The organism is Kitasatospora sp. NPDC093806 (assembly GCF_040683335.1).
Classification (GTDB): Bacteria; Actinomycetota; Actinomycetes; order Streptomycetales; family Streptomycetaceae; genus Kitasatospora.
This window is the reverse complement of sequence record NZ_JBFBDO010000050.1, coordinates 1-53,488: the sequence shown is the minus strand read 5'-3', so window position 1 is coordinate 53,488 and position 53,488 is coordinate 1. Positions and strand designations below refer to the sequence as shown.

General features: G+C 73.7%; 61 protein-coding genes (1 of these 61 cut by a window edge). 30 read left to right on the top strand and 31 right to left on the bottom strand.

Annotation, left to right across the window (positions count from 1 at the left end):
• The 3 genes in view from AB0N76_RS23050 to AB0N76_RS23040 are tightly spaced (each overlapping or abutting the next) and all read right to left on the bottom strand, a layout consistent with a single transcriptional unit that may run on beyond the window.
• Window positions 1-854, bottom strand: partial view of a pyridoxal-phosphate dependent enzyme gene (locus tag AB0N76_RS23050; RefSeq protein WP_363559752.1) — the 5' portion only. It extends 250 nt beyond the left edge of the window; the window shows 854 of its 1,104 coding nt (coding positions 1-854); its start codon is at window positions 852-854; its stop codon lies beyond the left edge, outside the window.
• Complete coding sequence (locus tag AB0N76_RS23045) at window positions 851-1,717, bottom strand: DUF364 domain-containing protein (RefSeq protein WP_363559750.1); 867 nt, start codon at window positions 1,715-1,717, stop codon at window positions 851-853. The genes AB0N76_RS23050 and AB0N76_RS23045 overlap by 4 nt, the downstream gene beginning before the upstream one ends.
• Window positions 1,714-3,009, bottom strand: coding sequence for an ATP-grasp domain-containing protein (locus AB0N76_RS23040; RefSeq protein WP_363559748.1), 1,296 nt, complete (start codon window positions 3,007-3,009; stop codon window positions 1,714-1,716). The genes AB0N76_RS23045 and AB0N76_RS23040 overlap by 4 nt, the downstream gene beginning before the upstream one ends.
• 235 nt (window positions 3,010-3,244) lie before the next feature.
• Between AB0N76_RS23040 and AB0N76_RS23035 the strand changes: the two genes are divergently transcribed.
• The 4 genes from AB0N76_RS23035 to AB0N76_RS23020 all read left to right on the top strand — a co-directional run bounded on the left by AB0N76_RS23035 (window position 3,245) and on the right by AB0N76_RS23020 (window position 7,117).
• The gene (locus tag AB0N76_RS23035; RefSeq protein ID WP_363559746.1) at window positions 3,245-3,802 is read left to right on the top strand and encodes a GNAT family N-acetyltransferase; all 558 of its coding nucleotides are present in this window, start codon (window positions 3,245-3,247) and stop codon (window positions 3,800-3,802) included.
• Between the two features lie 133 nt (window positions 3,803-3,935).
• On the top strand, window positions 3,936-4,601 hold the full coding sequence (locus AB0N76_RS23030; protein ID WP_363559744.1) for a TetR/AcrR family transcriptional regulator: 666 nt from the start codon (window positions 3,936-3,938) through the stop codon (window positions 4,599-4,601).
• Between the two features lie 173 nt (window positions 4,602-4,774).
• Window positions 4,775-6,310, top strand: a complete 1,536-nt coding sequence (locus tag AB0N76_RS23025) for an MFS transporter (RefSeq protein WP_363559742.1) — start codon at window positions 4,775-4,777, stop codon at window positions 6,308-6,310.
• 366 nt (window positions 6,311-6,676) lie between these two features.
• Entirely contained in the window at window positions 6,677-7,117 is a 441-nt protein-coding gene (locus tag AB0N76_RS23020; RefSeq protein ID WP_363559740.1) for a PPOX class F420-dependent oxidoreductase, read from the top strand.
• A 107-nt stretch (window positions 7,118-7,224) separates the two neighbouring features.
• On the opposite strand, the gene AB0N76_RS23015 is transcribed toward AB0N76_RS23020, so the two are convergent.
• Both AB0N76_RS23015 and AB0N76_RS23010 read right to left on the bottom strand, forming a co-directional pair.
• A complete protein-coding gene (locus AB0N76_RS23015) occupies window positions 7,225-7,422 on the bottom strand; it encodes a hypothetical protein (protein ID WP_363559738.1) in 198 nt (65 codons plus the stop codon).
• Window positions 7,419-7,688, bottom strand: coding sequence for a DUF1876 domain-containing protein (locus AB0N76_RS23010; protein ID WP_363559736.1), 270 nt, complete (start codon window positions 7,686-7,688; stop codon window positions 7,419-7,421). Before AB0N76_RS23010 ends, AB0N76_RS23015 begins: the two co-directional genes overlap by 4 nt.
• Before the next feature lie 240 nt (window positions 7,689-7,928).
• Here AB0N76_RS23010 and AB0N76_RS23005 point away from each other — a divergent pair, with 240 nt between their 5' ends.
• The gene (locus AB0N76_RS23005) at window positions 7,929-8,786 is read left to right on the top strand and encodes a YndJ family protein (RefSeq protein ID WP_363559734.1); all 858 of its coding nucleotides are present in this window, start codon (window positions 7,929-7,931) and stop codon (window positions 8,784-8,786) included.
• Complete coding sequence (locus AB0N76_RS23000; protein ID WP_363559732.1) at window positions 8,783-9,385, top strand: DUF1990 domain-containing protein; 603 nt, start codon at window positions 8,783-8,785, stop codon at window positions 9,383-9,385. The genes AB0N76_RS23005 and AB0N76_RS23000 overlap by 4 nt, the downstream gene beginning before the upstream one ends.
• 800 nt (window positions 9,386-10,185) lie before the next feature.
• Here AB0N76_RS23000 and AB0N76_RS22995 read toward each other — a convergent pair.
• Complete coding sequence (locus tag AB0N76_RS22995; protein WP_363559730.1) at window positions 10,186-10,524, bottom strand: hypothetical protein; 339 nt, start codon at window positions 10,522-10,524, stop codon at window positions 10,186-10,188.
• A gap of 229 nt (window positions 10,525-10,753) precedes the next feature.
• Here AB0N76_RS22995 and AB0N76_RS22990 point away from each other — a divergent pair, with 229 nt between their 5' ends.
• The gene (locus tag AB0N76_RS22990; protein WP_363559728.1) at window positions 10,754-10,894 is read left to right on the top strand and encodes a hypothetical protein; all 141 of its coding nucleotides are present in this window, start codon (window positions 10,754-10,756) and stop codon (window positions 10,892-10,894) included.
• Between the two features lie 136 nt (window positions 10,895-11,030).
• On the opposite strand, the gene AB0N76_RS22985 is transcribed toward AB0N76_RS22990, so the two are convergent.
• The 3 genes from AB0N76_RS22985 to AB0N76_RS22975 are packed head-to-tail and all read right to left on the bottom strand — an operon-like array spanning window position 11,031 to window position 12,970.
• The gene (locus AB0N76_RS22985; RefSeq protein ID WP_363559726.1) at window positions 11,031-11,741 is read right to left on the bottom strand and encodes a zf-HC2 domain-containing protein; all 711 of its coding nucleotides are present in this window, start codon (window positions 11,739-11,741) and stop codon (window positions 11,031-11,033) included.
• Window positions 11,738-12,295 carry a sigma-70 family RNA polymerase sigma factor gene (locus AB0N76_RS22980; protein WP_363559724.1) on the bottom strand — a complete coding sequence of 186 codons (558 nt, stop codon included), beginning with the start codon at window positions 12,293-12,295 and terminating at the stop codon, window positions 11,738-11,740. The genes AB0N76_RS22985 and AB0N76_RS22980 overlap by 4 nt, the downstream gene beginning before the upstream one ends.
• 54 nt (window positions 12,296-12,349) lie before the next feature.
• On the bottom strand, window positions 12,350-12,970 hold the full coding sequence (locus AB0N76_RS22975; protein WP_363559722.1) for a hypothetical protein: 621 nt from the start codon (window positions 12,968-12,970) through the stop codon (window positions 12,350-12,352).
• Window positions 12,971-13,064: 94 nt separating this feature from the next.
• On the opposite strand from AB0N76_RS22975, the gene AB0N76_RS22970 reads away from it, so the two are divergent.
• Window positions 13,065-13,595 carry a thioredoxin domain-containing protein gene (locus AB0N76_RS22970; protein ID WP_363559720.1) on the top strand — a complete coding sequence of 177 codons (531 nt, stop codon included), beginning with the start codon at window positions 13,065-13,067 and terminating at the stop codon, window positions 13,593-13,595.
• 107 nt (window positions 13,596-13,702) lie between these two features.
• On the opposite strand, the gene AB0N76_RS22965 is transcribed toward AB0N76_RS22970, so the two are convergent.
• The gene (locus AB0N76_RS22965) at window positions 13,703-14,677 is read right to left on the bottom strand and encodes a YafY family protein (protein WP_363559718.1); all 975 of its coding nucleotides are present in this window, start codon (window positions 14,675-14,677) and stop codon (window positions 13,703-13,705) included.
• A 193-nt stretch (window positions 14,678-14,870) separates the two neighbouring features.
• Here AB0N76_RS22965 and AB0N76_RS22960 point away from each other — a divergent pair, with 193 nt between their 5' ends.
• The 4 genes from AB0N76_RS22960 to AB0N76_RS22945 all read left to right on the top strand — a co-directional run bounded on the left by AB0N76_RS22960 (window position 14,871) and on the right by AB0N76_RS22945 (window position 19,150).
• Window positions 14,871-15,614 carry an alpha/beta hydrolase gene (locus AB0N76_RS22960; protein ID WP_363559716.1) on the top strand — a complete coding sequence of 248 codons (744 nt, stop codon included), beginning with the start codon at window positions 14,871-14,873 and terminating at the stop codon, window positions 15,612-15,614.
• Window positions 15,615-15,800: 186 nt separating this feature from the next.
• Window positions 15,801-16,220, top strand: a complete 420-nt coding sequence (locus AB0N76_RS22955) for a hypothetical protein (RefSeq protein WP_363559714.1) — start codon at window positions 15,801-15,803, stop codon at window positions 16,218-16,220.
• 226 nt (window positions 16,221-16,446) lie between these two features.
• On the top strand, window positions 16,447-17,919 hold the full coding sequence (locus AB0N76_RS22950; protein WP_363559712.1) for an NAD(P)/FAD-dependent oxidoreductase: 1,473 nt from the start codon (window positions 16,447-16,449) through the stop codon (window positions 17,917-17,919).
• Window positions 17,920-18,034: 115 nt separating this feature from the next.
• Window positions 18,035-19,150 carry an exo-alpha-sialidase gene (locus AB0N76_RS22945; RefSeq protein ID WP_363559710.1) on the top strand — a complete coding sequence of 372 codons (1,116 nt, stop codon included), beginning with the start codon at window positions 18,035-18,037 and terminating at the stop codon, window positions 19,148-19,150.
• 68 nt (window positions 19,151-19,218) lie between these two features.
• Here AB0N76_RS22945 and AB0N76_RS22940 read toward each other — a convergent pair whose 3' ends face one another.
• Window positions 19,219-19,665, bottom strand: coding sequence for a hypothetical protein (locus AB0N76_RS22940; RefSeq protein ID WP_363559708.1), 447 nt, complete (start codon window positions 19,663-19,665; stop codon window positions 19,219-19,221).
• A gap of 66 nt (window positions 19,666-19,731) precedes the next feature.
• Window positions 19,732-20,886 carry an epoxide hydrolase family protein gene (locus AB0N76_RS22935; protein WP_363559706.1) on the bottom strand — a complete coding sequence of 385 codons (1,155 nt, stop codon included), beginning with the start codon at window positions 20,884-20,886 and terminating at the stop codon, window positions 19,732-19,734.
• A gap of 150 nt (window positions 20,887-21,036) precedes the next feature.
• On the opposite strand from AB0N76_RS22935, the gene AB0N76_RS22930 reads away from it, so the two are divergent.
• Window positions 21,037-21,813 carry a GNAT family N-acetyltransferase gene (locus AB0N76_RS22930; protein WP_363559704.1) on the top strand — a complete coding sequence of 259 codons (777 nt, stop codon included), beginning with the start codon at window positions 21,037-21,039 and terminating at the stop codon, window positions 21,811-21,813.
• A gap of 76 nt (window positions 21,814-21,889) precedes the next feature.
• On the opposite strand, the gene AB0N76_RS22925 is transcribed toward AB0N76_RS22930, so the two are convergent.
• On the bottom strand, window positions 21,890-22,738 hold the full coding sequence (locus tag AB0N76_RS22925; RefSeq protein WP_363559702.1) for a DMT family transporter: 849 nt from the start codon (window positions 22,736-22,738) through the stop codon (window positions 21,890-21,892).
• A 68-nt stretch (window positions 22,739-22,806) separates the two neighbouring features.
• On the opposite strand from AB0N76_RS22925, the gene AB0N76_RS22920 reads away from it, so the two are divergent.
• From AB0N76_RS22920 to AB0N76_RS22910, 3 genes are all read left to right on the top strand, one after another.
• The gene (locus tag AB0N76_RS22920) at window positions 22,807-23,670 is read left to right on the top strand and encodes a MurR/RpiR family transcriptional regulator (protein WP_363559700.1); all 864 of its coding nucleotides are present in this window, start codon (window positions 22,807-22,809) and stop codon (window positions 23,668-23,670) included.
• A 306-nt stretch (window positions 23,671-23,976) separates the two neighbouring features.
• Complete coding sequence (locus AB0N76_RS22915; protein WP_363559698.1) at window positions 23,977-24,636, top strand: NAD(P)H-binding protein; 660 nt, start codon at window positions 23,977-23,979, stop codon at window positions 24,634-24,636.
• Window positions 24,637-24,763: 127 nt separating this feature from the next.
• Window positions 24,764-25,792 carry a LacI family DNA-binding transcriptional regulator gene (locus AB0N76_RS22910; protein WP_363559696.1) on the top strand — a complete coding sequence of 343 codons (1,029 nt, stop codon included), beginning with the start codon at window positions 24,764-24,766 and terminating at the stop codon, window positions 25,790-25,792.
• A 62-nt stretch (window positions 25,793-25,854) separates the two neighbouring features.
• Here the strand turns inward: AB0N76_RS22910 and AB0N76_RS22905 are convergent, their stop codons facing one another.
• The 7 genes from AB0N76_RS22905 to AB0N76_RS22875 all read right to left on the bottom strand — a co-directional run bounded on the left by AB0N76_RS22905 (window position 25,855) and on the right by AB0N76_RS22875 (window position 32,784).
• Window positions 25,855-26,454 carry a dihydrofolate reductase family protein gene (locus AB0N76_RS22905; protein ID WP_363559694.1) on the bottom strand — a complete coding sequence of 200 codons (600 nt, stop codon included), beginning with the start codon at window positions 26,452-26,454 and terminating at the stop codon, window positions 25,855-25,857.
• A gap of 147 nt (window positions 26,455-26,601) precedes the next feature.
• Entirely contained in the window at window positions 26,602-27,636 is a 1,035-nt protein-coding gene (locus AB0N76_RS22900) for a hypothetical protein (protein WP_363559692.1), read from the bottom strand.
• Entirely contained in the window at window positions 27,633-28,589 is a 957-nt protein-coding gene (locus AB0N76_RS22895; protein WP_363559690.1) for an ABC transporter ATP-binding protein, read from the bottom strand. Before AB0N76_RS22895 ends, AB0N76_RS22900 begins: the two co-directional genes overlap by 4 nt.
• Window positions 28,586-29,056, bottom strand: coding sequence for a GntR family transcriptional regulator (locus tag AB0N76_RS22890; RefSeq protein WP_363559688.1), 471 nt, complete (start codon window positions 29,054-29,056; stop codon window positions 28,586-28,588). The genes AB0N76_RS22895 and AB0N76_RS22890 overlap by 4 nt, the downstream gene beginning before the upstream one ends.
• A gap of 131 nt (window positions 29,057-29,187) precedes the next feature.
• A complete protein-coding gene (locus tag AB0N76_RS22885; protein ID WP_363559686.1) occupies window positions 29,188-30,660 on the bottom strand; it encodes a DUF2079 domain-containing protein in 1,473 nt (490 codons plus the stop codon).
• A 142-nt stretch (window positions 30,661-30,802) separates the two neighbouring features.
• Complete coding sequence (locus tag AB0N76_RS22880; RefSeq protein WP_363559684.1) at window positions 30,803-31,447, bottom strand: response regulator transcription factor; 645 nt, start codon at window positions 31,445-31,447, stop codon at window positions 30,803-30,805.
• On the bottom strand, window positions 31,435-32,784 hold the full coding sequence (locus AB0N76_RS22875) for a sensor domain-containing protein (protein WP_363559682.1): 1,350 nt from the start codon (window positions 32,782-32,784) through the stop codon (window positions 31,435-31,437). The genes AB0N76_RS22880 and AB0N76_RS22875 overlap by 13 nt, the downstream gene beginning before the upstream one ends.
• 156 nt (window positions 32,785-32,940) lie before the next feature.
• Here AB0N76_RS22875 and AB0N76_RS22870 point away from each other — a divergent pair, with 156 nt between their 5' ends.
• The 5 genes from AB0N76_RS22870 to AB0N76_RS22850 all read left to right on the top strand — a co-directional run bounded on the left by AB0N76_RS22870 (window position 32,941) and on the right by AB0N76_RS22850 (window position 37,614).
• On the top strand, window positions 32,941-34,005 hold the full coding sequence (locus AB0N76_RS22870) for an acyl-CoA desaturase (protein ID WP_363559680.1): 1,065 nt from the start codon (window positions 32,941-32,943) through the stop codon (window positions 34,003-34,005).
• Between the two features lie 214 nt (window positions 34,006-34,219).
• On the top strand, window positions 34,220-34,627 hold the full coding sequence (locus AB0N76_RS22865; protein WP_363559678.1) for a hypothetical protein: 408 nt from the start codon (window positions 34,220-34,222) through the stop codon (window positions 34,625-34,627).
• 1 nt (window position 34,628) lies between these two features.
• Entirely contained in the window at window positions 34,629-35,189 is a 561-nt protein-coding gene (locus tag AB0N76_RS22860) for a hypothetical protein (RefSeq protein WP_363559676.1), read from the top strand.
• Window positions 35,189-36,985, top strand: a complete 1,797-nt coding sequence (locus tag AB0N76_RS22855) for a putative T7SS-secreted protein (RefSeq protein WP_363559674.1) — start codon at window positions 35,189-35,191, stop codon at window positions 36,983-36,985. The genes AB0N76_RS22860 and AB0N76_RS22855 overlap by 1 nt, the downstream gene beginning before the upstream one ends.
• Window positions 36,986-37,050: 65 nt before the next feature.
• A complete protein-coding gene (locus tag AB0N76_RS22850; protein WP_363559672.1) occupies window positions 37,051-37,614 on the top strand; it encodes a type VII secretion system-associated protein in 564 nt (187 codons plus the stop codon).
• Between the two features lie 14 nt (window positions 37,615-37,628).
• Here AB0N76_RS22850 and AB0N76_RS22845 read toward each other — a convergent pair whose 3' ends face one another.
• The 4 genes from AB0N76_RS22845 to AB0N76_RS22830 form a co-directional block, all read right to left on the bottom strand.
• A complete protein-coding gene (locus AB0N76_RS22845; protein ID WP_363559670.1) occupies window positions 37,629-37,958 on the bottom strand; it encodes a hypothetical protein in 330 nt (109 codons plus the stop codon).
• A 12-nt stretch (window positions 37,959-37,970) separates the two neighbouring features.
• Complete coding sequence (locus AB0N76_RS22840) at window positions 37,971-39,902, bottom strand: hypothetical protein (protein ID WP_363559668.1); 1,932 nt, start codon at window positions 39,900-39,902, stop codon at window positions 37,971-37,973.
• A gap of 145 nt (window positions 39,903-40,047) precedes the next feature.
• Window positions 40,048-40,728, bottom strand: coding sequence for a dihydrofolate reductase family protein (locus AB0N76_RS22835; protein ID WP_363559666.1), 681 nt, complete (start codon window positions 40,726-40,728; stop codon window positions 40,048-40,050).
• A gap of 87 nt (window positions 40,729-40,815) precedes the next feature.
• Window positions 40,816-42,006: a hypothetical protein gene (locus tag AB0N76_RS22830; RefSeq protein ID WP_363559664.1), complete on the bottom strand. Its 1,191-nt coding sequence runs from the start codon at window positions 42,004-42,006 to the stop codon at window positions 40,816-40,818.
• Between the two features lie 186 nt (window positions 42,007-42,192).
• Here AB0N76_RS22830 and AB0N76_RS22825 point away from each other — a divergent pair, with 186 nt between their 5' ends.
• Genes AB0N76_RS22825 through AB0N76_RS22815 form a run of 3 tightly spaced genes read left to right on the top strand, consistent with a single transcriptional unit; the run spans window position 42,193 to window position 44,416 of the window.
• Entirely contained in the window at window positions 42,193-42,732 is a 540-nt protein-coding gene (locus AB0N76_RS22825; RefSeq protein WP_363559662.1) for an NUDIX hydrolase, read from the top strand.
• 60 nt (window positions 42,733-42,792) lie between these two features.
• Complete coding sequence (locus tag AB0N76_RS22820; protein WP_363559660.1) at window positions 42,793-43,668, top strand: NDP-sugar synthase; 876 nt, start codon at window positions 42,793-42,795, stop codon at window positions 43,666-43,668.
• A gap of 16 nt (window positions 43,669-43,684) precedes the next feature.
• The gene (locus AB0N76_RS22815) at window positions 43,685-44,416 is read left to right on the top strand and encodes a phytanoyl-CoA dioxygenase family protein (RefSeq protein WP_363559658.1); all 732 of its coding nucleotides are present in this window, start codon (window positions 43,685-43,687) and stop codon (window positions 44,414-44,416) included.
• Window positions 44,417-44,667: 251 nt separating this feature from the next.
• On the opposite strand, the gene AB0N76_RS22810 is transcribed toward AB0N76_RS22815, so the two are convergent.
• Window positions 44,668-44,877, bottom strand: a complete 210-nt coding sequence (locus AB0N76_RS22810; RefSeq protein ID WP_363559656.1) for a DUF397 domain-containing protein — start codon at window positions 44,875-44,877, stop codon at window positions 44,668-44,670.
• Entirely contained in the window at window positions 44,874-45,695 is an 822-nt protein-coding gene (locus AB0N76_RS22805; RefSeq protein ID WP_363559654.1) for a helix-turn-helix transcriptional regulator, read from the bottom strand. The genes AB0N76_RS22810 and AB0N76_RS22805 overlap by 4 nt, the downstream gene beginning before the upstream one ends.
• Window positions 45,696-45,821: 126 nt before the next feature.
• Between AB0N76_RS22805 and AB0N76_RS22800 the strand changes: the two genes are divergently transcribed.
• Window positions 45,822-46,190 carry a hypothetical protein gene (locus AB0N76_RS22800; RefSeq protein WP_363559652.1) on the top strand — a complete coding sequence of 123 codons (369 nt, stop codon included), beginning with the start codon at window positions 45,822-45,824 and terminating at the stop codon, window positions 46,188-46,190.
• 177 nt (window positions 46,191-46,367) lie between these two features.
• Here AB0N76_RS22800 and AB0N76_RS22795 read toward each other — a convergent pair whose 3' ends face one another.
• Complete coding sequence (locus tag AB0N76_RS22795; RefSeq protein ID WP_363559650.1) at window positions 46,368-46,880, bottom strand: GNAT family protein; 513 nt, start codon at window positions 46,878-46,880, stop codon at window positions 46,368-46,370.
• 87 nt (window positions 46,881-46,967) lie between these two features.
• Here AB0N76_RS22795 and AB0N76_RS22790 point away from each other — a divergent pair, with 87 nt between their 5' ends.
• Window positions 46,968-48,101: a hypothetical protein gene (locus AB0N76_RS22790; RefSeq protein WP_363559648.1), complete on the top strand. Its 1,134-nt coding sequence runs from the start codon at window positions 46,968-46,970 to the stop codon at window positions 48,099-48,101.
• A 60-nt stretch (window positions 48,102-48,161) separates the two neighbouring features.
• On the opposite strand, the gene AB0N76_RS22785 is transcribed toward AB0N76_RS22790, so the two are convergent.
• On the bottom strand, window positions 48,162-48,488 hold the full coding sequence (locus tag AB0N76_RS22785) for a rhodanese-like domain-containing protein (protein WP_363559646.1): 327 nt from the start codon (window positions 48,486-48,488) through the stop codon (window positions 48,162-48,164).
• An 86-nt stretch (window positions 48,489-48,574) separates the two neighbouring features.
• Between AB0N76_RS22785 and AB0N76_RS22780 the strand changes: the two genes are divergently transcribed.
• Window positions 48,575-49,189: a helix-turn-helix domain-containing protein gene (locus tag AB0N76_RS22780; protein ID WP_363559644.1), complete on the top strand. Its 615-nt coding sequence runs from the start codon at window positions 48,575-48,577 to the stop codon at window positions 49,187-49,189.
• Window positions 49,190-49,208: 19 nt separating this feature from the next.
• Here the strand turns inward: AB0N76_RS22780 and AB0N76_RS22775 are convergent, their stop codons facing one another.
• Entirely contained in the window at window positions 49,209-49,586 is a 378-nt protein-coding gene (locus AB0N76_RS22775) for a nuclear transport factor 2 family protein (RefSeq protein WP_363559642.1), read from the bottom strand.
• A gap of 211 nt (window positions 49,587-49,797) precedes the next feature.
• Here AB0N76_RS22775 and AB0N76_RS22770 point away from each other — a divergent pair, with 211 nt between their 5' ends.
• Window positions 49,798-50,175, top strand: coding sequence for a YciI family protein (locus AB0N76_RS22770; RefSeq protein ID WP_363559640.1), 378 nt, complete (start codon window positions 49,798-49,800; stop codon window positions 50,173-50,175).
• Window positions 50,176-50,226: 51 nt separating this feature from the next.
• Window positions 50,227-51,546, top strand: a complete 1,320-nt coding sequence (locus tag AB0N76_RS22765) for an RNA polymerase sigma factor (protein WP_363559638.1) — start codon at window positions 50,227-50,229, stop codon at window positions 51,544-51,546.
• 4 nt (window positions 51,547-51,550) lie between these two features.
• Here the strand turns inward: AB0N76_RS22765 and AB0N76_RS22760 are convergent, their stop codons facing one another.
• Window positions 51,551-51,985, bottom strand: coding sequence for a MarR family transcriptional regulator (locus AB0N76_RS22760; RefSeq protein WP_363559760.1), 435 nt, complete (start codon window positions 51,983-51,985; stop codon window positions 51,551-51,553).
• A gap of 237 nt (window positions 51,986-52,222) precedes the next feature.
• Here AB0N76_RS22760 and AB0N76_RS22755 point away from each other — a divergent pair, with 237 nt between their 5' ends.
• A complete protein-coding gene (locus AB0N76_RS22755; RefSeq protein ID WP_363559636.1) occupies window positions 52,223-53,005 on the top strand; it encodes a class III extradiol ring-cleavage dioxygenase in 783 nt (260 codons plus the stop codon).
• A 13-nt stretch (window positions 53,006-53,018) separates the two neighbouring features.
• On the opposite strand, the gene AB0N76_RS22750 is transcribed toward AB0N76_RS22755, so the two are convergent.
• The coding region (locus AB0N76_RS22750; RefSeq protein WP_363559634.1) for an NAD(P)H-binding protein at window positions 53,019-53,488 on the bottom strand (470 nt) is incomplete at its 5' end.

Here is a 53,488-nt window from a genome sequence, read left to right as displayed (position 1 = left end):
CAGGCGGCGACCAAGGCGACCGCGCCGGTGGACCAGCCTCCGCTGACGAAGGCGCCCCGGGCCAGCCGCCGGCAGGCGTCGACCGCCTCCGCCGGGCCGACCCAGTGCACCTCGTCGAAGGCCTGGTGGGCGACGTTGCGGGGGTGGATGGAGCTGCCCAGGCCGCGCATCAGCCGGGGCCGGGCGGGCTGGCCGAAGATGGTCGAGCCGACCGAGTCCACGCCGATGATCCGCAGCCGGGGCCAGCGGCGGCGCAGCGCCTCGGCGAGTCCGGCACTGTGGCCGCCGGTCCCGACGCTGCAGACCAGGACGTCGAGGTGGTCGAGTTCGGCGGTCATCTCCTGCGCCATCGCGCGGTAACCGGCCGCGTTGTCGGGGTTGTTGTACTGGTCGGGCCAGTAGGCGTCGGGCAGCCGGTCGAGCAGTTCGCGCAGCCGGCCGAGCCGGGCGGCCTGCCAGCCGCCGTGCCGGGCCGGCTGCTCGACCAGCTCCAGCCGGGCGCCGTACGCGCGCAGCAACTGCCGCATGGACGGTTCGAGTTCGCTGTCGCCGACCAGGACGACGGGGTGGCCGAGGGCCTGCCCGGCGAAGGCCAGGCCGACCCCCATGGTGCCCGAGGTGGACTCCACCACCGTTGCCCCGGGCCGCAGTTCGCCGCGCGCGTGGGCGCCGCGCAGCATCGCGACGGCCGAGCGGGCCTTCATGCCTCCGGCGCTCAGCCCCTCCAGCTTGGCCCAGAATCCGGGGTGCGGGTGCGGCAGCGGGGTGCTGATCCGGGCCAGCGGGGTGCGGCCGAGCAGCGGCAGCAGGTCCGGATTGCCCAGCGCCGCACCGGTGTCGAGCAGGGCCGTCACCGCGCCGCACCCCCGTAGAGGTGCAGGACGGTGGGGCCGCCGTCGAGCCAGAAGAAGGGGTAGGGCTCGGCGCTGACGGCGGTGACCCCGTCGCCGAGCAGCCGCGGCAGCACGGCGCTGCCGGTCTGGGCGAACAGCACCAGCGGTTTGCCGGTGGCGCGGGCGTGGGCGAGCAGCGGGTCCAGGGTGCCGTTGCCGAGGGTCATGCCGGAGGCGAGGATCGCGTCGCAGTCGTCGAGGAGGGCGAGCGCGTCGGTGTGCACGGGCTCGTCCCACTCGGTGGTGCCGCCCTTGAGGTCGCAGGGGAGGTAGCCGACGCCGTGCGAACGGAGCTGTTCCAGGAGGGAGTTGACGACGCCGACGACCAGCACCCGGCGGACCTCGGCGAGCGGCAGCAGCCGGACCACGGCGGCCGCCCGGGTGCGGGACTTGGTCAGCGAGGAGCCGGCCGGCAGGCCGAACCGCCGGGCGCCGTGGGTCGGACCGTGCGGGCGGCAGTCGCCGAGGTAGGCGTCCAGCGCGGCGACCCGGACGGCGGTGAGCGGGTGGCGGAGCAGTTCGGCGACGGTGGCGCCGACGCATTCGGTGACGGTGTCGGCGGGGAGCTCGCCGGGCTCGACCGCACAGGAGCCGACGGCGGCGCCGAGCCGCAGGCTGAGCACCTCGTTGCGGTAGCCCTGGGCGCGGCCGCTGTGCCGGACGGCCTGGGCGGTGGTGAAGGCGAGCGCGATCCGCCGGGTGGCCGGGTCGGGCCCGTACGCCCCCGTACGGGCCCGCCCGGTGATCAGGTCGAGCGTGCCGGGGACGCTCAGGGTGGCGGCGCTGCTCAGGCCGTGGGTGCTGCTCAGGGTGGGGGCGCTCATGCGGGCACCGCCGCGGGTTCGGCCGACCGGTCGGCGGCCGCGTAGCGGGGGGTGATCCCGGCGAGCAGCCGCTCGGCCGCGCGGCGCGCCCCGGCGCCGCCGGTGTCGGCGGTCATCACGTGCCCCAGGTACTCGTTGTTGCTGGTGGCGGGCCGCACCTCGCGGCCGGGCCCGGCGAGCGCGAGCTCGACCACCGCCGGGTCGCGCCGGACGTCCTCCTCGCCGTCGAAGCCGTGCAGCAGCCCGGCCTGCCCGCCCCCGGGGACGAGGAAGGCGATCGCGGCGCTGGCGACACCGGTCGGGTGAACAGCCAGGTCGGGCCGCCGGCCGAGGGCCACGTCGACGGCGGCGGCCGCCAGGTCGACCCCGGTGACCCGCCGGACCAGCTCGGTGATCCGGTTCCCGGCCGGTCGCGGGTTGACCTCGATCACCCGGGGCCCGGCGGGGGTGAGCTTGATCTCGGTGTGCGCGACGACCTGCTCCAGCCCGAGCGCGGCCAGCGCGGCGACCGCCGTGTCCGCGGCGGCCGCGGCCTCGGCGGGCTCCAGCGCGGCGGGGAACATGTGGCCGGTCTCGACGAACGCCGGCGCGCCGCCGATGCTCTTGTCGGTGATCCCGACGACGTGCGCGACGCCGTCGGCGGTGACCGTCTCGACGCTGACCTCGGGGCCGGTGAGCAGCTCCTCCAGGAGCACCGCCGGCTCCCGACGCTGGCCGCGCGCGTTGACCGGGAAGGCCTCCAACGCCCGCATGGCCACCAGGAGTTCGGTCTCGTCGACGACCTCCCGGACGAACATCCCGGCGCACAGGTCGACCGGCTTGACGACCAGCGGATAGCCGATCGCCTTGGCGGCGGCGCAGGCCTGCTCGCGGTCGGCGCAGAGCGCGTACGCGGGCCCGGGGACGCCGGCCTCGGCGAGCGCGCGGCGGGTGAGGTCCTTGCGGCAGGCGGCGGCGACCGCCTCCGGCCGTGGCCCCGGCAGGCCGAGCCGGTGGGCCACCTCGGCGACCCGCGGGAGGTAGTAGTCGCAGGAGGAGAGCACGCCGTCGAAGCCGAGCAGCCCGTGCAGCCGTTCGGCGTAGGGGAGCAGCGCGGCCGGGTCGTTGGTGTCGACGGTGAGGATGTTCTCGGCGGCGAGCAGCGGGTGCGGGCCGTCGGCGGGGGCGGCGCGCAGGTAGTGGTGCAGGTCGCGGGTGAGGAAGGTGAAGCGGTGCCCGCCCTCCCCCAGCGCGCGTGGCAGCAGCCTGCTCATGGAGCCGACCCAGCTCTCGATCACCAGCAGATGCGCCACGGTTCTCCCTCTCGACGGACACGGCGGACACGGCGGATACGACGGACACAGCACGGACACGGCACGGACACGACCACGAATTCGGCGGCGGATACGGCAGCCTGGCAGGACCGTAACGGGATTCGTTTTCATTTTCAACACGCCGGAACCCACTTCCGTCGGCGAGTCAGATGAAAGTGGTTTTCATGTACGCTGACCATCGGCCTACCGAGCATCCGCCCGCCGGAGAGATCTGATGGATCGTCACTTCCCTTATGCCGTCCGCCATGCGCTGCCCCAGGACGTGCCCGGCGCGCGCCGGCTGATCCTCGACACGTTCTACCGCGAGTTCGGCTACGGCTACGTGCCCGACTGGCACGGCGACGTCGTCGACCTCCAGGGGCACTACCTGGAGCACCCCCGGCACGCCCTGCTGGTCGCCGTGCACGACGGCGAGGTGGTCGCCACCACCGCCCTGCACTCCACCGGACCGGCACATCCGCCGCACCCGCGCGAGGTCGCCGAGCGCTACCCGTCCGGCACCACCGCGCAGCTCGTCCGGGTGTACGTCCGGGCGGAGCACCGGCGGCACGGGCTGGCCCGCGAGCTGGTCCGCCGGGCCTGCGACTTCGCCGCCGCGGAGGGCGGCTACCGGCGGCTCTACCTGCACACCAACACCGCCGTTCCCGGCGCCGAGGCGTTCTGGCGCAGCCTCGCCGACGAGGTCTACGACGCGCGGCCGACCGGCGAGCACGGCCCCGGCGTGTCCACCGTCCACTTCGAGATCCCGCTCCGCCGGCCGGTCCGGGCCTGAGACCCGCGGCTCCCCCGCATCCGGATGTGACGTAGGTCACATCCGGATGCGAAATTTCCGGGGAGGGACTCCCCGTTTAGCCTTCGTAGGACTAAGCGGGGAACGACTCCCCGGAACCCGGAAGGAGCCGACCGTGAGCACCGCCGCCGCCCAGCCGACCCGCGCCGCGGGCCCGGTCCGCACGCCCAGACTGCGTGCGGACGCGAGCCGCAACCGTGAGCGGATCGTCATGGCGGCCCGCGACGCGTTCGTCGAGCACGGCGCGGACGCGCCGCTGGACGAAATCGCCAAGCGGGCGGGCGTCGGAAACGCTACGCTCTACCGGAACTTCCCCACCCGGGCGGCCCTGATCCGCGAGGTGGCGCTGCTCGTCAAGAACCGCATCGTGGCGATCGCCGAGCGGGCGGCCGCCGAGGCCACCGGCCCGTTCGACGCCCTCCAGCGGTTCGCGCACGAGACCGTCGACGAGAAGGTCGGCGCGCTCTGCCCGATGCTCACCAACCGGGTCGACCTGCACGACCCCGAGCTGGTCGAGGCGCGCGAGCGCCTGCTGGCCGTGGTCAGCGGACTGCTCGACCGGGCGAAGTCGGCCGGCGAGGTCCGCCCGGACGTCGCCCACGGTGACCTGTTCATCGCGATGAGCCAGCTCACCCGCCCACTGCCGGGCACCTCCTGCCACGTCCTGGAGGAGTTCGTCCACCGGCACCTGCAGCTGTTCCTGGACGGCATGCGGGCGCCCGCCCCTTCCACCCTGCCCGGCCGGGCCGCGACCTTCGAGGACTTCCACAGCGAGCACTGATCCGTAGTGGCCGCGTGACCGCCGTCGCGTCCGCGCGCCCGTTCGCTCCGTTCATTCCGTTTGCTTCTTCCGTTTGCTTCTCCGTTTGCTTGTTCCGTTTGCTCCGCACGCACCGTTCCATGCCCTGACGCACCCGTTCCGCACAGACCTCGCACCGTGAAGTGAGTACTCCCATGCCAAAAACCGACGCCCTGCCCGCCGTCCAGCCCGATCCGAGGCGCTGGAAAGCCCTGATATTCATCGGCCTCGCGCAGCTGATGGTCGTGCTCGACGCCACCATCGTGAACATCGCGCTGCCCTCCGCCCAGCAGGACCTGGGCATCACCGACGGCAACCGCCAGTGGGTGATCACCGCGTACGCGCTGGCCTTCGGCGGTCTGCTGCTCTTCGGCGGCCGGGTGGCCGACCTGTGGGGACGCAAGCGCACCTTCGTCGTCGGCCTGACCGGCTTCGCGCTGGCCTCCGCGCTGGGCGGCGCCGCCGCCAACACCGCGATGCTGCTCGGCGCCCGCGCCCTCCAGGGCGTCTTCGGCGCGCTGCTCGCCCCGGCCGCGCTCTCGCTGCTCGCGGTGATGTTCACCGAGGCCAAGGAGCGCGCCAAGGCGTTCGGCATCTACGGCGCGATCGCCGGCGGTGGCGGCGCGATCGGCCTGATCCTCGGCGGTCTGCTCACCGAGTACATGAACTGGCGCTGGACCTTCTTCGTCAACATCCCGTTCGCCGTGGTCGCCGCGATCGGCGCGGTCATGGTGATCCGCGAGCCCGCCGAGGGCCGCAACCGCAACCGCCTCGACGTCCCCGGCGTCATCCTGGTGACCACCGGCCTGGTCGCGCTGGTCTACGGCTTCACCCGGGCCGAGTCGGACGGCTGGTCCTCCGGTATGACGATCGGCCTGTTCGTCGCCGCCGCCGTGCTGCTGGCCGCGTTCGTCGTGGTCGAGCAGAAGGTCAAGGCGCCGCTGCTGCCGCTGCGCGTCGTGCTGGACCGCAACCGCGGCGGGGTCTACCTGTCGCTGGGCCTGGCCGTGATCGGCATGTTCGGTCTCTTCCTGTTCCTGACCTACTACCTGCAGATCGTGCTCGACTACAGCCCGGTCCTGACCGGCGTGGCCTTCCTGCCGATGGTGGCGGGCATGATCACCGGCTCCACCCAGATCGGCGCCCGGCTGATGACCCGGGTCCCGGCGCGCTACCTGATGGCGCCCGGCTTCCTGGTCGCCTCGCTCGGCATGCTGATCCTCACCCAGATCGACCTGGACAGCTCCTACCCGGCGCTGATCCTGCCCGGCCTGGTCCTGATGGGCCTCGGCATGGGCACCGCGTTCATGCCGGCGATGAGCCTGGCCACGCACGGCGTCCAGCCGCGTGACGCGGGTGTCGCGTCCGCCATGGTCAACACCTCGCAGCAGGTCGGCGGCGCCATCGGCACCGCGCTGCTGAACACCATCGCGGCCAGCGCCACCACCACCTGGCTGGTGGCCCACGCGGGCGAGGCGACCAACCCGGCGGCCGCGAAGGCGGTGCAGTTCGGGGGCATGGTGCACGGCTTCTCCACCGCGATCTGGTGGTCGTTCGGGATCCTGGTGCTGGCCGCCGCGATCGCCTTCGTCCTGATCAACGCCGGGCGCCCCGACGCCGGCGGCGGTGCGGGCGAGGGTGCGGGCGCCGGTGCGGCGGACGCCAACGATGTTCCGGTGCTGGTGCACTGATCCGGTGCACTGACCTGGTGCACTGACCTCGTGCGCGCACGGTGTGCGTGACGGTGCTGATGCGGCCCGTCCGGTGTCTTCGACGACACCGGGCGGGCCGCTCGCCGTTTCCGGGGCCGCTTCCGGGGCCGGGGACCGGGACCGGGTGCGCCGTTCGGGTGGGATTTCCCGGTGCGTCGGCGGGCGGCCGCACGGTCAACAGGCGCCGCCGGACGCCCTCGTGGCCGACAATGGAGTGGCCCACCCGGCCGGGACGCTTGACCGCGCCCGTGCCAGGCTGTCCCGTGGGCCGTACGGCGAACCGACCGGCTCCACGCGGCCCCCGCCGTCCACGACCACCCGCCCCCACCGGAGAGGGAGGACACCGTGCACGACCGTACCGACCAGCTCGCCGACAGCAGATACCTCCTGCTCACCACCTTCGGCGACGACGGCCGCCAGGTCCGCTCGCAGAGCTGGGTGATCGCCGACGGCACCGCCCTCGGCATCTGGACGCCCGCGCACTCGGGCGCGGCCGAACGGATCCGCCGCCACCCCAAGGTCCTGGTCGGCCCGTGCGACGCGCACGGACGCCCGACGGGACGTCAACTCCCCGCCCGCGCCGCCGTCTGCGACGCCGACGCCACCGCCCAGTACCGCGCGTCGCTGATCAACAAGTACGGCCTGCCGGCGTTCGTCGCGCTGGCCCGCAGCCGGATGCGGCTCGGGCTGGCCGGGACGGTCGGCATCCGGATCACGCTCAACGAGCTGGAGCAGCGGCTGATCGGTCCGGAGTGGCCGGTGCCCACCACGTACTGCCCGAACTGACGCGGCGCACGCGTACGGCGCGCCTGGCGCACCTGGCGCACCTGGCGCTCCCGGCGCTCCCGGGCCGGGCGGACGGGTCACCCGACCGTTCCGCCCAGCCCGGCGCGTCAGGCGGCGCCGTTGTCCGGGGCGCGGGCCAGGTCGCCCGGCTCGCAGGCCTCCCGGCCGGTGCCGACGTGCACCACCTTCACCGCGCGGCCCGGACCGCCCGGCACCACCCGCTGTTCCCGCCCGCAGCGTGGGCAGATCAGCGGGATGCGCGACCGGTGGGCGCCCGGTCCGGCGGCGGGGTGCGACTGCGTCACGACAGCGGGTGGGTCGGGACCGGGCTGACGTCCTGGATCTCGCCGTGGGCCTTGGTGAGCAGCTGCGAGGCGAGGTCGTTGAGCGCCCGCGCGGCCGAGATCTCCTCGCCGACCCGCAGCTGTTCCGGGTCGGACGGGTGACGGGTGCTGGAGCCGTGCGCGCGCACCTCCGATCCGTCGCTCAGCCGCAGCAGGGCGGCGGCGAAGGTCCGCGAGCCCTCCTCGCGGAACTCCATCTCGATGTGCCAACCGACAAGAGTCTGCATGGCGGATCACCTCCGGCGGTCGCTTCTCGTCCGGTCTCGTCCGGCCTCGTCCGTTCTTGCTCGGTCTCATCCGGTCTCGTCCGGTTACGCCTCTTCCTCCTCCAGGGTGCGCCGCACCCCCGATGAACACCAGAGCAGGGCGCCGCGGCGGCCGTCAGGGGCAACTTGAACGCGTTCAATCCCGCGCGTAGAGTCGCCCCCGACATCGACTTGAACACGTTCAAAGGAGCTGGGGCCGGTATGGGACGGGGCACCACCGAACTGGTCGACCTGCTGGTCCTGCTCGGCATGGGCGCGGTCATCCCGCTCGGCCTCGCCCTGATCGACGAGCCCGGCCTGGCCCGGCTGCGCCGACTCTGGCCGCTGGCCGCCGTCCCCGGCGCGCTCTCCCTGTGGCTGCCGCGCGGCGCGCTCGCCACCGGCAGCGCCACCCTGTACGCGCTCGGCACCCTCGCCATCGCCGCCCACGCCCCGCTCCGGCTCGCCCGCACCCGCTCGCTCGCCCCGGCCGAGATCGCCGTGCTCACCGCACTGGCCACCCCCTCGGTGGCCGGGCTCGCGCTGGTCGCGGAACGCTCCGGGCACGAGCTGTTCGGCTTCGACCTCGACATCCTGGCCCTCACCGTCCCGCACTTCCACTACGCCGGGTTCACCGCCGCCCTGGTCGCCGGACTGGTCTGCCGCGCCGTCCCCGACAGCCGCGCCGCCCGGTGGGCCGCGCTCAGCGTGCCCGCCGGAACGCTGCTCGTGCTGGCCGGCTACTTCGTCGACGACTGGGCCGAACTCGCCGGCGCGGCCGTCCTCACCACCGGCATGTGGCTGGTCGGCCTGCTCACCTGGCGCGACCTGCGCACCCGGGGCGGCGCGGATTGTCGGGACCGGACCACGCCCGCGCTGCTCGGCGTCTCGGCCGCCGTCCTCGCCGCCACCATGCTGCTCGCCCTCTGGTGGGCCCTCGGCGAGGCGTCCGGGCTCCCCCACCCCACCCTCGGCTGGATGGCCGCCACCCACGGCGTCGGCAACGCCCTCGGCTTCGCCCTCTGCTCGCTGCTCGCCTGGCGCCGCCTCGCCCCGATCCCCCAGGAGAACCCCCGATGACCGCCGCCACCCCGCCGCTTCCCTCGCACCCCCCTTGCGACTCGTACGACCTCGACTACCCGGAGATCGGCGCCAGCACGGACCTGCGCGCCGCACTGCCCGCCGGGTACAACCACCTCCGCCACCGCGCCCTGCTCGGCCACGGCCGCGCCGCCCTGGACGCCGCCGGTGCCGCCCTGCTCGACTGGCGGATGCACCGGGCCGCCGGCGTCCGGATCACCACCGAAGCCGACCGCGCCGCGCCGGGCGTCGCCGTGCACTGCGCCATCGGCCTCGGCCCGTTCCGGGCAGGCGCCCCGTGCCGGGTGCTGTGGAGCACCGGCGGCGACGGGGCGGGCGACCGCTACGGATTCACCTACGGCACCCGCCCGGGCCACCTCGCAATCGGCGAGGAGACGTTCGTCGTGGAGATGGGCGCCGACAAGGCGGTCTGGTTCACCGTGAACGCCTTCAGCCGCCCCCGCGCCTGGTACGCCCACCTCGCCGGCCCCCTCCTCCCCCTCGCCCAACACCTCTTCGCCCACCTCTGCACCCGCACCCTCACCCGCATCGCCACGGGGGCGTCCCGCCCGAAGCATCACGTCCCCCTGCGAGCATGACGATCGGCGCGAACAAGTCGAACGCCCCAGCCAACACCCACCGACCGGCCTCCCCCACTCCCAACACATCCGCCAAGCGAGCCGACCACCACAGCGGAGTAGGAAGTCGAACCAGCCGACTTCCTACGCGGCCAGAAGCACGACAAGCGCGGCAGCCCGGGCGATCAGACTCCCGACCAGCCCGCAGCACGGCACCCGGCGTAGGAAGTCGGGCCCGCCGACTTCCTGTGCGGCTGGGAACACGGCGAATGCGGCGGCCCAAGGGATCAGGCTCCCGGGCAGCGCGCGGCGCGGCACCCGGCGTAGGAAGTCGGGCCCGCCGACCTCCTACGCGGCCGGGGGCACGACAAGCGCGGCAGCCCGGGGCGATCAGACTCCCGACCAGCGCGCCGCGCGGCCGCCGGAGTAGGAAGTCGGACCCGCCGACTTCCTGTGCGCGGCAATCCGGGCCGCAGAGTCGACACCGTTCAGCCCCGCGCGCTCGCGGCGGGGCCGACAGGCAGGTGCGATGACCACCATCACCTCGGACCCCGCCACGACGGAGTAGGAAGTCGGACCGGCCGACTTCCTATGCAACCGGGAGCACGACAAGCGCGGCGGCCCCTCGCACGATCAGCCCCATGGGCAACGCGCACAGCGGGCAGAGGGCCGCAAAACCAGCACCGATCCGCTCCACCGATTCCCAGTGCGCCAGCGAGCCGGCCACCATCAACCTCTGCACCTCCGCGACGGCGTGGGCAGTCGAGCCGGCCGACTTCCTACGCGGCCGGGGGCTCGACAAGCGCGGCAGCCTGGGGCGATCAGACTCCCGACCAGCCCACGGCACGGCAACCGGAATGGGAAGTCGGATCGGTCGACTTCCTGTGCGCGGCGACCAGGGGCGCAGAGCCGACGCCGATCAGCCTCACGCGCTCAGGCAGGGCCAGCAGGCAGGCGAGATGACCACCAACGCCTCGGACGCCGCCGCGACGGAGTGGGAAGTCGGACCGGCCGACTTCCTGTGCGGCCGGGGGCACGACAAGCGCGGCGGCCCCTCGCACGATCAGCCCCGTGGGCAACGCGCGCAGCGGGCAGAGGGCCGCAAAACCAGCACCGATCCGCTCCACCGACTCCCAGTGCGCCAGCGAGCCGGCCACCATCAACCTCTGCACCTCCGCGACGGCGTGGGCAGTCGAGCCGGCCGACTTCCTACGCGGCCGGGGGCTCGACAAGCGCGGCAGCCTGGGGCGATCAGACTCCCGACCAGCCCACGGCACGGCAACCGGAATGGGAAGTCGGATCGGCCGACTTCCTGTGCGCGGCGACCAGGGGCGCAGAGCCGACGCCGATCAGCCTCACGCGCTCAGGCAGGGCCAGCAGGCAGGCGAGATGACCACCAACGCCTCGGACGCCGCCGCGACGGAGTGGGAAGTCGGACCGGCCGACTTCCTGTGCGGCCGGGGGCACGGCGAGTGCGGCGGCCCGGGGGATCAGGCTCCCGAGCAGCGCGCGGCGCGGCGCCCGGCGTAGGAAGTCGGACCGGCCGACTTCCTACGCAGCCGGGGGAACGGCGAGGGCGGCGGCCCGGGGATCAGGGTCTCGGGCAGTGGGCGGCGCGGCGGCCGGAGTGGGAAGTCGGGCCCGTCGACTTCCTGTGTGGGGGAGGTCAGGACGGGTGGGTGGGGATGGTGATGAGGAGGGTGTCGGTGTCGAGGGTGCGGATCTCGAAGTGGTCGATGGTGGGGGGCGGGTAGGCGGTGCCGCCGGTGGTGTGGAGTGGGGTCGTGGTGTAGCCGGCGGCGGGGACGCTCCAGGTGGTCACCGTCTGGTGCCCTCCGTTGCCGGAGACCGCGACCAGGTCGCAGGTCAGCGGTCCTCGGACGCCGGAGAGTTCGAGGGTGACCCGGCTGCCCCAGGGCGTACCGTCGACGCCGACGACGGCGCGGGCCCCGGTCGTCGGGTCCGTCGCGGTGAACTGCCGGGCGGCCGCGGTGGCGACCACGCCGGGTGAGGAGTCCGCGGTGATCACGGCGGCGGTCACGGCCGGGCCCGCGAACGCCAGCACGGCCGCCGCCGCGACCAGCACCAGCCGCCGGACCCGTCCGCGTCGGCGCCCGGCCCGCACCTCCCCCACCAGCCGGTCGAGCAGCACCGGATCCGGCCGCGGCGCCGGGTCGGCCGGGTCGGCGGTGGCCGCGTACTCCGCCAGCAGCGTTTCGACGGGCCCGAGTTCGGCCAGTTCGGCGGCGCACCGCGGGCAGCCTGCGGCCAGGTGGGCGTCGAAGGCGGCGCGCTCGGCCGGGTCCAGGACGCCGAGGGCATAGGCACCCACGTCGTTGTGCAGAGCGTGCGCCGGATCGGGCTCGGACGTGGTCACGATGTCACTCCCCGTTCCTCCAGCGCGAGCCTGAGCGCACGCAGCGCGTAGTACACCCGCGAGCGCACGGTGCCCGCGGGGATGCCGAGTTCGGCGGCCGCCTCGCCCGCCGTACGGCCCTTGAAGTAGGTCTCCACGATCACCTGCCGGTGCGCCGGGGAGAGCTCCCCCAGCGCGTCCGCGACCGTCATCATCCGCAGCGCCCGGTCGAGTTCGTCCTCGGCCGGCAGCGACTCCAGCGGCGCCGGGTCCACTTCGCGCGGCCGGGCGAGTTCGGCGCGGTGCCCGTCGATGACGATCCGCCGGGCGACCGTGGCCAGCCAGGGCCGCAGCGAGCCGACCGCCGGGTCCAGCCGGTGGATGTTGCGCCAGGCGCGGAGCAGCGTCTCCTGCACGACGTCCTCGGCGCGCTGGCGGTCCCCGGCGACCAGGTGGAGGACGAAGCCGAGCAGCGGCCCGGCGTGCTCGCGGTAGAGCGCGCGCATCAGTTCCTCGTCGGGAACCGGCGCGCCCCGGACGGCCGGGCGGCCGCCACCGGGAGGCTCCTCGGTCACAACGCCATGCTCGCGCACCCGTGGCTCCGGGTCGAGAGCCACCGTGGCCCGGGCTCAGTAGCCGGAGCCGCCGGGGGCGGGGCTGCCGGGGGCGGGACTGCCCGCGGTGGCGGCGGCCCGGTCGCCCGCGGGGGTCACCGCGAACCAGGTGCCGTCCACGCCCTGGCCCTTGGTGTCGCCGGGCTTCTTGTCGGGCGCGAAGCGGTAGAGCGGCCAGCCGGCCAGGGTGAGCTGCTTGCTGCCGTCGGCCCGGGTCACGGTGCCGACCAGCTTGGCGTCGATGCCGCTGACGGTGACCGCCCCGTCCGCCGGGACCGGCGGCCAGATCGCGGCGCAGCCGCCGTTGCAGGTGGCGGTGGGCGGCGTGGCGCTGTCCTGGTCGAAGCGGTAGAGGGTGAACCCGGCGCTGTCGGTGACGATGGCGCCGAGCCGGGCGTCGGTGGCGGTCCGCAGGGTCGCGGTGGTGGCGGGTGCCGCCGGCGAGGCGGGCGAGGCGGGCGACGACGGCGACGGCATGCCCGGGGTCAGCGGCGCGGTGGGCGCCGCGGGCGAAGCGGACGGCGGGGTCGACGAGCCGCCGTATCCGGACGATCCGCAGCCGGCCGCCAGGGCGGCCACGGCCACCCCGGACGCGGCGAGTACCGCGAGACGCCCCCTTCGACTGGTGTTGCGCATGATGACCGCTCCCCGGTCGGGTGTGTGAGCACGTCGGTGCCGGACACCCTCCGGTACGGACGCGGGCTCCCGTCCGTTCACCGGACGGCGCAGAATGTGGGCACGGAAGGTCGGCGCACGGATGTCGGCGCACGGATGTCGGCACCTGGAAGCCGGCGGAATAGCGCGGGGACGGCAGCCGTTGTCGCGGGCACATGACCTTGACCGCCACCACCGGAAGGGCAGGAATCGCGAGATGAGCAGCACGGTCGAGCTGACCAAGGAGAACTTCGACGACATCGTCCCCGGTCAGGAGGGCAAGGACTTCGTCTTCATCGACTTCTGGGCGAGCTGGTGCGGCCCGTGCCGCCAGTTCGCGCCGGTGTTCGAGAAGGCCGCCGAGCGCCACCCGGACCTGGTGTTCGCCAAGGTGGACACCGAGGCGCAGCAGGAGCTGGCCTCGGCCTTCGGCATCCAGTCGATCCCCACGCTGGCGATCATCCGCGAGGGCGTCCTCGTCTTCTCGCAGGCGGGCGCGCTGCCCGAGCCGGTGTTCGAGGATCTGATCGACCAGGCCCGGAAGCTGGACATGGCCGAGGTGAAGCGGAAGGTGGCGGAGGAGCAGGCGAGCGCTCCGCAGGCCTGACGGGTCGCCGCCGTCGGTCCGGTCTGCCGGCCGTCCGGTCTGCCGGCCGGCCGACCGACCCGTGAGCCCCGGAGCGTCCACCGCTCCGGGGCTCCCGCCGTTCTGGCTCAGGTCCCGCTCCACTCGGTGAGGCGGGCGGCCAGGGCGCGGACCTCCTCGCGCAGCTCGGCCGGGCGGCGGACGGTGAACGGCCAGCCGAGGCCGGCCAGCATCACCGCCATCCCGTCCAGCCGTTCGGCCCGGGCCCGGAGCAGGACGCGCCCGTCGTCGGTGGCGGTGACCGTTCCGGCTGTCGGCGGAATGCGGTGGCGGGCCTCGGCGAGCGTGGTCGTCAGCACCACCTCGACCTCGTGCGTCCACGGCACCGAGGCGAGCGACTCCAGCACCCGCTGCACCGGGTCGACGTCCGCCGGCACGTCGAAGCCGGTCCCGCCCGGCCGGACGGCCCGGATCCGGTCCAGCCGGAACGTCCGCTGCTCGCCGCTGCGGTGGTCCAGGCCGGTGGTGTACCAGCGGCCCGAGTGGAAGACCAGCCCGTACGGGTCGAACCCGCGCTCGCTGGGCACGCCCGCGCGGTCCCGGTAGTCGAGCCGGACCTGTCGGCGCCGGCGGACCGCCTCGGCGAGCGCGAGCAGCGCGTCGGCGGCCGGGCTCGGACCGGTGGCGGGCGCGCCGGTCAGCCCGACCGTCTGCTCGACCGCCGCGACCTGCTCGCGCAGCTGCGGCGGCAGCACCCGCCGGATCTTGGCGAGCGCCGACTCGCCCGCCTGCTCGCCCACCGACAGCCCGGACCGCCGTCCGGCGAGCAGCCCGAGCACCACGGACGCGGCCTCGTCCCCGGTGAGCATCAGCGGCGGCAGACGGAACCCGGGCATCAGCCGGTAGCCGCCGTAGCGGCCGCGCTCGGCCTGGACGGGGATGCCGAGTTCGACCAGCCGGGCCGCGTACCGGCGCACGGTGCGGACGTCCACGTCCAGCCGCTCGGCCAGCTCGGGGCCGGTGAGGCCGGGGCGGGCCTGGAGGAGTTCCAGCAGCGCGAGGATGCGGCTGACCGGGTGCTCCAGGGACTCCGGGTGCTCCACGGGCCGTGACCTCGTTTCCGTTCCGTTCCGTCGCGTTCCACGAGCGGATTAATCCGGTCGTGTTCTGTCCGCATTCGATCCTAGGGTCGGGAACGACGGCGGGCAGCCGGGTCGGCAGGCGACCGGGTCCGCCGACGGCTCTGCACCGCAGGGCGCTTCGGCACTGTGTGACTTCCGGAGAGGACCTCCCATCATGAGCACCTTCGTACTCGTCCCCGGTTTCTGGCTCGGCGGCTGGGCCTGGGACGCGGTCGCCGAACCGCTGCGCGCGGCCGGACACACCGTGCACGCGGTGACCCTGCCCGGGCTCGGCGAACGGGCCGGCGAGGCCTCGCCGGAGCTCGGCGCCGAGGCCCAGATCGCCGATCTGGCCGAGCTGCTGGTCCGCGAGGACCTCCGGGAGGTGATCCTGGTCGCGCACAGCGGCGGCACGATCGCCGTGTCCGGCGTCGCCGACCGGGTGCCGGAGCGGATCCGACGGGTGGTCTTCGTCGACTCCGGCCCGCTCACCGACGGCGTCGCGCTGGCCGACCTGTGGGAGCCCGAGTACCGCGCCGCGATGGAGTCCTCGCTGGTCGACGGCTGGCGGCTGCCGCTGCCGGCCTGGGACGTGCTGGCCTCCGGCGGCAGCAGCGTCGACGGGATCGACGAGGCCGGACTCGCCCGCTTCCGCGAGCTGGCGACCGACCAGCCGGCCCGGACGTTCACCGAGCCGGTGCGGCTGACCGACGGCGCGGCGAAGCTGCCGAAGGGCCTGGTGTCGTGCTCCATCCCGCTGGCCCAGGTCCACGCGATGATCGCCGCCGGGCACCCGTACTTCGCCGCCCTCGGCGGCCCGGAGTGGGAACTGCGCGAGGTCCCGACCGGCCACTGGCCGATGTTCTCCCGCCCGGCCGAGACGGCGGCGGTGTTGGCGGAGCTGGCGGAGCTCGCGTAACGGGGGCGGCCGGGCCCGGAGCACGAGCGGCCGGGCCCGAAGATCGCGTCCGGGCGGCCGATCCGTTCGAGCGGGGAGTCAAGGCACCGGAGGTCCCGCGACAACCGCAGATGAACCCGAAGTCGGCCTACATGCGAGGGTGGTCCCCGTGGACGGGACGATCACGGTGGACGGACGGCGGACGGCATGAGCGAGGTCTGGCAGGGGCTGCAGCCCCTGCGCGTGGCACCAGGCTGGCGGATCGACATCAACAGCCTCTACGCCGTGGACCCTTCACCGGAGACCATCGAGTGGTTCTACGGCTCCGCGCTGGTGAGTGGCCACCGGGTGCACGACGGGCTCTGCTTCGACGCGCGCTGGGAGCCGGAGGGCGATCCCGAGGGGGCCTACGGCGTCGACTTCCTCCGGCTCGCCGGATTCGGCCGGAAGGGGCGGAGAACCCGCGAGCCCACCCCTCTCGGCACCTGGACCACCAGGAGCCGGGCCGCGCTCGTGACGGCCCTGGAGGAGTTCATGTTCACCGGGGACCTCCCCGCCGGCCACACCGCTCCGCCACCGCTCTCGATCCATCACGATCGACCACCTGACTCCGGCTCGTCAGGGTGATCCTCCGCGAGCTGTTCGAGCCGAAGGACGCCGCCGGGGCCGACGGGGTATTCCTGCTGCACGGGGCGCCGGGGGCGCGGCGTGCGGGGGTGGTGGGAGTTGTGTGGGGTGGGGGTTCGTCCGCGTGTTCGGCTGCGGGGGGTGGGTGGGGCGGCGGAGGATGGGCTCGGTGCCGTGGCGCCCCACCTGCACCGACGCGTTCGACCGAGATCACGGAGGACCCCGCATGACCACCCCCCACTCCACCGCCCCCGAGGAGTACGACGTCATCGTGGTCGGAGCCGGGCCGACCGGTGAGAACGTCGCCGACCGGACCGCCGCCGCCGGGCTGCGCACGGTGATCGTGGAGGGCGAACTGGTCGGCGGCGAGTGCTCGTACTGGGCCTGCATGCCGAGCAAGGCGCTGCTGCGCCCGGTGGCCGCGCTGGCCGACGCCCGCGCGGTGGCCGGTTCGCGGGAGGCGGTCGGCGGGGCGCTGGACGCGGCCGCGGTGCTGGCGCGGCGGGACTCGTTCGCCTCGCACTGGCGGGACGACGGCCAGGTGAAGTGGCTCCGGGACACCGGGATCGACCTGGTCCGCGGCCACGGCCGGCTGGCCGGTGAGCGGCTGGTCAGCGTCGAGCAGGAGGACGGCAGCGAGCGGCTGCTCCGGGCCCGGCACGCCGTCGCGGTCTGCACCGGCAGCCGGCCGGTGCTGCCGAAGGACGTGACCGGGCTGGCCGAGGCGCGGCCGTGGACCAACCGGGAGGCGACCGGCGCGCAGGCCGTGCCCGGGCGGCTGGCGGTGGTCGGCGGCGGCGTGGTCGGCGTGGAACTGGCCACCGCCTGGCGGGCGCTCGGTTCGGAGGTCGTGCTGCTGGTGCGCGGCAGCGGGCTGCTGCCGCGGATGGAGCCGTTCGCGGGCGAGCTGGTCGCGGACGGTCTGCGGGCGGCCGGGGTGGACCTCCGGTTCGGGACCGAGGTGACGGCGCTGGAGCGGCGGGCGGCAGCGGAGGAGGACGGCGCGGACGGCTCCGAGGTCACGCTGACGCTGGCCGACGGCGCGCGGCTGACCGTCGACGAGGTGCTGTACGCCACCGGCCGGGCCCCGCGCACCGCGGACGTCGGCCTGGAACAGGTCGGCCTGCACCCCGGTGACTGGCTCGACGTGGACGACAGCTGCGCCGTGCTCGGCGTCGACGGCGAGTGGCTGTACGCGGCCGGCGACGTCAACCACCGGGCGCTGCTCACCCACCAGGGTAAGTACCAGGCGCGGATCACCGGCGCGGTGATCGTCGCGCGCGCCCAGGGGCGTCCGCTGGACACCGCACGCTGGGGCGCGCACGCCGCGTCGGCCGACAGCGCCGGTGCGCCGCAGGTCGTGTTCACGCAACCGGAGGTCGCCAGCGTCGGCCTGACCCTGGACGCCGCCGAGCGGGCCGGGCTGCGGGTCAAGTCGATCGACCACGACCTCGGCGCGGTCGCCGGCGCCTCGCTCTACGGGGACGACTACCGCGGCCGGGCCCGGGTCGTCTTCGACCTGGACCGGGAGGTGCTGGTGGGGGCGACGTTCGTCGGGCCGGGCGTCTCCGAACTGCTGCACTCGGCGACGATCGCGGTGGTCGGCGAGGTGCCGATCGACCGGCTCTGGCACGCGGTGCCCGCCTATCCGACGATCAGCGAGGTGTGGCTGCGGCTGCTGGAGGGCTGCCGGGGCTGAGCACGGCGGAGCGGGGCCTGTGACGGCGGGGCCCGGCGCGGCGAGATGTGGGAGCCGCCGAGCGGCGGGACACTGGCTGGCGGGGGTCGTTTCGCCGACCGGGTGGTGTGTGGCTATGACCGAGGTGCTGTTGGCCGTCGGAACCGAGAAGGGGCTCTTTCTCGGACGCAGTGGTGACCGGCTGAACTGGGAGTTCAGCAGGCCGCACTTCCGGATGAACGCGATCTACTCCGTCGCGATCGACCGCCGCAGCCGCCGCGACGGTCACAACGGCCGGGTCCGCCTGCTGGTGGGCGCCGACAGCAGCCACTGGGGCCCGTCGGTCTGGCGCTCCGACGACCTCGGCGGGAGCTGGTACGAGCCGCCCACCCCGGCGATCCGCTTCCCCGAGCACACCGGGGCCTCGCTCACCCGGGTCTGGCAGCTCCAGCCGGCCGGGCCCGAGGCCCCCGGTGTGGTCTACGCGGGCACCGAGCCCGCCGCGCTGTTCCGCTCCGAGGACGGCGGCGAGTCCTTCCGCCTGGTCGAGTCGCTCTGGAACCACCCGCAGCGCGCCGAGTGGGGCGCTGGCTACGGCGGCCAGGGCCTGCACACGATCCTGGTCGACCCGCGCGACCCGGAGCGCCTGCTGGTCGCCGTCTCCAGCGGCGGCGTCTACCGCAGCAAGGACGGCGGCGGCAGCTGGGAGCCGTCCAACGCCGGTCTGCGCGCCGAGTTCCTGCCGGAGGAGAACCAGTACCCCGAGTTCGGCCAGTGCGTGCACAAGATCGCCCCGGACGCCGTCAACCCCGACCGCCTCTACCTGCAGAACCACGGCGGCGTCTACCGCAGCGACGACGCGGGCACGAGCTGGCGGTCCATCGCGGACGGCCTGCCCGCGAACTTCGGCTTCGCCATCACCGCCCACCCGCGCCGCGCCGACACCGCGTACGTCTTCCCGCTCGGCGGCGCCGACGACCGGATCCCGCCGGGCCGCCGCTGCCGGGTGTTCCGGACGACCGACGCCGGCGACAGCTGGCAGGCGCTCGCCGAGGGCCTGCCGGGCGAGGACCACTACGGCATCGTGCTGCGCGACGCGCTGCGCACCGACGACGCCGACCCGGCCGGCGTCTACTTCGGCAACCGGACCGGCGACGTCTACGCGAGCCACGACGCGGGCGAGAACTGGTCGCTGCTGGTCTCCCACCTGCCGGACGTCCTCTGCGTCCGGGCCGCCGTGGTGGCGGACTGACGGCCGACGGTTGACGGCCGACGGTTGACGGCCGACGGAGCCGCGCCCGGCGGCGCGGACCTCGGCGCTCAGGTGTCGTACAGCCCGTCCCAGGGGGCGTGGAAGCCGAGGCGGTCGGGGTAGAGCTCGACCCAGTCGTCCTCCTCCGCGTCCTCGCCGTGCCGCTCGACGACCAGGCCGAAGCGGCAGCCGTCGACGTGCACGGCGAAGGGCGCGACGGCGATGTCGCCGAACTCCCGCTCCGGCAGGGCGTCCAGCCACCCCGTCAGCAAGGCCGAAGCCGCCCCGTCCCCGTCCTCGTCCGCCACCGCCTCGATCCGGGAGCCGAGGTGCCGACCGTCCGCCGTGAAGCGGTGCAGCACGGCGAAGCAGCGCTCGTCCCCCGCTCCCCACGCGCTCCCCTCCGGGGCGGCGTAGGCGACGGACGCGAAGAACTGGCCGCCCCGGTAGCGGCCGATGGTGTCGGTGCGGTAGCCGGGCTCGTGGGCGATGGGGATGACCTCGGGGACGCTCATGGCCGGAAGGCTAGACCGCCGCACCGACAACGCGGGGACGACGCGGGGACGACGCGGGCCGGCGCCTCAGCGCAGGGTGCGGAAGAAGGCCCGGATGTCCGCGACCAGCGGCTCCGGGGCCTGGAGCGAGGCGAAGTGGCCGCCGGTGTCGTACTCGGTCCAGCGGGTGACATTGTTCGACAGCTCCGCCAGGGTGCGGATCGCCCGGTCGCCGAGGAACTTCGCCACCGCCGTCGGCACGCCCGAGGGGGCCGGACGTCCCCAGCCGTCGGCCGCGATCTCCCGGTAGAGGCGGGCAGCCGAGCCGGCGGTGCCGGTGACCCAGAGCGCGGTGACGTCGGTCAGCACCGCGTCCCGGGAGGGCAGGGCCTGGCGGGTGGCGGTCGGATCGTGGTCGACGAACCACTCCAGGTTCCAGGCCAGTTGGCCCACCGGTGAGTCGTTGAGCGCGTAGGCCACGGTCTGCGGACGGGTGCCCATCTGGGTGGCGTAGCCGGAATGCGCGTACCACCACGCCTGGTTGGCCTCGGCCTGGGCGCGCTCGGCGGCGGAGAGCAGCTCGCGTTCCGCCGGGTCGAGCGGCGCGGAGGCGTTCGGCGGCGCGTTCAGGTGGACGCCGATGACCCGGTCCGGTGCCACCCGGCCGAGTTCGGGCGAGACGATGGCGCCGAAGTCGCCGCCCTGCGCGCCGTACCGCCGGTAGCCGAGCCGGCGCATCAGTTCGGCCCAGGCCTCGGCGATCCGCCGGGTGCCCCAGCCCGGCGCGGTGGTCGGGCCGGAGTAGGCGAAGCCGGGCAGCGAGGGCGCGACGACGTGGAACGCGTCGGCCCGGTCCCCGCCGTGCGCCCGGGGGTCGGTGAGCGGGCCGATGACGTCGGTGAAGTCGTGCACGGTGCTCGGCCAGCCGTGGGTGAGGAGCAGCGGGGTGGCGTCCGGCTCGGGTGAACGGACGTGCAGGAAGTGGACGTTCTGCCCGTCGACGGTGGTGGTGAACTGGGGCAGCTCATTGAGCTCCGCCTCGTGCGCCCGCCAGTCGTAGCCGTCCGCCCAGTACGCGGCCAGCTCGCGCAGGTAGGGCGAGGCGACCCCGTACGACCAGCCGGCGCCCGGCAGTTCGTCGGGCCAGCGGGTGCGGGCGATGCGCAGGCGCAGCTCGTCGAGTTCGGCCTGCGGGACGGCGAGGTGGAAGGGACGGACCGCGGTGTCCTGGTCGGTGCTCATGGGGCGACGGTAGGGGGTGTGTAGGTCAGCCCGTGTCCCAGTCGTGGCCCCCCGTCCGGGTGCCGGCGCCATCCGCTTGCCGCGCCCGGATCGCTCACGGAGTATGGCGGGCGACAGGACGTGCCGGCTCCCGCGGATCGGACGAACAGCGTGACCGAGAAGGAAACTGACTGGCAGTACGGATACGGCCCGGGCGGCGCTCCCGTCGTGCGGTACCTGCTCGGGGAACGCGAGGGGCGCCCGTGGGCCGACCTGTTGGAGGTGATCGACCCCGACGCCGACCCGGCCGAACTGGCGGACCGCGTCCAGGCCGACATGGCGGGTTGGGTGGTCTCCGGCCCCGTCGCGCTCGGCGAGGAACTGCTGCGGCGCGGGGCGACCACCCTGCGGCACGGCCACACCATGCGCCTCGACCTGGCCGACGCGCCGCCCGCCGAGGGCTGGACGTCCTGGGCGCGGACCCCGCTCCGGGACGGGCTCCGGCTCGTGCCGTGCGACCGGCCGCCCGAGGAGCTGGCCCCGGCGTCGACCGCCGCCTTCGGCCCCGGCCACCCCGATCACCGCCCCGAGGAGGGCACGGACGAGTCGGCCGCGGTGCGGCGGCTCGACGAGCTGCTCTCGGGGCAGGTCATCGGCACGGTGCTGCCGTCCAGCGCGCTGATCGTGGACGCGACGGACCGGGTGGTGGCCGGCGCCGTCCTGACCGACTGGGACGGGCTGCCGTGGATCGCCCATGTGTTCCGCGCCCCGGGGCTCGGCTACCCGGGCCTCGGCCGGGACCTGCTGCGCCGCGCCATCGCCGACGTCGCGGCCGGGGGCGCCACCGAGATCGGCCTGGCCGTGACCGAGGGCAACCGGGCCCAACGGCTCTACGAGGAGATGGGTTTCACGGTGACCCGCACATCGCTGACGGTCATCGTCCCCTGAGTCGCGCGCGCTCCCCGCTCGCGCCCCCCGGTCACGCCCCACCGGTCGTGCCCGAGGTCGGTTCCCGGAGCCGGCCTCAGGGGCGGGCCAGCTCCAGGACGGCTATCCCGGCCAGGACGGTCGCGCTCGCCGCCATCCGCAGCCGCCCCAGCCGCTCGCGGAAGACCACGGTGGCGATCAGCGCCGCGATCACGATGCTGGTCTCGCGCAGCGCCGCGATGGTCGCGAGGCTCCCCCGGGACTGCGCCCAGACCACCAGCCCGTAGGCGGTCAGCGAGAGCACCCCGCCGAGCAGCCCGAACGGGACCGCCGCACCGGCCCCGACCAGCAGGCTCCGCCCCCGGCGCGCCCAGGCGATCAGCGCCAGGGCGGGCCCCTGGAGCAGGAACAGCCACGCGACGTAGCCGCCGACCGTCCCCGCGTGCCGGACGCCGCCGCCGTCCAGCACCGTGTACGCGGCGATCATCACGCCGGTGCCGGCGGCCGCCCCGAGCGCGGGCAGCTGCGCCCGCCCGGGTATCCCCTGGGCGAGGGCCAGCCCGATCAGTCCGCAGCAGATGACGGCCACCCCGAGCACCTCGCCGCCGCCGAGCGCCTCCCCGAGGACGGTCACCGACAGCACCGCCACCAGCAGCGGCGCCGAGCCGCGCGCGATCGGGTACATCTGCCCGAAGTCGCCCAGCTGGTAGGCGCGCAGCAGCAGGACCTGGGACGTCACCTGCATCACCACGGAGGCGATCAGGTACGGCCAGGCCGCGGCGGCCGGGATCGGGTTGAGCGCCACCAGCACCACCGCGCACGCGGTGTACGCGAGGTTGATCAGGGCGAAGCCGACCAGCTTGTCCTTGATCCGGTGGGCCAGCCCGTTCCAGACCGCGTGCAGCACGGCGGCGGCCAGGACGACGACGGGGACGGTGACGGACATGCGGGACTCCCCTCCCACGAGACGGACTCGGAACGCCTCGGAACGGATTTCCACGATACCCTGGAACCATGGAAGAGCGTTCCGAATTTTCTCCGCTGGAGTCACAGCTGGCCGCACACATCCGCGCGCACCTGGGCGAGCTGCGCGGCACCGAGGCGCGGGTCGCCCAGGTGGTGCTCACCCGCGGCGCGGACCTGGTGGACCTCAGCGTGAGCGACGTCGCCGCGCTGGCCGGGACGGCGCCGTCCTCGGTGGTCCGCGCCTGCCAGCGGCTCGGCTTCCGCGGCTACCAGGAGCTGAAGATCGCCGCCGTCCGGCAGGCCCCTGCGCCCGCGCCGGACCCGGCCGACACCCGGGACCCGGCCGCCCGCGCGCTCACCGACACCGTCCGCGCGGCCCGCGAGGCGCTCGACGGGATCGCCACCACGCTGACCGCCGAGGACCTGCGGGCGGCGGCCGAGGCGCTGAACGCGGCCGACCACGTCCTGGTGGTCGGGGCCGGACTGTCCGGCGCGGTGGTCCTGGACGCCGCCTACCGGCTGCGCGCCCTCGGCATCCGCGCCGACTCCCCCGCCGACCCGCTCACCGCGCAGCTGGCCGCCGCCCAGCTGCCGCCCACCGCCGCCTGCCTGGCCGTCAGCCACACCGGCTCGACCCGGACGGTGGTGGACGCCGCCCGGCACGCCCGCGCCAACGGCGCCGCCGTGGTCGCGCTCACCGGCTACGCCCGCTCCCCGCTCACCGAGACCGCGAGCCACACCCTGGTCGCCGGCGGCCAGGACCTCGTCTTCGGCCTGGAGACCACCGCCAGCCGGATCGCCCACCTGACGGTGCTGGACGCGCTGACGCTCACCCTGCTCACCCTGCGCGGCGAGCCCGCCGAACACGCCCTGCGCCTCTCGGCGGACGTCACCGCCGACCACGCCTACTGAGCGGCCCGGGCCGGATCCCGTTCCGGGTGACGTCTGGCGGCGGCGGTGGGCCCGGTAGCGGCGGTCGGTCGGACGCCGGACCCGATCGCGGCGCCGCCGGCCAGGGAGCGTCCTCCGGACCAGGTCGGACGCGGCCGCGCCGCCCGGGCACACGCATCGCCGGGCGGTGGGATGGGGGCGGCTCCCGACCGGAGGCCGACGCCCCGGGCGGGCCCGGGCCCGGGCCCGGGCCCGGCCGGGTTCATCAGGGTGGGGCGTCGCGGGTTCTCCGGCGCGTGGGGCGCCGCAGGGCGTACGTTCGCGTCCATGCGCATTGTCATCGCCGGTGGTCATGGTCAGATCGCGTTGCGGCTGGAGCGCCTGCTCGCCGCACGCGGGGACGAGGTGGCGGGGCTCATCCGCGCGCCGGAACAGGCGGGTGACCTGCTGGCGGCGGGTGCCGAGCCCATCGTGTGCGACCTGGAGTCGGCCGCGGTCGGGGACCTCGCCCGGCACCTGGAGGGTGCGGACGCGGCCGTGTTCGCCGCCGGGGCGGGGCCGGGCAGCGGGGCGGGCCGCAAGGACACCGTCGACCGCGCGGCCTGCGCCCTGTTCGCGGACGCGGCCGAGGCCGCCGGGGTGCGCCGCTTCCTGGTGGTGTCCGCCATGGGCGCGGACCGCGAGCCCCCGGCGGGCACCGACCCGGTCTTCGCCGCCTACCTGCGGGCCAAGGGCGCGGCGGACGCCGACGTCCGGGCCCGGCCCGGACTCGACTGGACCGTCCTGCGGCCCGGGCAGCTGACCGACGAGCCGGGCACCGGTCTGGTGACGGTGGCCGAGTCCACCGGGCGCGGCCGGGTCACCCGGGACGACGTGGCGGCGGTGCTCGCCGCCCTGCTCGACGAGCCGGGGACCGCCGGCCGGACGCTGGAGCTGATCGGCGGGGACGTCCCGGTGGCGACGGCGGTCGGGGCGGCCGCCGGCTGAAGACTGAACCCGCGCGGCCCGCCGGAGACGACCGAAAGGGGTCCGGCGGGCCGCCGCGACGGCCCGGCCCGTCCAGCGGGTGAAATCGTCGGGAGGCCGGTCAGCGGCGGTGTGTAGGCTCGCTGGCATGGCAAGGGTGACGCGGGACGACGTGGCGAGGGTGGCGGGGACGTCTACCGCGGTCGTGAGTTATGTGATCAACGACGGGCCGCGCCCGGTGGCCGCCGCGACGCGCGCGCGGGTGCTGGCCGCCGTCGAGGAGTTGGGGTACCGGCCGAACCGGGTCGCCCAGGCGATGGCCCGGCGCCGCACCGACCTGATCGGCATGGTCGTCCCCGACGCCCGGCAGCCGTTCTTCGCCGAGCTCGCGCACACCGTGGAGCGGGCGGCCGCGGAGCGCGGGCGCCTGCTGCTGATCGGCAACTCCGACTACGCCAACGAACGCGAGGCCCACTACATCCGCGCCTTCCTCGGCATGCAGGTGGACGGTCTGATCCTGGTCACCCAGGACCCGTCCGCGCCCGGGGTCACCGGCGTCGACTCCCCCGACGGGACGCCGGTCGTGCTGCTGCACCACCGCGCCGAGACCGAGCAGGGGGTCGCGGTCGTCGCGGACGACGAGGGCGGGGCCCGGGAGGTCGTGCGCCACCTGCTCGGCCACGGGCACGCCACGGTGCACTGCTTCGGCGGCACCTTCGCGCTCAGCCCGAGCGACCCGGTGACCGTCCGGACCGCCGGCTGGGCCGCCGCCCTGACCGAGGCGGGCCTGTCCACCAAGGGCCGGCTGACCGCGGCGCCGTTCGACCGCGTGCGGGCGCACCGGGAGGCGCTCGTGCTGCTGGCGCGCGCCGACCGGCCGTCCGCCGTCTTCTGCGCGACCGACGACCAGGCGATCGGCCTGCTGCGGGCCGCCGACGACCTGGGCATCCGGGTGCCGGAGGACCTCGCGGTGGTCGGGTTCGACGACATCGCGGAGGCGGTGATCGCCGGCCCGCCGCTGACCAGCGTGGCGACCGCGCAGGAGGAGATGGCGCACGCCGCCGTCGACCTGGTGCTCGGCGAGCGGGCGGACGGGGAGCCAGCGTCGGCCGGCGGGGCCCGGATGTTCCCGGCCCGCCTGGTGGTCCGCCGCTCCTGCGGCTGCTCGGCGGCCTGAACCCTCGAAAACGCGCGCCGGGCCCGCACCGTACTCGGTGCGGGCCCGGCGCGCGTAAAGGCTCAGGCCGTGGCAGCCGCCCGGCGGTAGGTGCACACGTGCACACCGGTGCCGCTGGTGACGGTGGAGACCAGCTCCAGGGTGCGCATCGCGCCCTCCGCCGGGAAGATCGTCTTACCGCCACCGAGCAGCACCGGCATGATCATCAGCCGGAGCTCGTCGACCAGGTCCTCGCTCAGCAGGCTGCGCACCAGGGTCGGGCTGCCCATGACCAGCAGGTCGCCGCCCTCGGCCGCGCGCAGCTCCTTGAGGCCGGCCGCGACGTCGGCACCGGTGAGCCGGGTGGTGTTCGCCCAGCCGAGCTCCGCGTCGTCCAGGGTGTCCGAGACGACGTACTTGCGGATCGCGTTCATCCGGTCGGCGAACGGGTCGCCGGCCCGGGCGGGCCAGGCGGCGGCCATGGTCTGCCAGGTGCGGCGGCCGAAGAGCAGCGCGTCGGCCTTGGAGAGCGCGTCGTCGAAGGCCGCGCCCACCGTCTCCGGCTCGAAGAACGGGCCCGTCCAGCCGCCGTGCGCAAAGCCTCCGTCGGTGTCCTCCTTGGGGCCGCCCGGGGCCTGCACCACGCCGTCCAGGCTGATGAACTCGCTGATCACGATGCGCATGGGGCTCTCGTTTCCTCGTTCCGGGTGGTGTTCCCGCGGGGTTGCCGACGTTTACGTGAATGAAGACTGCCGTGCCGCGCGGAACTCATCGCCGCGACGCGGCCTGCTTCGCGTGATCCACGTCACACCCCATGCGCCGGCCCCGGGTCAGACCCCGGCGCGGGTGAGCCGGCGGAAGACGACGAACAGGATCAGGGCGGTGAGCGCGAGCAGCAGGCCCGCCTCGACGAGCTGGATGGGCACCAGGTGCGAGACCGGGTGGAATCGGCCCCAGGACAGCACCGCCTCGGAGCAGTCCGCCGCCGACGACGTGCACGCGTCCTCGGTCAGCCGGGTGCCGTCCGCGAGCACCACCCCGCGCTCCACCAGCCAGGCGTTGGCGGGCTGCATGAAGCCGCCCATCATGCGGTCGTACGGCAGTTCCTGCTCGACCATCGGATAGAAGTACGGGCGGAGCGCGAACACCACCGCGTGCGCGACCGCCACCAGCACGCCGCTCACCAGCACGGCGGCGACCGTCCGCCGCAGCAACTGTCCGACCAGCACCCCGAGCGCGACCGCGAACAGCGACCAGACGACCGGGATCGGGCCCAGCACCGAGTAGGTGAAGCCCTGGAACGGCGGGTCGAAGACCACCGGCCCGTGGATGATGTCGGCCCACCACACCCAGCTGGTCAGGACGGCCAGCACGCCGGTCGACACCAGGACCACCGCGCCGGGGACGGCGAGCCGGGCGGCCAGCCAACGGCGCGGGGTGACGGACTGCGCCAGGACCATCCGGACGGTGCCGCGCTCGTACTCCTGGGCGAGCAGCGGCCCGCCGAGGAACATCCCGAGCAGCACGGGGACGGCGGTCACGGCCGGCTGCACGATGTCCGTGAAGGCCCGGCCCAGCATCTCGACCCGGCCGACCCGCACCCAGCAGCCGGTGTCCGACCAGCGGCCGGCCGGGTAGCAGTTGCTCTGGCGCACGCGCTCGACCAGCTCCTGGTGCAGGAAGTGGAACGCGACCAGGGCGACGACGGCCAGGAGCAGCAGGATCCCCACCGTCCGCGCGGTCACCCGGGTCTGCCGCCAGGTCAGCCACCAGACGCCGCGGATCCGGCGGGCGGGCGGGGCCGCGGCGGCCGGACGGTCGGCGGCGGCCGGGGCGGCCGGGCTGGTCAGCGTACTGGCGCTCATGCGGCGGCCTCGCGGTCGAAGGGGGCGGTCGGGGCGGGCGGGGTGCCCGGCGGGGTGCGGAGGTAGGCCAGCAGCAGCTCCTCCAGGCTCGGGCGGCTCAGCTCCCACGGGCCGTCCACCGGCTCCCCGGTGCGCAGCAGCGCGGTCACCTGGCGGCCCCGGACCCGCCGCTCCACCGCGAGGCCGTCGGGGAGCTCGGCGCCGGCGGCCATGCCGGTCAGCAGCTGGTGGCCGTCCAGGATCTCCTCCAGGTCGCCGGCCAGCCGGATCCGCCCCGCCTGCACCAGCAGCAAGTGGTCGATGACGCCGTCGAGTTCGGGCAGGATGTGCGAGGAGACCAGGATGGTGGTGCCGCGCTCGGCGGCCTCGGCCATCAGCAGGCCCATCAGGTCGTGGCGGGCGAGCGGGTCGAGGTCGGCCATCGGCTCGTCGAGGAGGAGCAGGTCGGCGCGCTTGCCGAGGGCGAGCGCGAGGGCCACCCGGGTGCGCTGGCCGCCGGAGAGCGCGCCGATCCGTGACCGCGGGTGCAACTCGCCCAGCTCGACGACCCGGTGGGCCGCCTCCTCGTCCCAGTGCGGGTTGAGCTCGCGTCCGATGCGGAGCGTCTCGGCCACCGTGAACGACGGGTAGAGCGGCTTCTCCTGGGTCAGGTAGGCGACCCGGGCCCGCAGCTCCGGCGTGTCCGAGGTCTCACCGAACACCCGCAACTCCCCCTCGGTGGGGGCGATCAGGCGGGCGGCCAGGGTGAGCAGGGTGCTCTTGCCGGCCCCGTTGGCGCCGACCACGCCGCAGATCCGGCCGGCCGGGACGGCGAAGTCGCAGTCGCGCAGCGCCCAGGAGTCACCCCGGTAGCGCTTCCCCAGGCCCACGGCCTCGACCGCCGGCCGGCCGTCCCCCCGTTCCGGGGCGTCCTGGGTGGATATCGCGTGCGTCGGTGCTGTCGAGTCCGTCATGCGGTCCCCCCGCCCTCTCTGTTCGACTCGGCCGGATCCGCCGGCCCGGTTGACGTGTTCGGCGCCGCCGGGGCGCCGGGGACCCCGGTCTCGAAGCGCTGCTCCAGTACCGAGGCCATCAGCGCGGCGATGTCCTCGCGGTCGAGCCCCGCCGCGCGGGCCTCGTCGACCCACCCCACCAGCCCCGCGCGCAGCGGCCCGTCGGCGGCCGCCTCCGGCCGGGCCAGGGATCTTCGGACGAAGGTGCCGAGCCCCGGCCGGGGCTCGACCAGCCCTTCGCGTTCCAGCTCCCGGTAGGCCTTGAGCACGGTGTTGGGGTTGATCGCGGTCTGTTCGACCACTTCCCGCGCGGTCGGCAGCTTGTCCCCGGGCTGCAGCACGCCGAGGCGCAGGGCCTGCTTGGTCTGCTGCACGATCTGCTGGTAGGTGGAGACGCCGCTGCGCCGCTCGATGCGGTATTCGATCACACCCGCATCACCCTTTCACTAGTTTATTAGTGGAATCGTGGCGGACCACGGCGCGGCGGTCAAGTCGAACAGGGGGGTCTGCTGCCGCGCGGCTTACGGGCGGCCGTGCGGCTTACGGGCGGCTGCGCGGCCTACGGGCGGCGGAGCAGGCGCAGGTCGCCGTCGTCCACGACCGTCCCGTAGCCGAGTTGCCGGTACCGGTCGAGCATCCGGACCGTGTCGGCGATCGCGCACGGCGCGTGCACGCTCGGGTCGGCCAGGTCGACGGCCACCCACTGCGGCCCGTAGGGCACCCCGTCGTCCAGTGGCTGCGGGGCCGACTCCCGGCAGACCAGGCCGACCGTGGTCCGCCCGGCCAGCTGCGCGGCCAGCCGGTTGGAGGCGGCGACGGTGTCGCCGTCGGGTATCCGGGCGAGCATGTCCCGGGTCCGGACGAGCCGGGGCGAGCTGTCCCAGGCGCCCGGGGTGACGGCCTCCCGCAGCGGATAGACGGGGAGCGTCACCACGGCCACCAGGCCGGCCACCACCAGCGCCCGCCGGGCCCGGCGGGTGGCCCTGACACCCGGCATCTCCGCCGGACGGAACGCGCCCGTCCGGTCGAGGGCGTCCACCAGGGCCGCCAGCAGCAGCAGCATCAGCACCGCGCTGTAGTGGTACGTCACACCCCAGTAGTGCGGGTTGTCGGCGAGCAGCCGCCAGCCGAGGGTCGGCAGGCAGAGCAGCGCCAGCGGCGACCGCAGCCCCAGGAACCCGGCGGTCGCGGCGGCCAGCCCGAGCAGCAGCCACTTGAGCGGCGGCCAGCCGAGCCGGGTCACCGCCGACCACGGCGCGCCCGCCGCGTCCCCGGTGCCCAGCTGCCCCCAGTAGTCGAAACCGCCCTGCGGGTTGAACATCGGCAGCAGCACCAGCATGGTCAGCGCCGTGGCGGCGACGCCGAACACCGCCGTCCCGAAGCCCAGCGCCCGCGCCCCGCTGCCGCGCGGCGCCCGCCGGAAGACCAGCACGCCGAGGACGGCCACGGTCAGCCCGAGGTCCTCCTTCACCAGCACCAGCGGCGCCGCCGACAGCACCGCCGCGACCGGTCGCCCCCGCCCCAGCGCCGTGGCGGCGAAGGCCAGCAGCGGCACCGCGAACGCGATCTCGTGGAAGTCGTCGGCGGCCGCCTCGACGATCCCCCACGACACCCCGGTCAGCGCGCCGACGGCGGCGCCGAGCCGCCACCCGCCCACCTCGGACGCCCACCGGGTGAGCGGCACGACGGCCAGCGCCATCAGCACCGCCTGCGCGAGCAGCAGCGTGACGGCGCTCGGGAAGACCCGGTACAGCGGGGCGAGGGTGGCGAGCAGCGGGTGGAAGTGGTCGCCGAGCAGGTGGTAGCCGGGCCCCTTGAGCAGGACGACGGGCGCCTCGCCGTGCGCGTAGGCGCGCACCGCCTGCTCGAAGATGCCCAGGTCGTAGGCCTGGGTCAGGATCCGGCGGTGGCGGTTGACGGCGACGCAGCCGTAGAGCACGGCGAACAGGCCGGCCAGCCCCCAGGGCAGCACCCGGGGCAGCACCCGGGCCGGCACCCCCGGTCGGCGGAGACGGAGCAGGAACGGACGCATCGGTGAAGTACCCTTCCACTAATGAATTAGTGGAAGGGTGGTGGAGCTCCCGAACGTCCGTCAACCCCGGTCCGGCAGCGCCGATCGGGCCTCTGACCTGCCCTGATGCAGCTCCCTCAGGAGGAGTCGCGGGCGGAGGCTCTCAGAGGTTGAGGTGCGCGAGGACCGCCAGCACCCGCCGGTTGTCGTCACCCGACTGCGCGAGCCCCAGCTTCCCGAAGATGTTGTTGGTGTGCTTGCTCACCGACTTCTCGGTGATGCACAGCTGCCGCGCCACCGCCGCGTTGCTGCGCCCCTCCGCCATCAGCCCGAGCACCTCGCGCTCCCGGGCGGTCAGCGAGCGCATCGACTCCCGGGCCGAATTGCGGTGCAGCAGCTGGGAGATGACCGAGGTGTCCATCACCGTGCCGCCGTCCGCCACCTGCCGGACCGCGTCGACGAACTCGCTGACCTCGAAGACCCGGTCCTTGAGCAGGTAGCCGATGCCGCCCCGGTGGTCGGTGAGCAGCTCGCGGGCGTACAGGTGCTCCACGTGCTGGGACAGCACCAGCACGGGCAGGTCGGGCAGTTCGCGGCGGGCCCGGGTGACGGCGTGCAGGCCCTCGTCGGTGAAGGTCGGCGGCAGCCGCACGTCGACGACCGCGACGTCCGGGCGGTGGTCCAGCAGGGCCGTCAGCAGGCTCGGGCCGTCCTCCACGGCCGCGACCACGTCGAACTCGTTGAGGGTGAGCAGCTGGGTGATCCCCTCGCGCAGCAGCGCCAGGTCCTCGGCGATCACAACACGCATGGCAACTCCATCGTCACTGTGGTGGGCCCGCCCACCGGACTGTCCAGGTCGAGCGTCCCGTCGAACGGGGCGAGCCGCCGGCGCAGCCCGTGCAGCCCGCCGCCCTCGCGTTCGGCCGCGCCCCCGCCCCCGTCGTCGCCGACGGCCAGCCGCAGCCGCCCGTCGGCGTAGCCGAGCCGGACCCAGGCGCAGCTGGCGGCGCTGTGCTTGGCCACGTTGGCGAGCGCCTCGGCGACCGCGAAATAGCCCGCCGACTCGACCGGCGGCTCCGGCCGGCCGGGCAGGTCGATGTCGACCTCGACCGGGATCGGCAGGTCCAGGGCCAGCGCGCGGACGGCGCCGTCGAGGCCCCGCTCGGCGAGCACCGGCGGGTGGATGCCCCGGACCAGGTCCCGCAGGTCGGCCAGGGCCTGGGCGCTGGCCTCGCGGGCGTCGGCCAGCAGCCGGTACGCGGTGTCCGGGTCCTTGCGGAACATCTGCGAGGCCAGGCCGAGCTTGAGCCCGATCGCCACCAGCCGGGCCTGAGCGCCGTCGTGCAGGTCCCGTTCGATCCGCCGCAGCTCGGCGGCCTGCGCGTCCACCGCCGCCAGCCGGGTCTCGGTCAGCTCCGCGACCCGGCGGGCGAGGTAGGCCTCGGTGGTCGGGGCGAGCAGCCGGCGGGTGAGCCGGCTGTGGGCGTGCAGCAGCCGGGGCGCGCTCCAGAAGCCGAGGGCGAGGATGCCCAGGCCCTGGAGGAAGGAGAGCGCCGCCGCGCCCGCGCTGTGCACGGGCCAGAGCAGCCCGTACCCGTAGCCGGGGTCCATCAGCGGCCAGAACAGCGGGGTCGCGAACACGCCGTGGATGCCGTAGATCATCAGCCAGCCGGGCAGGAGGCCGAGCAGCAGTCCGACCGGGACGTCGATCAGCGCCCACAGCAGGTCCCGCCAGGTCGACCGGTCGGTCAGCAGCCGGCGGCAGGAGCGCACGCTGCTCGGCACGTCCAGCAGCTCGAAGTCGGCGCCGACCCGCGGGTGGTAGGGGCTGGGGATGGCGATCCCGCACCAGCTGCCCAGCAGTCGCCGATGCAGGTCGGCCAGGCCGCGGACGGCGAACAGCGCGATCGGCAGGGTGATGAACCCGACGCCCACCGGCAGCAGCACCAGCGATACCACCGAGAGCACGAACAGCGGGAGGGCGCCGAGCTGGGAGAGCAGGGCCACCGCGAGACCGCGCCGGGCGGCCACCAGACCGTCCCGCAACCAGGGCAGGGGCTCGGCGTGCGGCCGCAACGACCGCCACAGCCGCGCCGTCGCCTTCCCCCTCGACTCCCGCAGCCACCGGGCACTACGCACGGGCACATCGGCTCCCGGGTTACCGGCCCCGCCCCACACACGACCTGCTGGCAGCATACGTGACTCGGGTGGCCCCCCGGCCGATGGGGGGGTTAACTCCCCCTTGAAGAGGGGGGTTACTCCGGTTCCCCGGGCAGCGGCGGCCGACCAGACTTCTCGACCATGAGCGCTGAGTCCGCGACACTGCCCGCAGCCCCCGTCCGCCCCCCGGACGCGCCCCGGTCCGAGACCGTCGGCAGCGACTTCGCCCAGCTGGGCCGTCGCATAGCCGCCGAGGGGCTGCTCGACCGACGCCCCGTCTACTACACCGTGCGCATCGGCCTCGTGCTGGCCGCGTTCGCCGGGGGCTGGTGGGCGATGTTCGCGCTGGGCGACACCTGGCTGCAGCTCGCGCTGGCCGCCGGGATGGCCGTCGTCTTCGCCCAACTCGGGCTGATATCGCATGACCTGGCGCACCGTCAGGTGTTCAACGGGCGCCGGGAGAGCGAGATCGGCGGCCGGATCGCCGCCAACCTGCTGATGGGCATGAGCTACGGCTGGTGGATGAACAAGCACACCCGCCACCACGCCAACCCCAACCACGAGGGCCGGGACCCGGACGTCGCCCCCGACATCGTGGTGTGGTCCCAGGACCAGGCGCGGAAGTCGACCGGGCACGCCCGCTTCATCGGGAAGCGGCTGGCCTTCCTGTTCCTGCCGCTGCTCACGCTGGAGGGCCTCAACCTCAGCTACAACAGCTTCCGCGCGCTGCGCAGCCCGATCATGAAGCGGCCCTACCTGGAGGGCACCCTGCTCGTCCTGCACTTCGTGGGGTACTTCGGGGCCGTCTTCGCCGCCCTCCCGGCCGGCAAGGCGGTCGCCTTCCTCGCCGTCCACCAGGCGCTGCTCGGCGTCTACCTGGGCTCCGTCTTCGCGCCCAACCACAAGGGCATGCTGATGGTGACGCCCGAGATGAAGCTCGACTTCCTCCGCCGCCAGGTGCTGACCTCCCGCAACGTGCGCGGCAGCGCCGCCATCGACGCGTTCATGGGCGGCCTCAACTACCAGATCGAGCACCACCTCTTCCCGAGCATGCCCACCCCCGCCCTCGGCCGCGCCGCCCAGCTCACCCGCGAGTTCTGCGCCGAGAAGGGCATCCCGTACTACGAGACCGGGCTGTTCCACTCCTACCGCGAGATCGTCGCCCACCTCCACCGCACCGGCGAGCCCCTTCGCCTGGACGCCTGAGGGTCTCCGTCCCCCGCTTCCCCAGGGGCCTCCGGCACCGCGTTCGCCCTCGGCGACGGCGGTGCCGGGGGCCCCTGCGCGTATTGGGGCTCCTGTGTTTGTCGGGGCTCCTGTGACTGGTGGGCAACATGCCCGGCAGGCGGCATAGCTGGCGTTCCGTCCCAGATGCGTGCATTAAAGTGATCATCGAATCGGGCTGGACGATCGGGGGATCATGCGGAACGCCGGTTTGGTGCACCAGGTACGGATGATGCGGGCGGGGGCGGGTGACCCCGCCCTGCTGCTGGCTCAGTTCCGGTTGAGCGCGGTGCTCGTGCCGCGCTGGGGCGACGAGGCGGTGTGGACCGCCGACTACGAGGGACTGCGGTGGATCCACGCGTTCACGTCGGAGGAGGAGCTCGCCGCGTTCGCCCGGCTGAAGGACCTCCCGGTGGACGGCCTGCCCTATCTGACGGTGCTCGGTTCACGCCTGCTGGACGTCGCGGTGCCCGCCCTGGGGGTGCCCGGCGGCGTGGCGCTGGACGCGGCGGGGGCGGAACCGATGCTGTTCCCGCCGATGCGGGGCATCGTGCCGGACGAGGTGGCCCTGGACGGGCCGACGGCTGTGACGGGGGAAGGCTGATATGGCGGGGCCGGGATTCGGAGTCGATCCGCAGGCGCTGAAGCTCGCGGAAGAGGGCATCAACGGCGCGATCGAGGAGTTGCAGAAGCTCGGGATCGCGGGGTTCGCGGAGTCCGGGCGGGGCTTCTCGGAGCTGGAGCTGACCGGCATGGAGGCCGGTGACCCGGCGCTGGGGAACATGTTCACCGGGTTCTGTGAGCGCTGGTCGTGGGGCGTCCGGAAGCTGGTGCAGGAGGGCACGGACATCGCGGGCAAGCTCGGGCTGTCGGCCGGTTTCTACCACGAGCAGGAGAAGTACGCGGACGGCCTGCTGAAGGACGTCGTGGCCGCCGGGATGGGCAATCCGCACCAGACCGAGGAGCAGATCGAGGGCAAGTCCTGGGACGAGGTGTGGGGTGACAACCCGTACACCCAGGTCACCAACCCCGACTTCTCCCCGGAGTCGGCGGAGAAGACGTTCGACAACATGAAGAAGACCTGGAAGGACGTCGCCAAGGAGAAGGCCGAGGGCCCGTTCGGCCTCAACAAGAAGCTGGCCGAGATGGCGGGGGGCAACGGCTGATGGGCCTGTCATTCAGTCTCACCGATGTGGTGGACGCGGCCGACAAGTTCGTCGACGTCCACGTCAAGGGCGGCGCGAAGGTCCTGCAGAAGGGCTCGCACCTGACCGGCGACCTGCTGGACGAGGTCGGGCTGCACGGCGCCGCGCAGAAGGTCAACGGGTGGGGCGACGACGTCGCCGACGGGGCCGGGCTGAAGGTCGGCGAACGCGGCCTCGACCAGACCGACGACCCGAAGGAACTGGTGCACGGCGACGCGAAGAAGATCAACGAGGTCGCCGGGCACCTGAAGAAGTTCCACGACGCCTTCGACAAGACCGGCTCCGGCCTGGCCAGGCTCGACCACGAGCACTGGACCGGGGACGCCGCGGAGGCGTTCCGGAAGGCCTTCCAGCCGCAGCCCAAGCAGTGGCTGACCGCCGCCGACGCGTTCGGCAAGGCCGCCACCACCCTGGAGACGTTCGCGCACACCGTCACCTGGGCGCAGGGCGAGGCGGCCGAGGCCGCCCGGATGTGGAAGGCGGCCAAGAAGAAGTCCGACGCGGCGGTCAAGGCGTGGATGGAGGCCGCCATGACCTACGACCTGCAGGCCAAGGCCTACAACTCCACTCCGGCCGACAAGCGTCCGGCCACCCCGCCGACCGATCCCGGGGAGTTCAAGGACCCGGCGGAAGCCGAGTTCAAGCACGCCGTGGAGAAGCTGGAAGCCGCCCGCACCCAGCGGGACTCCGCCGCGCGTACGGCCACCGCCGCCATCTCCGCGCTGGTCCAGTCGGCGCCGAACATGCCGAGCAAGATGCAGATGCTGAAGGCCAACGTCAAGGACGGCCTGATGGGCGCACCGGTGATGTACCAGCACTTCACCGGCGGGATCATCAAGAGCGGCACCGATCTGCTCAAGCTCGGCCGCTCGCTGAACCCGTACGACCCGTACAACCTCACCCACCCCGCCCAGTACGTCGACGGCCTGTCCACCATCACCGCCGGCCTGATCACGGCCGGGGACCACCCCGTCGACCTGCTCAAGGGCCTGGTCGGCAGCGGCTGGGGGAACGACCCGTCCGAGGCGGGCGGCAGGCTCTTCGGCAACCTCCTGATCGGCGCCGGCACCGGTGGCGGCGGCACGGCCGCCACCGTCGCCGAACGCGAGGCCCTCGCCGTCGCCAAGAACGCCGGCGAGAAGGCCGCCCAGGAAGCGGCGGAGAAGGCCGCCAAGGAGGCGGCCGAGAAGGCGGCCAAGGAATCCGCCGAGCAGGCGGCGAAGGAGGCCGCCGCGAAGAAGGCCGCCTCCGACGCCGACAAGCTGAAGGTCGCCGTCAAGAAGGACTTCAAGGTCGACGACATCACCCACGACCCGGTGTGGCGGGACACCAAGGAGCCGCTGTGGCGGTTCGACGACCGCGCGCACGCCGAGGTGTTCGAGAAGGGCTTCGAGCCCTGGAACACCACGGAGATGAACCTCCGGCGGTACGCCACCGCCAACGAGCGCTCCGTGTACGTCGGCACCACGCGGGACGCCGACCTCAAGCTGGGCCAGGGCCGCCAGTGGCGCTACGACGTCGACGCGCCGGGCGGCATCGACATCAACGCGACGTTCAAGAACGACTCCTCCATCTTCGACTACGAGAAGGAGGTCGTGTTCCCGGGCGGGATCAAGCCGGAGAACATCAAGGGGGTGCAGGAGGTGCTCGGCAACGGGAAGTACGGGGACTTCATACCGAACCCGAACTACAAACCGAGCGCCGGCGTGAACCCGCCGGGCAGCCACCTGCCGCCGGGCTGGACGAGGACCCCCTGATCCCGTCGATCACTCCGATCCCGCTGATCCCGCTCTGATCCTGCTTTGACGCACCGAGGACCCCGATGACCGTTCCCACTGCTCCCGTCGCACCTCCGATCACTCCCGAGATGCGCGCCGAGGCGCGCCGTCGGCCCGGGAGCATGCTCTACGCGGTCGACCCGGCGTTCGATCCGGCCGGCACGGTCCCCCCGCACGGCATCATCGGCGGGTACCAGGTCGACCACTCGGGCGCGATCGCCCGCTTCGTCCACAACCCCAACTACCGCCCGTCGCCGCAGGCCCGGGGCTGGACCCGGCCGGAGAACGCGCTGGAGGCGGCCCTGCAGCTGGCCGCGGCCGGGTACGGCGACGAGGGCCGGCTCGCCGAGGCGCTCGGCGAGGCGGAGGTGCTGGTGCTCGCGATGCCGGGGACGTCCGAGTTCTACGTGCAGACGGACGGCGAGGGCCGGCTCGTCCTCGACGCGTGCACCTCCGCCGGCTACCTCCCCGAGGAGTGGCCGGGCAGCGTCACCGTGAGCTGCCGGCAACTGGCCGAGGCCGGCTCCGGGCTCCACCTGCGGCTGAACCCGGGCTCGGTGCCGTCGGTCACCCTGCCCCTCGACGCCGTGCCGCTCGCCGCGGGGTAACCGCAGGCGTCCGCTCAGGCCCAGGGGTCCAACGGCGCTTCCGAGGCCGCCGCAACGGCTTCGCGGAGCGACTCCGGCAGGTCCTCGCTGCGGGCCCACGGCCGGAGCAGGTCCACCACGACCACCCAGGCACGCCGTGCCTCCTCGGCGTGCCCGCTCCGCTCCGCGAAGACGATCAGGTTGGAGTACTTCTGGGCGAGCTGGGACCAGGAGCGGGCGATCTCGCTCGTCCGGCCGCCGGCCCGCGGTTCGATCGACGCCTGTCGCTCGATCAGGGTGATGAAGGACCGGAGGTCCCGCAGCTGTTCGGCGGAGGGGGTCTGGGTCGAAGGGGAATACGTCATTTTCTCATCTCATCATCCGAATGAACTGCTCTGACCGAGGTGCGACGACTGTCCGACATCCGGATCGACCGACAGTCCCACCAGTCCGTCCGGCAGCACGACGACCACCCTGGCGCAGCCGTCGGCCACCACCGCCACCGGGGGCGCACCGAGCCGGAACTCCAGCGACCGGCTCTCCCCATCGGCCCAGCCCACGCGCACCAGACCGTCGGACCAGCCGGTGACGAGCAGTACCCGCCCGGTGCCCTGCTCCTCCACCGCGAGGTCGACGGCGGTCACCGCGCACCCGCGCCCGCTCGACGGGTCCGTCCCCAGTGGCGGCAGCCCCGGCCGCCACGCGCGAAGGCGGCCGTCCGCGCCACCGCTGACCACGAGCACGGACGAGGACGGCGCGTCCAGCACCGCCGTTCCGAGGGCGGTGACCGGGCCGTCGTGCAGCCGCTCCTGACCGCCCTCCCCCGGCACCAGCCAGTGGACCTGCCCGGCGGCGTCGCCCGCCGCGGGCAGCGAGGCGAGCGCGGTGAACCGGCCCGGGATGACCGCGGCGGGTTCCCCCGCCTCGTCCAGCACGTACGCCTGGTGCTCCTCGTCCAGCGCGACGACGTCGCCGCCGGGAGAGCAGGACAGCGCCTGGACGCCGGGCAGCCGCTCCAGGCCCGCCGCCGTTCCTCGGCCCGAATCGAGCTCGACCAGGTGCACGTCACCGGCGGCATCGGCCACCAGGAGCCGTCCGGCGAAGGGCCCGTGGCCGGTGGCGGCCGCGACGACGGGCGCGTCGGCCCCGGTCAGCCAGGACGACCAGCGGACGCGCCAGCCGGTCGCTTCGGCCGACGTGTCGGTCTCGTCGTCGGACAGCCGGGATCGCAGGATCTCCCGTCGGGCGGCCGCCGACGGCTCCGCGAACAGGCTCGGCCCGGCGGCCCGCCAGGCGGGCGCGTACCGGTGGTCCGGAACCGCGGCGAAAGCGGCGGTGACCGCGAGCGGATCCGTGTGGGCCAGGAAGGTGAGATCGTCGAGCAGGTCCCCGGCCACCCTGGCCGCGACCGCCTGGCGGAGCAGCAGGTCCCGCCGCTCGGGAGCGAGGGTCGTCAGGTCCGGAGCCCCGTCCGGGGAGCGGGGCACCGTCACGGCGACGGCACGCGCTGCGGCGAGCGGGCCTTCGGCCTCGGCCGCGACCAACGTCCGCAACGGCCCCGGCGGCAGCCACCAGGTCCCGCCGGCGCGGGAGTCCGTGGGCAGGATCGCCGAGGCCTTCTCCACGGACGCCGGAGCCGCCAGCACCGACCACTCCTCCTCGGTGACCGGCCGTACGGCGGCCGCCAGCGCACATATCGCCGCCCGGTCCGTCTCGGCGACACCGGCCCACCAGGCGGCGACGAGGTCGGTGTCATCCCCGTTGCCGGGCGGGATCCGGGCCGCCAACAGCGCCAGCCCAGGATTCGGGTACACCCGCTCGGCGCCGACGGAGGAGCCGGCGGCCGCCCGGGCGTACCAGGAGGCGAACCGCTCCGGATCCGTCCAGCGCGGGTCGTCCAACGACAGAACGGCGGCTCCGTCCGCAGCCGGTGAGTCGCCCGCAGACTCCATGACGATGCGGAGGCCCGCCACATCGAGCAGCCTGCCTACCAACGCCTCTGCGATGGCCTCGGGCTCGACCGAACGGTTCAGGTCCCACAGGAACAGCAGCCGCGGCCGATCCGCAGCGGCCATGGCAGCGGCGAGCTCCTCCAGCGTCCGGGCGTACACGCCGAGCCGGGCCGCGAGCGTCCAGGTCGCGCTGTCGACGGTCATCCCCGCCAGCGAGAGCGCCACGTCGGGCCGCTGGCGGGACGGCGCAGCGGGGTCACTGCAGGCGGTGGCCAGCCAGGTCAGCAGATGGGTCTTCCCGGTTCCGGCCTGGCCGCCGACCACACAGAGCCGAGGCGCCCGCGGATCGTCCAGCATGGCCAACAACGCCCGCCCCGCCGGCCGCCGCCCCGCCTGCAACGGCGGAATCCACCGCGCGGTCCCGTCCACTCACCCTCCCCGATCCGCCCCTCCGGAAAGGATGATCCTAGTGTCCGACCAGCGAGAACGCCGATCGTCCTACTCAGGCCGTCTGCTTCGGCGCGTACCGCAGCAGCACCACGTCGCCCACCGTCCGGGCTTCCAGCAGCTTCATCCGGTGGGTGCCGCCACCGGGAAACTCCGCCGGGTGGACGAAACGCGGCGCGACGGCCGCACCGACCAGCAGCGGCGCGACGGCCAGGTGGATCTCGTCGGCGAGGCCGAGGGAGAGGAACTGGGTGTGGATCTGTCCGCCGCCCTCCACCATCAGCCGCTCCACACCACGAGTCGCCAGATCGTCGAGCACCAGCCCGAAGTCCACCGCGTCTCCGGTGGAGACCACGTCGGCCAGGCCGCTCAGGGTGTCGCGCAGCTTCAGTGCTCCCGAGTCGGTCGTGTAGACGACCTTCTCGCCCCCGAAGTGCCAGAACTTGAGGTCGCGGTCGAGGTCCCCGCCGGCCGTGACGGTGACCTTCAGCGGGTACTCCGGCTTGCCTGCCGCGACTCGGGCGGCCCGGCGCTCGTCGCTGTTCACCAGCAGACGCGGGTTGTCGTTGCGCAGGGTGTTGCCGCCGATGAGGATGGCGTCCGACTCGGCCCGCACCTGGTCCACCCGGTCGAAGTCATCCGCGTTCGACAGCAGCAGACGCTGCGGCGAGGCGTCGTCGATGTACCCGTCGATCGAGGTGGCAACGCTCAGCAGGACGAAAGGCCGCTCGGCCATCACGGCTCCGTCTCCTGGGATGATCCTGTTGTGGCAGTGCGAAGGGCGGCCCCGATTCGGGGCCGCCCTTCGGCGTGCTGGTGGTGCTCACCAGGCGGTCGGCGCACCGGCAGCACGGTGCATGTCGGTGAGGGCTGAGGTCAGGCGAGCGGAGCCGACGGCGGCCGCGAGCGAGGTGGCCTGGGCGGCGTGGTGGTCGGCTTCGGTACGGTCTCCCCGCCGGTAGAGCACGGTGGCGAGGCGGGCGGTGGCCATCGCCCGCACCCGGGTCTGGGCGGTGCCGGCATCGGCGGCCCGGCGCAGGTCGGCGACGACCTGGGGGTTGTAGTGGCCGGTGGTGGTGGACAGCAGGTAGCGAGCGAAGCCGGTGTCACTGCCGACCTTGGCCGCGGTGATGGTCTGGGTCCAGGCCGGCCCGGCGGCGAGATCGGTGACGCGTTCATAGGTGCGCTCGGCGGCCAGCAGGTGCCGGGCGGCCTGCCGTTCGTCGCCGTTCAGCGCGTGGGCCTGGGCAGTGACGGCGGCGAGCATCGAGCGCGCCGCCGCAGGTAGCCGTCCCTTCACCTGCCCGGCCAGCAGGAGGGCGTGGTCGGGGCGGCGCAGGTGGATCTCCTGGCGGGCGGCGTTGGTAGCCAGGTGGCACAGCAGGCCGGTATCGCCGTGCTCATGGCCGGCAGTCAAGCCGAGCTGGAACAGCGGACGTGCCTCGTCGTACAGGCCGGCGTCGAAGCCGGACCAGGCGGTCAGGTTGGCCAGGCGGGCGATTGCGCCGAGCAGCGCGGTACGCACGGTAGGAGTAGTGGACGCCGTGGTGAGGTCGATGGCGGCGTGCAGCTCGCGCAGCGCGAAGTCGCGCACGACTCGCCCTCCGGAAGCGCGGTCCCAGTGCTCCAGCACGTCGGTGCGCTCGGCGATCGCGATGACATCTGCCCCGCGAAGGCGGGTGAGCGACCGGGCGGGCGGCAGCAGGGCGGCCAGCGCGGCGGCGAGGACGTCTCGGCGGTTCGAGGAACTCACCTCATCGGGATGATCGTGGTGGACCTGCTTGGCGGCCAGGCCCAGCTCGGTCGTCCCCGCCCGGAGGACCAGGCAGAGGGCCTGCCGGTAGTGCTCGTGCGGCCAGGTGATGAGGCCACGTTCTATGCGCGAGACGTAGCCGGCGTCAAACGACGATTCCCGCCCTGTCGCCGCCTCAACCAGGGTCCGCACCTGCTCGGCGACCTGGCGCTGCGTCAGGCCAAGAACAAGCCGCGCGCCCCTGAACAGCGCGTTCACCACGACGCCCCACCCCCAACTCTCGGTTCAGGGAGAGGATTCAGCGTATCGAGCACTCCACGGACTGCCTATCGAAATGCCCTGTGAGTGTCACCCGATCCGGTGGTCTCCTGGATGTGCCCCGCCCACTGCCAGGAAGCAGTACCGGAACGGGCATCCCGAACCCGGCCACAGCCGTACAGTCCAGCCATGACCGACACCACCGCGTCGTGGCGCGAGATCGAACGCACCACCGTTTTCAGCAAGTTCGGCCGGTCCGTGGACCGCGTCGACTTCGAGCTGCCCGACGGACGGAAGGAGGAGTTCTACCTCAAGCGCGAGCGACCGGCCGGCGCGGTTCTCGCCCTCACCCCCGACCGGCACGTCATCCTCGCCCGCCAGTACCGGCCCGGCCCCGCACGCGCGCTCTACGAGCTCCCGGGCGGCTTCATCGAACCCGGCGAGCCGGCGACCGAGGCCATCGGCAGGGAGCTGCTGGAGGAGACCGGCTACCAGGGCGAGGTCCACGCCGCCGGACCGTACTGGCACGACGCCTACTCCAACGCCCTGCGCTTCGCCTTCTTCGCCACCAACTGCACCAAGGTCGCCGAGCCGACCCCGGAGCGCACCGAGTTCATCGACGTCGTCACCCTCTCCCTGCCCGAGTTCCGCACCTCCGTCCTGCGCAGGGGCGAGATGACCGACACGGCCGCCGCCTACCTCGCCCTGGACTGCCTCGGACTCCTGTAGCCCCGGGCAGGGCGGGCGGGCTCGGCACCCCAGCTCACCCGCCCACCCCGGGAGGACCCCGTGACCGAACGGAGCGGCACCGACACCGCCCGCACCCCCTCCGGCTACTACACCAGCACCCTCGTCTCCCTGCCCGCCGACTCCGTCGCCCTGGTCCTGGCCGGCGGCAAGGGCAGCCGCCTGCGTGCCGCCAACGACCGCGAGCTGCAGGCCACGCCGAAGGTGCTGGTGCCGATCGACACTCCCACCGGCCGCACCCCGATGCTCGGCCACGCCCTCACTCAGCTCGCCGCCATCGGGTTCCGGCGCGTCGCCGTGCTCACCAGCACCGACCCGGCCACCGGCGCCGAAGCCGTCGAGACCTACGCCCTTACCCACTCGGCGCGGCAGGTGGAGCTGACCGTCCACCGCGAGGACCACCCGCTCGGCACCGCCGGCGCCGCCTACGCGGCCCTGCACCACCTGGCCGACGCTCCGGCCGCGGTGGTGCTGCCCGCCGACACCCTCTTCCCCGCCGCGCTGCTGCCCGCCGCCGTCGCCGCGCACCGCGACCGTGCGGCGGCGGTGACCTGGACTGTGACCACCGCGCCCGGCCAGGGCGCGCAGAACGCGGGCCGACTCTTCCTCGATGCCGGCGGCGAGTTCGTCGTCCACGCCCTCGAAGGGCTGGCCGCCACCCTGCCCGCCGGGAGCCGCCAGGGCCTGCGGCAGGCCACCAGCACCGGCGCCGTCATCCTCACCCCGGGCCCGTTCCGGACGCTGTTCGAGGAGTATGCCCGGCGCCTGGCCCACCCCGGCGAGACCGACCTGTACCGGCAGTTCATGCCCTGGGCGATCAGCCAGGGCAGCCCGGTCGGCGCCTACGACATCCGCACCCCGGCCCCCGACCTCGGCACCCCCGACCGCCTGGCCGCCTTCGGCCGCACCACCGTCTGAAAGGGGCTCGATCACCTTGTCCGCCACCACCCTGTCCGCGCTGACCGAGCAGCAGGCCCGCCACTTCCGCGACCTCGGCTACCTGCGCCTGCCCAGCCCCGGCCTGCCCGGCGACCTCCTCGGCGAGGTGGCCGAGCTGGTCCGCGCCCGCACCGCCCGCCTGCCCACCGACCAGGCCAAGGTCTACCGGCTCTACCAGCACGACCGGGCCCTGATGCACCGTCTCGTCGCGCATCCCGCTCTGACCGGGCCGCTGACCGCACTGCTCGGCCCGAACGTGGTCTACGTGCTCAACCGGCACAACCAGGGCTCCCTCAACTCCCCTGGCGCCCAGCCGGTGCGGCTGCACCGCGACATCCTCCAGCCCACCCGCGGCCTGCTGACCGCCGTCGTGTACTTCGAGGACGCCACCGTGGAGACCGGTTGCACCTGGATCGTCCCCGGCTCCCACCGCGCGCCTTACGTCGGCGTCCCGCAGCCCGAGGGCGGCGGCACCTGGATGGACGAGCACCCCGAACTCGCCGAGCTCGCCGACCAGGCCGTCCCCGTGCCGGTTCCGGCCGGCGGCGTCCTGCTCTTCGACGGGACCGTCTTCCACACCGTCGGTGCGAACAGCGGCGGGGCGACCCGCACCAGCGTGGTCCTCGGCTACCGGGCCGCCGACGAGCTCGACGCCCACCCCGACCCGGACCGGCAGGTGGTGGTCGCCGGCGCCCAGCTGTACCGGGGCAACGACCGGCCGAGCTGACCCGAACGCACGTCCAGGAGGCGGTTGAGCGGTCTCGCCGGCCGACTGGCCGAGCAAGGCGTGCTCCGCGACGACCTCACGCCGCCCAAGTCGCCGACGTGCTGTGGCTGCGGACCAGCTTCGACGGCTTCGACCTGCTCAATACCGGACGCGCGCTGCAAACCGATCTCGTCATCGACACCTTGTCCAGCACCGCCGAGCGCGCCTTTTGCCCCTGAGGACCATCCAGGTAGGCAGCGAGCCCGGGAGACTCAGGCCGCGCCGAACTCGCCGCCGACGACGGCGGCCAGGAAGGTCCGCCAGGCGGTGGGGGTGAAGGTGAGGTTCGGGCCGGCCGGGTCCTTGGAGTCGCGGACCGGGACGGTGGTGGGCTGGCCGAGGGCGACCTCGATGCAGTTGCCGCCGTTGTCGCTGCTGTACGAGCTCTTGCGCCACGGCAGGTCCATCGCGGTGCCAGTCATCGGCTCAGTTCCTTTGCAGCGGAAGCGATCAGGTCGACCGAGGCGTCAGGCGACAACGCGGTGGCCATGAGGAGATCATAGGCATGATCGGCCGCCTTGACGTCGGCCGGATCGACAATGATCTGCCCTTGCACGAACCCGTCCACGTAGAGGACATCCGGCCCTTCATCCAGGGTCAAAGCGGCGAACGGTCCGGCCATTGCGGCATGGGCGCCGACCGAGTACGGGATCACCTGGATTACCGTCCGAGGGTCGTCAGCGGCATCCAGCAACCGTTGGAACTGCGCTCTCATCACGTCCGGCCTGCCTGGGTGGCGTCGGAGTACGTTCTCGTCCAACACCACCCACAGCTTGGCCCGGTTGTCGCGATCGAGAATCCGCTGCCGCTCCATTCGTGCGACGATCAGCTCCTCGACGCGATCGTGACTGAGGCGCCCTGCGTTCAGGACTGCGCGGGCGTAGTCCTCCGTTTGCAGGAGACCGGTGACGAGCTGGTTCTCGAACGAGCGAATGAAGGTGGACGCTTCCTCGAACTCCACGTAGGGGCGGAACCAGGTCGGGTAAGCGTACTTGATCACCAACTTGAACAATCGAGTGAAGTGATCACCTGAACCGAACAAATCATCGGCCCACTCGGACATCTCAAGGTTCGGCATCCGCTTCGCCGCCTCGATCTTGTTCAGCAGCGACGGGGCCATGTGCCAGTCCTTGGCCAGCGCGCGCTGGGCGATGCCCGCCTCTTCTCGCCGCCGCCTCAAATCGGTGGCGTAGAACGCGAGTACGGAAGATGTCGGGTCCAGTTCGGCCGCAGCAGACATGATCGTGCCCCTACCTATTGACACACGGTGAAGTCAACGCCCCCACCCACGGATTCACGTCCGGCGGCGCATTCAAGACGATACACATGGTGACCGACAGCTCACTCCCCAACGGAGAAATCGGTCATGATGAGCAATCAGCTGTTTCCCCCGTGCAAGTGCCCGAACAACTGCGGCGGTCGCCCCGAGGCCCTGCACCGCTTCACCGACGCGCCCCTCCCCGCCGGGGCTCACATCCGGCACGCGGACATCCCCACCATGCGCCCCCCGTACCGGCCGCGGCGGGGTGAGCTCGTCCGGGACGAGCGGACGTCCTGCGTGGGCGTCTACATGGACGTCCAGGACGGCGAGGTGTACCTCCGCCCCGAGGCCGGCGGCCGCGAGTGGACGGCCGCGCCCGAGCACATCACCCCCGTCGGCGGGCGCGGGAGCCTCAGCGAGCGGCTGGCCGTGCGGAACCGGGATTCCCGGAGCAACCCCGACGAGACCAGGTGAGCGAGGAGGAACAGCCCGGCAGCTGGGCGGTGTTGGCGGCGGTGGTGCTGTCCGCCGTCGCCGGTGCCGGGCTCGCCGCCGCAGTGATCGGGCCGGTGCTGGACGAGCCGGCCGGGGTGGCGGCGGTGCTGGTGCTCGGCGCCGTGGGCACCGTGGTCACGCCAACGATCGAGCAGGCTAGACGAGTTCGGCGGCGAGCAGATCCATCAGCAGGTTGTCGTGCCACGTCCCGTCCGCTCCGCGCTCGTACTGCCGCATCACCCCCACCGGGCGGAAGCCGACCTTCTCGTAGCAGCGGATCGCTGCCGCGTTGTCGGCCGCCGGGTCGATGATCAGCCGGTGGTAGTGGTGGTGGTCGACGAGGTGGCGGGCCAGGGTGCGGACGGCGTCGGTGCCGTACCCGCGCCCGTGGCTGGCCGGGTCGAGGTAGATGTCGATGCCCGCGTGGCGGTACTCGTCGTCGTTCTCCGCGTACCACTGGACGGCGCCGATGATCCGCCCCGTCACCTCGATCACCAGGGTCTCGGTGTCGGGCTCGGCGAGGTCGGTGGTGACGGCGTCGACCAGGTCGTCACCCCCGCGCCAGCGCGCGAAGACCTCGGGCGTGCGGCGGATCGCGACCAGGGCCGGAACGTCGTCGGCGGTGGCCGGGCGGAGCGTGACGCGGGCGCCGTGCAGAATCGTCCCCATATGCCGCATGTTTCCACGGGGCGGGGTGTTCGGCGAATTCTTTTCCGCGTTGCGCGCACCGTATGCGACCGGGAATGATTCGCCGCCGTGATACGTCTTTCGATTCTCCTGCTGGCCTTTCTGATCTTCGTGATCTGGCGGATCGTCCGTCGCAAGCGCGCCCTGAAGTGGGCACGAACCTCCTTCGACCCGGCCGCCTACGGCATGCCCCCGCGCGAGCGGCTCGACGCGAGCCGCTCCGGACCACCGGAGCCCCTGGAGAAGCGCGAGCGGTCGCTGGCGATCGCCGAGGCCGCCTGGGCCGGGAACTGGCGCCCGGCGGCGGAGTACGTCGCCGAACCCGGGGACCACTGGGACGAGCGGTGGTCCCGGCTGGAGCTGCTCCGCTCGATCGCCCTGCAGGGTGACGGCGACGGCTGGCTGACCGCCTGGCGCACCGCCGAGCCGGGCAACTGCGACGCCGCCACCCTCGAAGCCGAGCTGATGGTCCACCGGGCGTGGCAGATCCGCGGCTCCGGTTACGGGCACGAGGTGGCGGAGGACGCCGCGAAGCAGTTCCGCGAGATGCTCCCGGCCGCCATCGAGTCGGCCCGCCGGGCCGCGCTGCTGGACCCGGCGAACCCCGGCCCGTGGGTGGTCATCGTGACGGCGGCGCGCGGCGCGCAGCTGGACCACACGGAGTTCCAGGAGGCCTGGGACGAGCTGATGAAGCGCGCCTGGTACCACTACGCCGGCCACTGGCAGGGCATGCAGTACTGGTGCGAGAAGTGGTTCGGCTCGAACAAGAAGATGATGGAGTTCGCCGAGCACGCGATGGACGTGGCCCCGCCCGGGAGCCCGCTGGGCGGCATCTACCTGCACGCGCTCGCGGAGCTGGAGGAGCGCAAGAGCAGCGCGTCGGCACTGGCCGAGGACAAGACGAAGTGGCGGCTGGAGCGGCTGGCGGCCTCGCTCCGGCAGGTCCGGCCGGATGACGAGCACCTGCCCGCGCTGCGGCACCTGCTCGCGAGCTACGCCTGCGAGGTCGGGCTGTGGGACATCGCGCTGGAGCAGTTCCGGGCGATCGGCCCGTGGTGCGGGGCGCGCCCGTGGACCAAGCACGACGACCCGGCGGCGCTGTTCGACATCATGCGCGGGGTGGCGGTGAAGCGGTCGAAGGCGGAGCCGCTGGCGGCCGAGCTGCGGCCGACCAAGAACGCGGAGCAGCAGCACCGGCAGTAGGGGGAGGCCGATGAGGGAGGGGCGTTCCCCGCGCGTCGCCCCTCCCGCACGCGGCTCCCGTCAGGCGGTCTCGACCGGCAGGCCGGCCTCGGACCAGTCCTGGATGCCCTCGCGGTACTTGCGGACGTTGGTGTAGCCGAGGGCGGTGAGGCGGTCGGCGACCTGGCCGCTGTTGGGGCAGGCCTCGTTGGAGCAGTAGGTGACGATGGCGGCGTCGCGGTCCGGGAGCAGCGCGGGCGCGAGCCGGTCGACGTCGGCGCGGACGAGCTCGATCGCGCCGGGCAGGTGCTGCTGGGCGTAGTACTCGCCGCCGAGGGTATCGAGGACGGTCACCGAGCGGGCTTCGATGGCCCGGGCGAGGTCGTCCCGGGAAATGAGCGTGGTCATGCTGCGGCCTCCTAGGGCTGCGCATCGATTCGGACTATAGTCCGCTTATGACTCAGGACAGTACCGGACCGCAGTCCGCTTCCGCAATGCCCGAAGGTGCCGTGCCGCTGGAACTGCTGCGCACCCCGCCCCCCGTCGAACGCGCCGACGCCGCCCGCAACCGGGCCGCCGTGCTGGAGGCCGCCGCCCGGCTGTTCGCCGAGCACGGGGTGGAGGCGGTCTCGATGGACCAGGTGGCGGCCGCGGCGGGCGTCGGCAAGGGGACCCTGTTCCGTCGCTTCGGCGACAAGGCCGGGCTCGGGGCCGCCCTGCTGGACGCGCGCGAGCGCACGCTCCAGGACGCGATCCTGCGCGGGCCCGCCCCGCTCGGCCCGGACGGCCCGGACGGCGGGACCACTCCGGACGAGCGACTCGCGGCGTTCGTCACCGCGTACCTGGACTACCTGCTCGAACACCTCGACCTGGTCCGGATGTCCGAGACGGCCGGCCGCGGCTCGCGCTACCGGATCGGCGCGTACCGGTTCTGGCACCGGCACGTCGCCCTGCTGCTCGCGGCGGGCGGCCGGACGGCGGACGCCGAGCACGACGCGCACGCCCTGCTGGCCGTGCTGGCCGGCGAGCACGTGGCGGCGCTGCTGCCGGAGCTGGGCGAGGAGCGGATCCGGGCGGGAGCACTGCGGCTCGCCGCCCGGCTGGTGTGACGGCGACCGGTCGCCGAGGTCAGGCCTCCGGCCCGTACGCCCCGAAGCCGCGGCAGACCAGGCCGTCCCGGAAGGTCAGCGCCTCCGCGACGGCCACGCCGCGCTCGTTGCGGTAGTCGATCACGATCGTGTCGACCGAGACCCGCACCGACACCAGCGTGAAGTGCAGGTCGGGCAGCAGCTCCAGCCCCTTGGCCCAGTACGCCCGCAGGGCCTCCTTGCCGCGCACCTCCCCCGACGGGTCGCCGAGGAAGCTGACGATGCGGGGCGAGGCGAAGACAACGTCGTCCGTGTAGTGCGCGAGGATGCCCTCCAGGTCGCGGCCGTTCCAGACCGCCACCCACTCCTCGGCGAAGCGCTGCGCGAAGGCGTGATCGAGTGCGTGATCGAGTGTCATGCCCTTCATCCTGCCCCCGCACGGGCCGCCTCGGGGCCGGGGCGGGCAATCGGCCCGCCGGGGGCTCGGGTGGCCGGGGGCTCGGGTGGCCGGGGTGGGGTGGGGGCGGAAGAATTTTTGGGGCGGCTGTCGATCCGGCCGCGGTCCGTTCGACGCACAGGTGAGAGGACGGGGAAGAGGCCCCGTCCGCACCGAGGAGGAGTGAGCCGCCATGCCGCGCTTCATGACGCTGATCCGTATCGACGAGCAGGACGGCCCCGCCCAGGCCGAACCGGACCCCGGGTTCGAGGAGCGGATGGGAGCCCTGTTCGCGGAGATCACCAAGGCCGGGGTGATGCTGGAGACCGCCGGGCTCCGGCCGACCAAGGAGGGCACCCGGGTGCTCTGGGAGGGCGGGAAGCTGAGCTACACCGACGGCCCGTTCACCGAGACCAAGGAGGTCGTCGGCGGTTACGCGATCCTCCAGTGCAAGGACCGGGCGGAGGCGCTGGAGTGGACCAGGCGCTTCCTGGAGACCCACCCGGTGAACTGGACGGTCGGCGCCGAGCTGCGGCAGATCGACGAGGACGCCACGCCGCCGGAGGCGTGAGGGGCCCGGCGCGTTTGCCCCGTTCCGGCGCCGCTGCTCTGATGGGTGACCGTGACGGAACGCAGAGCGGGGGGCAGCCGGGACCCGGTGGCACGGACGGTCGAGACGGTGTTCCGGATCGAGTCCGCGCGGATCATCGCGGCCGTGACCCGCATCGTGCACGACGTCGGCATCGCCGAGGAGCTGGCGCAGGACGCGCTGGTCGCCGCGCTGGAGCAGTGGCCGGAGTCGGGCGTCCCGGATCGTCCGGGCGCCTGGCTCACGGCCACCGCCAAGCACCGCGCGATCGACCTGGTCCGCCGCCGGGAGACGTACGCGCGCAAGCTGGCCGAGGTCGGCCGGACGCTTGAGGACGTGCCGCCGCCGCAGCCCGTCGAACCGGACGACATCGACGACGACCTGCTGCGGCTGATCTTCACCGTCTGCCATCCGGTGCTGTCGGCGGAGGCCCGGATCGCGCTGACCCTGCGGGTGCTCGGCGGGCTGGCCACGCCCGAGATCGCCCGGGCCTTCCTCGCCCCCGAACCGACCGTCGCCCAGCGGATCGTGCGCGCCAAGCGGACGCTGGCGCAGGCCCGGGTGCCGTTCGAGGTCCCGTACGGGGCGGAACGCGCGGCCCGGCTCTCCTCCGTCCTGGAGGTCGTCTACCTGATCTTCAACGAGGGCTACTCGGCCACCGCCGGGGACGACCTGCTGCGGCCCGCGCTCTGCGAGGACGCGCTGCGGCTCGCCCGGGTGCTGGCCGCGCTGATGCCCGACGAGCCGGAGGCGCACGGGCTGGCGGCCCTGCTGGAGCTCCAGGCCTCGCGGCTGCCCGCCCGCACCGGGCCGGACGGCGCGCCCGTCCTGCTCGCCGACCAGAACCGCGCCCGCTGGGACCGGCTGCTGATCCGGCGCGGGTTCGCCGCGCTGCGGCGGGCGGTGGACGGCGCCACCCGGCGGGGCGGCGCGGGCCCGTACGCCGTGCAGGCCGCGATCGCCGCCTGTCACGCGCGGGCCGCCCGGTACGCGGACACCGACTGGACGACCATCGCCGCGCTCTACGCCCGGCTGATGACGCTGACGCCGTCCCCGGTGGTGGAGCTGAACCGGGCCGTGGCCGTGTCGATGGCCGAGGGGCCGGCCGCCGCGCTGGAGGTGGTGGACGCGCTGGCCGCCGAACCGGCGCTGCGCGGGTACCACCTGCTCCCGAGCGTCCGGGGCGACCTGCTGGCCCGGCTGGGGCGGGCCGCGGAGGCGCGGGCGGAGTTCGAACGGGCGGCGGGCCTGACCCGCAACGCGCGGGAGCGGGAGCTGCTGCTCGCCAAAGCGGCCGAGGCTGCCGCGACTGCCGAGGTGAACAGGGCCGCGGAGGAAGAGGAGGGAGGGTGAGGGCTCAGACCGCGTCGTCCAGGCGCAGGCGGGCGCTGACCTCGCCGAGGCCCGTCGCGAGGACGGCGAGCTGCTCCCGGCTGAGCACGTCGATGAGCAGCTCGCGGACCAGCGCGACGTGGCCGGGGGCGGCCTCCCGCAGCATCTCGCGGCCCTGCTCGGTGAGTTCGGCGAAGACGCCGCGCACGTCGCTCGGACAGGAGCGGCGGCCGACCAGGCCCATCCGCTCCAGCTGGGTGACCTGGTAGGTCAGACCGCTCTTCGAGGTGACCAGCTTGTCCGCCAGCTCGGTCATCCGCAGCGAGCCGGCCGGGGCGGCGGAGAGGTGGACCAGGATCTCGTACTGGGTGTGGGAGAGGCCCGAGTCCTCCTTGAGCTGGCGTTCCAGGCGGCGGTTGAGGAGGTTGCTCGCGGTGACGAAGCTCCGCCAGGCGGCCATCTCCTCCTCGTCCAGCCAGCGGGGTTCGCCCGGGATGCCGGGAGCCGCGGCCGGTGCGGCGGGAGCCGGTGAGGCGAGGGTGGGGTGAGGGGGTGCGGACGGGGTGGAGGGCATGGGGTGATCGTACTCCTATTGTTCAAATTCGAACGAAGGTGTACCGTCGGTTGCAGAGTTCAAATTTGAACGACCTGGCACCCGGTCGCCCCACCGGCCGCCGCCCAGAGGAGAAGAGCCACCATGAGCACCGCCGCCCCCGAGCGCATGCCCGCCCTCTACCTGTCGCACGGCGCGCCGCCGCTCGCCGACGACCCGGTCTGGCCCGGCGAGCTGGCCGCCTGGTCCGCGGACCTGCCCCGGCCCAAGGCGATCCTGATGGTCTCCGCGCACTGGGAGGAGGCCCCGCTCGCGCTCGGTGCCGTCACCACCGTGCCGCTGGTCTACGACTTCTGGGGCTTCCCCGAGCACTACTACCGGGTCCAGTACGCGGCCCCCGGCGCACCGGAGCTCGCCGACCGCGTGCGGAAGCTGCTGCGCGCCCCCGGTACGCCCGTCCAGGACATCCCGGACCGCGGCCTCGACCACGGCGCGTACGTCCCGCTGGTGGAGATGTTCCCGGCGGCGGACGTCCCCGTGCTCCAGGTCTCGCTGCCCACCCTGGACCCGCGGCGGCTCCTGGAGATCGGCCGCCGGCTCGCCCCGCTGCGGGACGAGGGCGTGCTGATCGTCGGCAGCGGCTTCTTCACCCACAACCTGCGGGCGCTCAGCAGCGACGGCCGGATCACCTCGGTGATGGCCGAGTTCGACGACTGGGGCCGGCGCGCCCTGGAGGCGCAGGACATCGACGCGCTGCTCGACTTCGAGCACAAGGCCCCGGCCGGGCGGCTCGCCCACCCGCGGACCGAGCACTTCGCGCCGCTGTTCGTCACGCTCGGTGCGGGCGAGGGCGAGCTGGACAGCCAGCGCACGGTGATCGACGGGTTCTGGATGGGCCTGGCGAAGCGCTCGATCCAGGTGGGGTGACCCACAGCGGAGGTCAGACCGCGCAGCAGGTGAATCGCTCGCCGATGTGCTCGGGCTGCTCGATCTCGTCGACGAGCGCGACCGCGTAGTCCGGCACCGAGATCCGGCTCTGCCCGGTGGCGTCGGTGAGCAACTGTTCCAGGCCGGTGCGGTAGTGGCCGGTCCGCTCCCCCGGCTCGATCCGGGCGGCCGGGCTCAGCACCGTCCACCGCACGTCGGACACCGTCCGGTAGTACGCCAGGGCGTCGCCGTGCGCGTGCATGATCTCCAGCACCGTCGCCGGCAGGCCCGGGGTGTCCCAGACCCGCACGCCCGGCGCGGTCTCCAGGCTGCCCGCGCCGCCGACCGCGAGCAGCCGCGGCGCCTCGTCGCCGAGCGCCCGCAGGCCCTCGACCAACGCCCGCGCCGCCGGGGCGATCAGCGCCCGGTGCCCCGGGCCGCCCCCGCCGCCGACGTGGCCCGGGTGGCGGCCGGGCAGGACGT

Coding starts and splice junctions, on each gene's coding strand:
- AB0N76_RS23045 (WP_363559750.1), bottom strand. CDS start 1,717: ATGAGCGCCCCCACCCTGAGCAGCACCCACGGCCTGAGCAGCGCCGCC.
- AB0N76_RS23035 (WP_363559746.1), top strand. CDS start 3,245: ATGGATCGTCACTTCCCTTATGCCGTCCGCCATGCGCTGCCCCAGGAC.
- AB0N76_RS23025 (WP_363559742.1), top strand. CDS start 4,775: ATGCCAAAAACCGACGCCCTGCCCGCCGTCCAGCCCGATCCGAGGCGC.
- AB0N76_RS23010 (WP_363559736.1), bottom strand. CDS start 7,688: ATGCAGACTCTTGTCGGTTGGCACATCGAGATGGAGTTCCGCGAGGAG.
- AB0N76_RS23005 (WP_363559734.1), top strand. CDS start 7,929: ATGGGACGGGGCACCACCGAACTGGTCGACCTGCTGGTCCTGCTCGGC.
- AB0N76_RS23000 (WP_363559732.1), top strand. CDS start 8,783: ATGACCGCCGCCACCCCGCCGCTTCCCTCGCACCCCCCTTGCGACTCG.
- AB0N76_RS22995 (WP_363559730.1), bottom strand. CDS start 10,524: ATGGTGGCCGGCTCGCTGGCGCACTGGGAGTCGGTGGAGCGGATCGGT.
- AB0N76_RS22990 (WP_363559728.1), top strand. CDS start 10,754: ATGACCACCAACGCCTCGGACGCCGCCGCGACGGAGTGGGAAGTCGGA.
- AB0N76_RS22975 (WP_363559722.1), bottom strand. CDS start 12,970: ATGCGCAACACCAGTCGAAGGGGGCGTCTCGCGGTACTCGCCGCGTCC.
- AB0N76_RS22970 (WP_363559720.1), top strand. CDS start 13,065: ATGTGGGCACGGAAGGTCGGCGCACGGATGTCGGCGCACGGATGTCGG.
- AB0N76_RS22960 (WP_363559716.1), top strand. CDS start 14,871: ATGAGCACCTTCGTACTCGTCCCCGGTTTCTGGCTCGGCGGCTGGGCC.
- AB0N76_RS22955 (WP_363559714.1), top strand. CDS start 15,801: ATGAGCGAGGTCTGGCAGGGGCTGCAGCCCCTGCGCGTGGCACCAGGC.
- AB0N76_RS22950 (WP_363559712.1), top strand. CDS start 16,447: ATGACCACCCCCCACTCCACCGCCCCCGAGGAGTACGACGTCATCGTG.
- AB0N76_RS22945 (WP_363559710.1), top strand. CDS start 18,035: ATGACCGAGGTGCTGTTGGCCGTCGGAACCGAGAAGGGGCTCTTTCTC.
- AB0N76_RS22940 (WP_363559708.1), bottom strand. CDS start 19,665: ATGAGCGTCCCCGAGGTCATCCCCATCGCCCACGAGCCCGGCTACCGC.
- AB0N76_RS22935 (WP_363559706.1), bottom strand. CDS start 20,886: ATGAGCACCGACCAGGACACCGCGGTCCGTCCCTTCCACCTCGCCGTC.
- AB0N76_RS22925 (WP_363559702.1), bottom strand. CDS start 22,738: ATGTCCGTCACCGTCCCCGTCGTCGTCCTGGCCGCCGCCGTGCTGCAC.
- AB0N76_RS22920 (WP_363559700.1), top strand. CDS start 22,807: ATGGAAGAGCGTTCCGAATTTTCTCCGCTGGAGTCACAGCTGGCCGCA.
- AB0N76_RS22915 (WP_363559698.1), top strand. CDS start 23,977: ATGCGCATTGTCATCGCCGGTGGTCATGGTCAGATCGCGTTGCGGCTG.
- AB0N76_RS22910 (WP_363559696.1), top strand. CDS start 24,764: ATGGCAAGGGTGACGCGGGACGACGTGGCGAGGGTGGCGGGGACGTCT.
- AB0N76_RS22905 (WP_363559694.1), bottom strand. CDS start 26,454: ATGCGCATCGTGATCAGCGAGTTCATCAGCCTGGACGGCGTGGTGCAG.
- AB0N76_RS22900 (WP_363559692.1), bottom strand. CDS start 27,636: ATGAGCGCCAGTACGCTGACCAGCCCGGCCGCCCCGGCCGCCGCCGAC.
- AB0N76_RS22895 (WP_363559690.1), bottom strand. CDS start 28,589: ATGACGGACTCGACAGCACCGACGCACGCGATATCCACCCAGGACGCC.
- AB0N76_RS22885 (WP_363559686.1), bottom strand. CDS start 30,660: ATGCGTCCGTTCCTGCTCCGTCTCCGCCGACCGGGGGTGCCGGCCCGG.
- AB0N76_RS22880 (WP_363559684.1), bottom strand. CDS start 31,447: ATGCGTGTTGTGATCGCCGAGGACCTGGCGCTGCTGCGCGAGGGGATC.
- AB0N76_RS22870 (WP_363559680.1), top strand. CDS start 32,941: ATGAGCGCTGAGTCCGCGACACTGCCCGCAGCCCCCGTCCGCCCCCCG.
- AB0N76_RS22865 (WP_363559678.1), top strand. CDS start 34,220: ATGCGGAACGCCGGTTTGGTGCACCAGGTACGGATGATGCGGGCGGGG.
- AB0N76_RS22860 (WP_363559676.1), top strand. CDS start 34,629: ATGGCGGGGCCGGGATTCGGAGTCGATCCGCAGGCGCTGAAGCTCGCG.
- AB0N76_RS22855 (WP_363559674.1), top strand. CDS start 35,189: ATGGGCCTGTCATTCAGTCTCACCGATGTGGTGGACGCGGCCGACAAG.
- AB0N76_RS22850 (WP_363559672.1), top strand. CDS start 37,051: ATGACCGTTCCCACTGCTCCCGTCGCACCTCCGATCACTCCCGAGATG.
- AB0N76_RS22845 (WP_363559670.1), bottom strand. CDS start 37,958: ATGACGTATTCCCCTTCGACCCAGACCCCCTCCGCCGAACAGCTGCGG.
- AB0N76_RS22840 (WP_363559668.1), bottom strand. CDS start 39,902: ATGCTGGACGATCCGCGGGCGCCTCGGCTCTGTGTGGTCGGCGGCCAG.
- AB0N76_RS22835 (WP_363559666.1), bottom strand. CDS start 40,728: ATGGCCGAGCGGCCTTTCGTCCTGCTGAGCGTTGCCACCTCGATCGAC.
- AB0N76_RS22825 (WP_363559662.1), top strand. CDS start 42,193: ATGACCGACACCACCGCGTCGTGGCGCGAGATCGAACGCACCACCGTT.
- AB0N76_RS22810 (WP_363559656.1), bottom strand. CDS start 44,877: ATGACTGGCACCGCGATGGACCTGCCGTGGCGCAAGAGCTCGTACAGC.
- AB0N76_RS22805 (WP_363559654.1), bottom strand. CDS start 45,695: ATGTCTGCTGCGGCCGAACTGGACCCGACATCTTCCGTACTCGCGTTC.
- AB0N76_RS22800 (WP_363559652.1), top strand. CDS start 45,822: ATGATGAGCAATCAGCTGTTTCCCCCGTGCAAGTGCCCGAACAACTGC.
- AB0N76_RS22795 (WP_363559650.1), bottom strand. CDS start 46,880: ATGGGGACGATTCTGCACGGCGCCCGCGTCACGCTCCGCCCGGCCACC.
- AB0N76_RS22785 (WP_363559646.1), bottom strand. CDS start 48,488: ATGACCACGCTCATTTCCCGGGACGACCTCGCCCGGGCCATCGAAGCC.
- AB0N76_RS22780 (WP_363559644.1), top strand. CDS start 48,575: ATGCCCGAAGGTGCCGTGCCGCTGGAACTGCTGCGCACCCCGCCCCCC.
- AB0N76_RS22775 (WP_363559642.1), bottom strand. CDS start 49,586: ATGACACTCGATCACGCACTCGATCACGCCTTCGCGCAGCGCTTCGCC.
- AB0N76_RS22770 (WP_363559640.1), top strand. CDS start 49,798: ATGCCGCGCTTCATGACGCTGATCCGTATCGACGAGCAGGACGGCCCC.
- AB0N76_RS22760 (WP_363559760.1), bottom strand. CDS start 51,985: ATGGCCGCCTGGCGGAGCTTCGTCACCGCGAGCAACCTCCTCAACCGC.
- AB0N76_RS22755 (WP_363559636.1), top strand. CDS start 52,223: ATGAGCACCGCCGCCCCCGAGCGCATGCCCGCCCTCTACCTGTCGCAC.